This window comes from Parabacteroides sp. 20_3, from assembly GCF_964238835.1.
Classification (GTDB): domain Bacteria; phylum Bacteroidota; class Bacteroidia; order Bacteroidales; family Tannerellaceae; genus Parabacteroides; species Parabacteroides distasonis.
In genome coordinates, this window is the sequence record NZ_CAXSNO010000001.1 from 115,344 (window position 1) to 173,014 (window position 57,671).

39 protein-coding genes (2 of these 39 cut by a window edge) are annotated in these 57,671 nt (G+C 47.9%); 24 read left to right on the forward strand and 15 right to left on the reverse strand.

Annotated elements, in window-relative coordinates:
* From ACESPU_RS00520 to ACESPU_RS00565, 10 genes are all read left to right on the forward strand, one after another.
* On the forward strand, positions 1–770 hold the 3' portion of the coding sequence (locus tag ACESPU_RS00520; protein WP_048927312.1) for an isochorismate synthase. The gene continues 328 nt to the left of window position 1, outside the view; the window shows 770 of its 1,098 coding nt (coding positions 329–1,098); its start codon lies off the left edge, out of view; the stop codon is at positions 768–770.
* A 14-nt stretch (positions 771–784) separates the two neighbouring features.
* A complete protein-coding gene (gene menD, locus ACESPU_RS00525; protein ID WP_057326259.1) occupies positions 785–2,473 on the forward strand; it encodes a 2-succinyl-5-enolpyruvyl-6-hydroxy-3-cyclohexene-1-carboxylic-acid synthase in 1,689 nt (562 codons plus the stop codon).
* Positions 2,474–2,476: 3 nt separating this feature from the next.
* The gene (menB, locus tag ACESPU_RS00530) at positions 2,477–3,301 is read left to right on the forward strand and encodes a 1,4-dihydroxy-2-naphthoyl-CoA synthase (RefSeq protein WP_005856861.1); all 825 of its coding nucleotides are present in this window, start codon (positions 2,477–2,479) and stop codon (positions 3,299–3,301) included.
* Positions 3,302–3,328: 27 nt separating this feature from the next.
* Complete coding sequence (locus tag ACESPU_RS00535) at positions 3,329–4,381, forward strand: o-succinylbenzoate synthase (RefSeq protein WP_057326260.1); 1,053 nt, start codon at positions 3,329–3,331, stop codon at positions 4,379–4,381.
* A gap of 3 nt (positions 4,382–4,384) precedes the next feature.
* Positions 4,385–5,383 (forward strand): AMP-binding protein, encoded by a 999-nt coding sequence (locus tag ACESPU_RS00540; RefSeq protein ID WP_005862237.1) that lies wholly within the window; start codon positions 4,385–4,387, stop codon positions 5,381–5,383.
* A 2-nt stretch (positions 5,384–5,385) separates the two neighbouring features.
* On the forward strand, positions 5,386–7,344 hold the full coding sequence (locus ACESPU_RS00545) for a DUF3857 domain-containing protein (protein WP_057326261.1): 1,959 nt from the start codon (positions 5,386–5,388) through the stop codon (positions 7,342–7,344).
* Between the two features lie 13 nt (positions 7,345–7,357).
* Positions 7,358–8,941, forward strand: coding sequence for a DUF3858 domain-containing protein (locus ACESPU_RS00550; protein WP_057326262.1), 1,584 nt, complete (start codon positions 7,358–7,360; stop codon positions 8,939–8,941).
* 101 nt (positions 8,942–9,042) lie between these two features.
* Positions 9,043–11,556, forward strand: a complete 2,514-nt coding sequence (locus ACESPU_RS00555; RefSeq protein WP_057326263.1) for a beta-N-acetylglucosaminidase domain-containing protein — start codon at positions 9,043–9,045, stop codon at positions 11,554–11,556.
* A gap of 168 nt (positions 11,557–11,724) precedes the next feature.
* A complete protein-coding gene (gene nth, locus ACESPU_RS00560) occupies positions 11,725–12,363 on the forward strand; it encodes an endonuclease III (RefSeq protein WP_008772131.1) in 639 nt (212 codons plus the stop codon).
* Entirely contained in the window at positions 12,360–13,241 is an 882-nt protein-coding gene (locus ACESPU_RS00565; RefSeq protein WP_192922576.1) for a hypothetical protein, read from the forward strand. Before nth ends, ACESPU_RS00565 begins: the two co-directional genes overlap by 4 nt.
* Here ACESPU_RS00565 and ACESPU_RS00570 read toward each other — a convergent pair.
* From ACESPU_RS00570 to murB, 4 genes are all read right to left on the reverse strand, one after another.
* The gene (locus ACESPU_RS00570) at positions 13,238–14,344 is read right to left on the reverse strand and encodes a Wzz/FepE/Etk N-terminal domain-containing protein (protein WP_158532429.1); all 1,107 of its coding nucleotides are present in this window, start codon (positions 14,342–14,344) and stop codon (positions 13,238–13,240) included. The genes ACESPU_RS00565 and ACESPU_RS00570 overlap by 4 nt on opposite strands.
* A gap of 6 nt (positions 14,345–14,350) precedes the next feature.
* Positions 14,351–16,729 (reverse strand): SLBB domain-containing protein, encoded by a 2,379-nt coding sequence (locus ACESPU_RS00575; RefSeq protein ID WP_057326265.1) that lies wholly within the window; start codon positions 16,727–16,729, stop codon positions 14,351–14,353.
* Between the two features lie 118 nt (positions 16,730–16,847).
* Positions 16,848–17,603, reverse strand: a complete 756-nt coding sequence (locus tag ACESPU_RS00580) for an MBL fold metallo-hydrolase (RefSeq protein WP_005862219.1) — start codon at positions 17,601–17,603, stop codon at positions 16,848–16,850.
* Entirely contained in the window at positions 17,603–18,616 is a 1,014-nt protein-coding gene (murB, locus tag ACESPU_RS00585) for a UDP-N-acetylmuramate dehydrogenase (protein ID WP_008772127.1), read from the reverse strand. The genes ACESPU_RS00580 and murB overlap by 1 nt, the downstream gene beginning before the upstream one ends.
* A gap of 100 nt (positions 18,617–18,716) precedes the next feature.
* Here murB and ACESPU_RS00590 point away from each other — a divergent pair, with 100 nt between their 5' ends.
* The 3 genes from ACESPU_RS00590 to upp all read left to right on the forward strand — a co-directional run bounded on the left by ACESPU_RS00590 (position 18,717) and on the right by upp (position 20,827).
* Complete coding sequence (locus ACESPU_RS00590; protein WP_005856838.1) at positions 18,717–19,553, forward strand: hypothetical protein; 837 nt, start codon at positions 18,717–18,719, stop codon at positions 19,551–19,553.
* Positions 19,554–19,735: 182 nt separating this feature from the next.
* Complete coding sequence (locus ACESPU_RS00595) at positions 19,736–20,020, forward strand: HU family DNA-binding protein (protein WP_005856836.1); 285 nt, start codon at positions 19,736–19,738, stop codon at positions 20,018–20,020.
* Between the two features lie 153 nt (positions 20,021–20,173).
* Positions 20,174–20,827, forward strand: a complete 654-nt coding sequence (upp, locus tag ACESPU_RS00600; protein WP_158532427.1) for a uracil phosphoribosyltransferase — start codon at positions 20,174–20,176, stop codon at positions 20,825–20,827.
* On the opposite strand, the gene ACESPU_RS00605 is transcribed toward upp, so the two are convergent.
* The 10 genes from ACESPU_RS00605 to ACESPU_RS00650 all read right to left on the reverse strand — a co-directional run bounded on the left by ACESPU_RS00605 (position 20,770) and on the right by ACESPU_RS00650 (position 39,065).
* The gene (locus ACESPU_RS00605; RefSeq protein WP_008772126.1) at positions 20,770–22,668 is read right to left on the reverse strand and encodes a PAS domain-containing sensor histidine kinase; all 1,899 of its coding nucleotides are present in this window, start codon (positions 22,666–22,668) and stop codon (positions 20,770–20,772) included. The genes upp and ACESPU_RS00605 overlap by 58 nt on opposite strands.
* A gap of 138 nt (positions 22,669–22,806) precedes the next feature.
* Positions 22,807–26,274: a DUF1080 domain-containing protein gene (locus ACESPU_RS00610; protein ID WP_057326266.1), complete on the reverse strand. Its 3,468-nt coding sequence runs from the start codon at positions 26,272–26,274 to the stop codon at positions 22,807–22,809.
* A 12-nt stretch (positions 26,275–26,286) separates the two neighbouring features.
* Positions 26,287–27,543: a Gfo/Idh/MocA family oxidoreductase gene (locus ACESPU_RS00615; RefSeq protein ID WP_005856828.1), complete on the reverse strand. Its 1,257-nt coding sequence runs from the start codon at positions 27,541–27,543 to the stop codon at positions 26,287–26,289.
* Positions 27,544–27,688: 145 nt separating this feature from the next.
* The gene (locus tag ACESPU_RS00620) at positions 27,689–29,089 is read right to left on the reverse strand and encodes a Gfo/Idh/MocA family protein (RefSeq protein ID WP_122369440.1); all 1,401 of its coding nucleotides are present in this window, start codon (positions 29,087–29,089) and stop codon (positions 27,689–27,691) included.
* Between the two features lie 100 nt (positions 29,090–29,189).
* Complete coding sequence (locus ACESPU_RS00625; protein ID WP_057326268.1) at positions 29,190–30,716, reverse strand: arylsulfatase; 1,527 nt, start codon at positions 30,714–30,716, stop codon at positions 29,190–29,192.
* Positions 30,717–30,722: 6 nt separating this feature from the next.
* Positions 30,723–32,414, reverse strand: a complete 1,692-nt coding sequence (locus tag ACESPU_RS00630) for a RagB/SusD family nutrient uptake outer membrane protein (RefSeq protein WP_057326269.1) — start codon at positions 32,412–32,414, stop codon at positions 30,723–30,725.
* A 14-nt stretch (positions 32,415–32,428) separates the two neighbouring features.
* Complete coding sequence (locus tag ACESPU_RS00635) at positions 32,429–35,731, reverse strand: SusC/RagA family TonB-linked outer membrane protein (RefSeq protein WP_373133067.1); 3,303 nt, start codon at positions 35,729–35,731, stop codon at positions 32,429–32,431.
* A 77-nt stretch (positions 35,732–35,808) separates the two neighbouring features.
* Entirely contained in the window at positions 35,809–36,831 is a 1,023-nt protein-coding gene (locus ACESPU_RS00640; RefSeq protein ID WP_057318931.1) for a FecR family protein, read from the reverse strand.
* An 81-nt stretch (positions 36,832–36,912) separates the two neighbouring features.
* Positions 36,913–37,515, reverse strand: coding sequence for an RNA polymerase sigma-70 factor (locus ACESPU_RS00645; protein WP_347144271.1), 603 nt, complete (start codon positions 37,513–37,515; stop codon positions 36,913–36,915).
* 284 nt (positions 37,516–37,799) lie between these two features.
* Positions 37,800–39,065: a DEAD/DEAH box helicase gene (locus ACESPU_RS00650; protein WP_008772118.1), complete on the reverse strand. Its 1,266-nt coding sequence runs from the start codon at positions 39,063–39,065 to the stop codon at positions 37,800–37,802.
* 108 nt (positions 39,066–39,173) lie between these two features.
* Here ACESPU_RS00650 and recQ point away from each other — a divergent pair, with 108 nt between their 5' ends.
* The 11 genes from recQ (at position 39,174) to ACESPU_RS00705 (ending at position 57,398) form a co-directional block, all read left to right on the forward strand.
* On the forward strand, positions 39,174–41,009 hold the full coding sequence (recQ, locus tag ACESPU_RS00655; protein ID WP_005862193.1) for a DNA helicase RecQ: 1,836 nt from the start codon (positions 39,174–39,176) through the stop codon (positions 41,007–41,009).
* Between the two features lie 94 nt (positions 41,010–41,103).
* Positions 41,104–42,282 (forward strand): DUF4876 domain-containing protein, encoded by a 1,179-nt coding sequence (locus ACESPU_RS00660; RefSeq protein WP_057327699.1) that lies wholly within the window; start codon positions 41,104–41,106, stop codon positions 42,280–42,282.
* 6 nt (positions 42,283–42,288) lie between these two features.
* Positions 42,289–43,806, forward strand: a complete 1,518-nt coding sequence (locus ACESPU_RS00665; protein ID WP_373133068.1) for a DUF6850 family outer membrane beta-barrel protein — start codon at positions 42,289–42,291, stop codon at positions 43,804–43,806.
* A 14-nt stretch (positions 43,807–43,820) separates the two neighbouring features.
* The gene (locus ACESPU_RS00670; protein WP_373133069.1) at positions 43,821–46,310 is read left to right on the forward strand and encodes a TonB-dependent receptor plug domain-containing protein; all 2,490 of its coding nucleotides are present in this window, start codon (positions 43,821–43,823) and stop codon (positions 46,308–46,310) included.
* 4 nt (positions 46,311–46,314) lie between these two features.
* Positions 46,315–47,919: a helix-turn-helix domain-containing protein gene (locus tag ACESPU_RS00675; RefSeq protein WP_195320139.1), complete on the forward strand. Its 1,605-nt coding sequence runs from the start codon at positions 46,315–46,317 to the stop codon at positions 47,917–47,919.
* A gap of 180 nt (positions 47,920–48,099) precedes the next feature.
* Positions 48,100–48,489 (forward strand): helix-turn-helix domain-containing protein, encoded by a 390-nt coding sequence (locus ACESPU_RS00680; RefSeq protein ID WP_005862182.1) that lies wholly within the window; start codon positions 48,100–48,102, stop codon positions 48,487–48,489.
* A gap of 8 nt (positions 48,490–48,497) precedes the next feature.
* Entirely contained in the window at positions 48,498–49,352 is an 855-nt protein-coding gene (locus ACESPU_RS00685; protein WP_195320140.1) for a hypothetical protein, read from the forward strand.
* 21 nt (positions 49,353–49,373) lie between these two features.
* Positions 49,374–51,890, forward strand: a complete 2,517-nt coding sequence (locus ACESPU_RS00690) for a hypothetical protein (protein ID WP_373133070.1) — start codon at positions 49,374–49,376, stop codon at positions 51,888–51,890.
* Between the two features lie 14 nt (positions 51,891–51,904).
* Positions 51,905–53,398: an NAD-dependent dihydropyrimidine dehydrogenase subunit PreA gene (preA, locus tag ACESPU_RS00695; RefSeq protein WP_008772111.1), complete on the forward strand. Its 1,494-nt coding sequence runs from the start codon at positions 51,905–51,907 to the stop codon at positions 53,396–53,398.
* A gap of 4 nt (positions 53,399–53,402) precedes the next feature.
* Positions 53,403–55,538, forward strand: a complete 2,136-nt coding sequence (locus ACESPU_RS00700) for a DUF5686 family protein (RefSeq protein WP_373133071.1) — start codon at positions 53,403–53,405, stop codon at positions 55,536–55,538.
* Between the two features lie 18 nt (positions 55,539–55,556).
* Positions 55,557–57,398 carry a hypothetical protein gene (locus ACESPU_RS00705; RefSeq protein WP_373133072.1) on the forward strand — a complete coding sequence of 614 codons (1,842 nt, stop codon included), beginning with the start codon at positions 55,557–55,559 and terminating at the stop codon, positions 57,396–57,398.
* A 101-nt stretch (positions 57,399–57,499) separates the two neighbouring features.
* Here ACESPU_RS00705 and ACESPU_RS00710 read toward each other — a convergent pair whose 3' ends face one another.
* Positions 57,500–57,671, reverse strand: the final stretch of a protein-coding gene (locus tag ACESPU_RS00710) for an aminotransferase class IV family protein (RefSeq protein ID WP_195320145.1). Its footprint extends 443 nt past the window's final position; the window shows 172 of its 615 coding nt (coding positions 444–615); the start codon falls outside the window, past its right edge — the gene reads right to left on this strand; its stop codon occupies positions 57,500–57,502.

The window sequence follows — 57,671 nt, forward strand, 5'->3', positions numbered from 1 at the left end:
GATACGCTTACCATTTCTCCCTGTTTACCAACCCTTTGCTAAAAGGAAGCCAAGATAAACTAGTCCTATCCCGTAGCAAAACGATCTGGAAAGATCCCTCTTTCTCACCCGGCAAGGCATTCTTCGCCGCGGAAGAACGATATATCCGCTCCTATGTCTACCTTTGCCATACCCCGGAAACCGGAACTTGGATGGGTGGGACACCGGAAATCTTGTTATCCGGCGAGAAAGGTGACTGGCAAACGGTAGCTTTGGCCGGAACCCAATCCTTACGAGACGGGAAATTACCGAAAAGCTGGGACCATAAGAATTGGAGAGAACAGCAATTAGTCGCCTCCTATATACGCCGCCAGCTGTCCACCTTGGGTATTACTCCCGAGGAGAAGGGGCCTTATTCAGCCCGGGCCGGAGAGGTTTCTCATTTGAAAAGTGATTTCTTCTTCTCCTTGCCGAATCCCGAGAAGCTGGGTGATGTCCTTCAACTATTACACCCTACTCCAGCCGTTTGCGGTCTTCCCAAGGAGGAGGCTTATCATTTCATCATCGAGAATGAGGGGTACGATCGTAGCTATTACTCCGGTTTCATCGGTTGGCTGGATCCCAAAGGCAAAACAGATCTGTACGTAAACCTCCGTTGCATGAATATCCTCCCCCAAACCTTTACGCTGTATGCCGGAGGCGGTCTGTTGGCGGCCTCGCAGCTAGAGGATGAGTGGCAGGAGACAGAGGATAAATTAGATACGATGCGGAGAATAGTGGGTAATTTATAATTTTATATCATATAATGTATAGCGATAAAAAGAACATCCTTCAATTGGTAGCCTTGCTGATAGAGCACGGCGTAAGTAATATCGTGCTATGTCCGGGGAGCCGGAACTCTCCGATTGTGCACACATTGGCAAACCATTCGTTCTTCAATTGCCATTCCGTGACGGATGAACGAAGCGCGGGATTCTTTGCCGTAGGGCTAGCGTTGCACGGAGGTAAGCCGGCGGCTGTTTGCTGTACCTCGGGCACGGCCTTGCTGAATATACATCCGGCGGTAGCGGAGGCTTTCTATCAGAAAGTTCCGCTTGTCGTGATATCCGCCGACCGCCCCGCCGCATGGATCGGGCAAATGGACGGACAGACTTTGCCGCAACCCGGGGTGTTCGGCTCGCTGGTAAAGAAGTCGGTGCAGCTACCGGAAATACATACGGATCAAGATGAATGGTATTGTAATCGATTGATCAACGAGGCTTTGTTGGAACTGAACCATCACGGCAAAGGGCCGGTGCATATCAACGTCCCGATCTCCGAGCCTTTATTTCAGTTCACGACACCCGAATTGCCGAAGGTACGGGTAATCACCCGTTATCAAGGCCTAAACGTGTACGACCGGAAATATGACGATCTGATCGAGCGTTTGAACAAATATAGCAAGCGAATGATGATAGCGGGACAAATGAGCTTGATCTATCTCTTCGAGAAGAAAATATGTAAGTTACTATACAAACATTTCACTTGGCTCTCCGAGCACATCGGCAACCGTATCGTACCGGGATTGCCGATCAAGAATTTCGACGCCATCCTGTACGCTACCCCGGAGGAGGAAAAAGAGAAGCTGGTTCCCGAGCTCGTGATCACCTACGGCGGCCATATTGTCTCCAAGCGGCTGAAAGAGTTTTTGCGGAAACACCCGCCTAAGGAGCATTGGCATGTCTCATTGGATGGGGAGGTAGCGGATTTATTCGGTAGCCTGACCACGGTGATCGAGATGGACGCTTTCGAGTTTCTGGAGAAAATCGCTTATATGCTGGAGAATAGGCAGATTGAATATCCGAAGGCTTGGGAATACAAATCCCGGAACCTGCCGGAGCCGGAGTTCGCTTACTCCGAGATGGCGGCGATCGGTGGTTTGATACGTTCGCTTCCGGCTGAATCGGCCTTGCATCTGGGGAATAGCTCCACCGTACGTTACGCGCAATTGTACACCGTGCCCGAGACGGTTGAGGTTTGTTGCAACCGGGGTACGAGCGGGATCGAAGGCTCCTTGTCTACGGCCATCGGATATGCCTCGGCCTCGCAAAAACTAAACTTTATCGTCATAGGCGATCTTAGTTTCTTCTATGATATGAACGCGTTGTGGAACGATAACTTGCACAATAACCTTCGCATCCTGCTCTTGAACAACGGAGGTGGCGAAATCTTCCAAGCCTTGCCGGGATTCAAGATGAACGAACGTACGCACCGTTACGTCACCGCCTCCCACCAGACCTCTGCAGAGGGATGGGCCACGGAAAGAGGATTCTCCTACTCCGCTGTCCATAATGCCGAGGAGTTGGCAGCGGCGATGAGCGCCTTTACCCAAACAGAGCAACCGAGCGAACATCCCCTATTCATGGAGTTTTTCACGGACAAAGCAGAAGACGTACGATTGCTCAAGGAATATTATCATCAACTAAAAAATTCATCCCAAGCACAAAACATATAATATATGGAAACGAAAAGAGAATGGACAACCATCAAGGAATATGAGGAGATCTTATTTGATTTCTACAACGGCATCGCCCGCATTACAATCAACCGGGAACGGTATCGCAACGCTTTTACCCCGACTACGACCACGGAGATGAGCGACGCCTTTTACATCTGCCGGGAACGCCCGGACATTAACGTAGTCGTTCTGACAGGAGCCGGAGATACGGCCTTTTGCGCGGGAGGCGATATGAACGTGAAAGGACGTGGCGGCTACGTGGGTAAAGACGGCGTACCTCGCTTGAACGTATTGGACGTACAAAAGCAGATCCGCTCTCTCCCGAAACCCGTCATCGCGGCCGTGAATGGTTTCGCTATCGGCGGCGGACACGTATTGCACGTGGTTTGCGACCTTACGATCGCTTCCGAGAACGCTATCTTCGGACAGACTGGTCCTCGTGTGGGTAGCTTCGACGCCGGGTTCGGTTCTTCTTACCTCGCCCGTGTGGTCGGACAGAAAAAGGCCCGTGAGATCTGGTTCCTATGCCGCAAGTACAATGCGCAGGAGGCTTTGGATATGGGTCTGGTAAATAAGGTAGTCCCCTTGGATAAATTAGAGGACGAGTACGTTCAATGGGCCGAGGAGATGATGTTGCTTAGCCCGTTGGCTTTGCGCATGATCAAGGCGGGCTTAAACGCCGAGTTGGACGGACAGGCCGGTATACAGGAGTTGGCCGGAGACGCTACCATGCTTTACTATATGACGGACGAGGCGCAGGAAGGCGGTAAGGCATTCTTGGAGAAACGCCGTCCCCGCTTCGAGGATTACCCGAAATTCCCGTAGGGAGTGGACTGTTGGCAAGTGACAGTTATGAGAAGATATTATCAGATAGAGGTGGTTCCCCGGTGCTTGACTTTCAAGCGACCGGCAGGAACCTCACGGGGTGTTTACACGACCCGGAAATTGTGGGAGGTCCGAATCCGCAAGGAAGACGAACCCTCGGTTATTGGTATCGGAGAATGTGCCCCCCTGCCGGATCTCAGTTGCGATTATGGAGTGGATTACGAGATCACGTTATCCAAGGCTTGCCTCGATCTGGAACAGAAGGGATATGTTGACACCGAATCTTTGCGCCATTACCCATCCATCCTTTTCGGGCTGGAGACGGCCATGCGCCATTATGAACAGGGCGGTTGGCGGCATTACGACACGCCCTTCTCGCAGGGGCAGGCGGGCATCCCCATCAACGGACTGATCTGGATGGGCGATTATAAGTACATGCTGGAACAGGTAGAGGAAAAGATGAAGGAGGGCTTCCGCTGCGTCAAGCTGAAGATCGGCGCTATCGATTTCGACCGGGAACTCTCTTTATTGAAACACATCCGTGCGCATTTCTCTGCCAAGGAAATAGAGCTTCGGGTAGATGCCAACGGCGCTTTCACACCCTCGGAGGCGATGGACAAACTGAAGCGGCTCGCCGAGATGGACTTGCATTCCATCGAGCAGCCTATCCGTGCCGGGCAGTTGGAAGAGATGGCACGCCTTGCGGCAGAGTCACCCCTTCCCATCGCTCTCGACGAGGAACTGATCGGCTGTAACGCCCCGGACGAGAAACAGCGGTTGTTGGAAACGATCCATCCCCAATACATTATATTAAAGCCTTCCCTCCACGGAGGTATCTCCGGATGTACGGAATGGATTCACTTAGCGGAAACTATCTTAGGGAGTACCCCTGAACAACCTAAATGGTGGGTCACCTCCGCTCTGGAATCGCAAATCGGACTGAACGCTATCGCCCAATGGTGCGCCACGCTAGGTAACCCGCTACCGCAAGGTCTGGGAACCGGCGAGATTTTCAAGGACGATAAACATACGTTGATCCAACGAAAAGGAGACACCATCTGGTTCACCAACGACCTTTGACCTATGCCGATACAAGAAGATTTACAGGCATTCTTAGCTGAATGGCACGATCCCTCCCCTTTTCTGGAAGTCCAGACCTCTGGCTCCACCGGTACGCCCAAGCGGATGCGAGTACGCAAGGACCGGATGCTGAACAGCGCCCGGCTTACCTGCGATTATTTGGGGCTTAAGAAGGGCGACAAGGCCTTGTTATGTATGCCCTTACGCTATATAGCCGGAAAGATGATGGTAGTCCGCTCCCTATACGCCGGACTGGATCTGGAGGTGTGCGAACCCTCCGGACACCCGTTGGCGGATTGGGGGGATACGCCCCTGCGCTTTGCCGCCATGATTCCTTTGCAGGTTTACAATACGTTGCGAGTACCCGAGGAACGTAAGCGGCTGGAGCAAACGGATATCCTGATTATCGGCGGCGGGGCGATTGACGCGGCCTTGGAACAGGAGATACGGCAGATGCCAAACACGGTTTATTCCACCTACGGAATGACGGAGACGCTGTCCCACATCGCCCTGCGCCGGCTGAACGGGCCGGAAGCCTCGCCCTATTACCATCCCTTCCCCTCGGTGACGTTATCCTTGTCACCGGAGAATACCTTGGTGATAGACGCCCCATTGGTTTGCGACGAGCGGCTGGTGACGAACGATGTCGCCCGCCTGCTGCCGGACGGGAGTTTCGCCATTATCGGAAGGAAAGATAATATTATCAATAGCGGAGGTATCAAGATCCAGATCGAGGAGGTGGAAGAGCGGCTACGGCCCTACCTCGACCGCCCCTATGCCATCACCGCCGCCCCCGACCCTCGGTTGGGAGAGGCGGTCGTGCTACTGCTTGCCTCAAACCTACGAGGTGAGATGCTAACAGAGGTTCTCGCCAGCCTGCCCAAGTACCTCCGTCCGAGGCACATCATAAAGGTAAGCGAGATCCCCCAAACCGGAAGCGGCAAGATCGACCGTGCCGCCTGCCGGGAGCTAGCGAGAAATATCATTACAAAAACACTATAAACATGAAAAGAATTCTAACAATCACCGCGGTCTCCCTATTGGCCTTATCGCCTATGTACGGGCAGGATTCTTGCCGATACCCGCAAGATCCTACCTTGGAGAAATCGCAAGCCTATGCAGGATACGACTGCGTCACCTTGCTGGATAGCACCGCCGTTACGGTACAACCTACCGGCTCGGGGGCTTTCGCCGTATGCAAGGCTTTTAAGGTACAGACTTCCAAAGGAGCCGTCGCCAACCGTATCATCAAATACGATTACGACCCGCTGACGGCGCACGCCGAGTTTCGTTACGCCACGATCTACCGTGCGAACGGCGACGTGATCAATCTCGACGTAACCCAAGCTTGCGACTACGCCGCCCCCGCACGTGCCATCTACTGGGGCGCCCGGCAGATCATGCTGGAAGTGGGCCGCTTGCAACCGGGAGATATCGTGGAGTACGAGATCGCCAAGAAAGGTTTCACCTACGCCTTGCTGACGGCGGGCGACGACGAGCGTTTCATCCCTCCTATGCGGGGACAGTTTTACGATATCGTCCCCTTCTGGGCTACCGAGCCTACCGTGCGTAAGGTATACCGGGTATCCATGCCGATGGAGAAAGAGTTGCAATTCCAGTTCTACCAAGGCGAATGTACCTCTTCCATGCGATATGAGGATGGACGGAAAGTATATACCTTCGCCTCCGACGATATCCTTCCTTTCGCCAAGGAACCGAATATGGTAGACCTATTCGACGCTGCCCCGAAGCTCATGATGTCCAGTACTCCCCGCTGGGAGGATAAATCCCTTTGGTTCAATAAGGTTAACGAGGATTACGGAAGCTTTACCGCGATCCCGGAAGCCCAGAAAAAGGTAGACGAGCTGATCAAAGGCAAGAAAACGGAAATGGAGAAGATAGCCGTGTTGACCCACTGGGTGGCCGATAACATCCGTTACTCCGGAATCTCGATGGGTAAAGGCGAGGGTTTCACGCTTCACAACCTGAAAATGAATTATACCGATCGTTGCGGTGTCTGCAAGGATATCGCCGGCACGTTGATCGCCTTCCTCCGCATGGCCGGTTTCGAGGCTTACCCGGCGATGACCATGGCGGGAAGCCGTGTAGAAAGCATCCCCGCCGACCATTTCAACCATTGCGTGGCGGTGGTAAAACTGGCGAGCGGTACGTATATGCCTCTCGATCCGACTTGGGTTCCTTTCTGCCGGGAATTATGGAGTAGCGCCGAGCAACAGCAGAACTACCTCCCGGGTGTGCCCGAAGGCTCCGACCTCCGCTTAACCCCTGTCTCCGCCCCGGAGAACCACTACGTCTGCATCCACGCCGACAACCGCCTAGACGAGAAAGGCACGCTCCGCGGACAATTCACGATCACCGCCGAGGGACAGTCCGACAGCAATATCCGCCGCATCTTCACCACCGGATGGCAATCCGACTGGCAGAACACGATGGAGAAGCAATTGCTGACCGTATCCCCCAACGCCAAACTGCTTCGTGTAGATTACGGTAAGGACCCGAAGAACTATCAAGCGGCCCCTATCAAGATCACGTTCTCTTATGAGATCCCCGATTATGCGATTATCGCCGGAGACCAGATGCTTATCAAACCGCTAGTCATGAATAACCTCTACAATCAAGTGAAGAGTTTCTTGCGTATCGATACGAAACCGGAAAACCGTGCGTATGGATTCAAGGATGCTTGCTCCCGTTTGGTAGAACAAGATGAGACCATCCGCCTCCCCAAGGGCTATACCCTCTTGAACGCCTCGAAGAATGACGCCCTGCAAAGCAATGCGGCCGATTTCGAAGGTTCCCTTTCGCAGGAAGGCGACCAGAACATCGTCTTGCGCCAGAAGCTAGCGTTGAAGAAGCGTGTCTACGACCCAGCCGACTGGAAAGGCTTCCGTTCCGCTGTGAACGCCTATAAGAGTTATGGTGACTATTTGATTATCAAGAAATAAAAACAGAAAAACAATGATTAAGATAACCTATAAACTGATTCTTCTCCTAAGCTTGTTAGCGATGACGGTTACTTCATTTGCCGCATCGGAGGCTGAGTACGGGAAGATATCGAAAGCTTGGACCTTGCATGCCGACGGTAGCCAAGAATATCGATCCTCCATGGAATTGACGCTCTTCACGCACACTGCGATGAATAGCACGTATGGCGAGAGTTTTATCGTCTACAATCCCGATTTCCAAACACTGAAGATCCACTCATCCTATACAAGGCAGAAAGACGGTACGATCGTAAAGACACCCGATAACGCCTTTGTAGAGGTCCTACCCCGTTTCGCTGCCGACGCTCCGGCCTATAACCAACTTAAGGAAATGGTCGTGGTACACACTGGCCTAGAACTTGGGGCCACGATTTACTTGGATTACTCTATTATCACAAAACCGGGCTACTATCCGGCTATGGATATCAACGAGCGACTACAAGAAACTTCTCCCGTGAAGGAATGCAAGGTCTCTATTTCCGTACCGGAAGGGACCCCCTTGGCTTGCGGTCTATACGGCTCCCCCGTAAAAGCCGTGGAAGAGAGCCATGACGGTATAAAGGAGGTACACTGGACACTCCGGAACATTCCCGCTTCCTCCCGTGAGGCTTTCCAACCAAAGAACCGTGAGGCTTCACCCCACTTGGTAGCCTCTACCTATCCTTCAGGTAAAGCGGCCTTAGCCACTTTGGATAAGCGCTTAAAGGAATCGCAGGGATACGAGAGCAAAACCTTCGCCCAATTCCTCACCGATAAAAGCGGTAACGAACAAGAGAAGGTGAACATCATCCGAGACCATATACTCAACAATCTCAGTACCTGTCCTATCCCCATGGCGATGACCGGCTATACCGTCCGTGACATCGATACCGTTCTCCGCAGTGCCTACGGTACGCCGCTAGAGATCGCACAGCTCTTGAACGTGATGTTGAATGCCGCCGGAATCCCGTCGGAAGTCCTCGCCGTCTATCCCGGCCATCTCGATACGGACGCTTGCGGGCTGGCTGCCATCCAGACACTAGCCGTAAAAGCCACTGTCGATGGGAAAGACCAATACCTATCCGCCTCCCCGCTGACAAATCGTGGCGGACTAGATAAGGTAGTCTCCCTCTCCGGAACTTCCATTGAGATTGAGACCACACCTATTCAGATTAAGGAAAGTAGATCCGTGGCCATCTCCGCCGATCAAGCAAAAGACGGTTTCGCCATCTGCGTATTGCCAGCCATCTCCGCCGGAATCGATAGCTGGGGCATGAGCGCCTTGAACAGCAAGCGTTCCAACTTATTCGAACTCCCCTCCCTGATCAAGGAAGAGGTAACCTACACGGTTACTCCCGCCGAGGGCATGAAGTTGCAGACCTCCACAAAAGAGCAAGTGATAAGCAAGCCTTTTGGTAAAGTAACCCGCACGATCACTCCGAAAGGAAATACGATCGAGGTGATACGTACGATCGAGTTGAACAAGCAACAGTTCACTCCCGCCGAATACAGCGACGTGCGTAGCTTGATTCATGAATGGACAAATCCGGATAACCGGGTATTGCTATTCTCCCTATAAGATCTAAATACGGAGGGCACGGAACAAATCCGTGCCCTCCGTGTGCTCCGTGTCTAATTATTTCATACATTTACGAACGTTAACATTAAATCATATCGCATATGAAGACACTAAAGTATTTACTCGCCACCATGCTCCTTCTAGGCGTTTGCAGCCTAACGCATAGCCAAAAGCTATCCCTAGGAATCTTCCCCGAGCCCCAAGAGGTGACTATTTCCAGCCAAACATACGCACCGTCCCATGGATATACCCTACGGGGTATAAATAATCCAGACGCAGATGCGGTCAAACTACTTAAAGAAGCGCTACCTTTCGCTAAATCCGGCAAATCTCTCCCTTTAGAGATCAAGAAGCTAAAAGACAAAACTCCGGAAATGCAACGCTCGGGTGCCTATACGCTGACGATCACTAGAAAAGGCATCACAATCGGGATCGTAGACGATAATTCCTTGTTTTACGCCGCCCAAACCCTCAAGCAATTAGCTAAATATGACGAGGGTAAGAAGATCCTGCCTCTCTGCTCGATCAAGGACTATCCGGACGTATTATTCCGGGGTACCGTGGAAGGATTCTACGGACAGCCTTGGAGCCACGCCGACCGTATCGAGCAAATCCGCTTTTACGGAAGGATCAAGCTGAACACCTATATCTATGGTCCGAAAGATGATCCTTATCACAGCTCCCCCAACTGGCGCAAACCTTATCCCGCCGAGGAAGCCGAGCATATCAAGGAACTAGCGAAAGAGGCCGCCCATAACAAAGTAAACTTCGTTTGGGCCATCCACCCGGGACAAGACATTCAATGGAGCCTGACAGATAGCATGAACATCCTTTCCAAATTCGAGAAAATGTACGATTTGGGCGTACGCTCTTTCGCCGTTTTCTTCGATGATATATCCGGAGAGGGAGCCCGCCCGGAAAAGCAAGCCGGCTTATTGAATTACATCCATAAGGAGTTTATTACCAAGAAAAATGACGTGCAGCCCCTAATCATGTGCCCTACCGAATACAACCGCTCATGGGCTAAGACCGATTATCTGGATATCCTCGGTACCCAACTCGATCCCGCCATCCAAATCATGTGGACCGGAGACCGTGTCGTAGCCGATATCACGAAAGAAGGCGTCGAGTGGGTAAACAGCCGTATCCGTCGTCCCGCCTATATCTGGTGGAACTTCCCCGTAAGCGATTATTGCCAAGATCATTTGTTGATGGGACCCGCCTACGGCCTAGATACGCAAGCCGCCGGCACCATGACCGGATTCGTATCCAATCCTATGGAATACGCCGAGGCTTCCAAGGTCGCTATATTCGGCGTTGGAATGTACACTTGGAATATCGAGAATTACGATCCTACACAGGCATGGAAAGACGCTTGCGACTTTATTATGCCGGAGGCCTCCATGGCTTTCCGCATTTTCTGCGAGCATAACTGCGATCCGGGTCCGAACGGACATCAATACCGCCGGGAAGAGTCCGCTAACTATGTGGCTCCTATCCAGACATTCCTCGCCGGATATAAGAAAAACACGTTCCCGGAGCAAAGCGCGAATCTTCTGGGAACCTTATTCGCTCAAATCACGGCTTCCCCGAGCATGATCTACAGCCAAAGTCCCAATAAACGCCTGATCGAACAAATCAATCCATGGCTTATCCAATTCGAGTTCTTAGGAAAAGCCGGTACAAGTGCTCTGCATATGGCGCACGCTTGGTATGAGAAAGACCGGTCTTATACATGGCAACGCTATCTGGAAACATCTGCCTTGCTAGATAGCATGAAACTGATAAACCGCACGCTGAACCAGAAGGCACAGCCTAAAGGCGTGAAAGTCGGATCGAAAGTCTTACACCCTTTCATCGTAGACTTATATCGTCAGACAGGTCGTAACCTGCTATCTACGGACGGTATCGCCCCAGACGAGGTGAAGGTTAGCATCCCTTCCATATTCACGAATATCGACCAATTGAAGAGCCAGCCTTGTGCCGAGGGTGATAATACGGTCGGTTACGTCCCCCTATTCGAGGTAGTCAAGGTACAGCCTAATCAATATCTGGGTATCGGCTGGGAAATCCAGAAAGAAGCGGAATCCTTCTGTTTCAATCTTCCGAAAAGCAACCAACCCGGACGGGTATTCGAGTGGTCCGCCGACGGAAAGAGCTGGAGCCTAATCCCTCATGTCTCCACGGAAAACGCTAAGGATACAATCCGCACCATCGATCCGAAAGCCCGTTATATCCGTATGCGAAATAACTCGGATCAGCAAATGGAGCTATACGTACTAGGATTCACGGCGACAACCCAACAAGACCCGCAAATCAATGAGGCTCTTATGATGTACGATATGAACCTAGATACGTATAAGAACTTGAATCCGGGAGAAATAATTCACATAAAATGCGATGATATCAACGCCGTATCTTTCTTCCTCTCCGGAAGTAACGAGAATTTGGTATCTATCACCGGCCTCTCTCAAGATGGTGAGAAAAACATCGTCTATCAAGGGAACGTAGGCTACATCAAATTAAATAAAACCATGTTCGAGGATTTCTCTTCTTTAGAAATCACCACAATAGGAAAAGAATCTATACATATCCACCAGATCGTTAGGGAATAATAAATAAAAAAGTACCGATTTCTTTCTCTCTTAGATGGAAGAAGGAGATCGGTACTTTTTTATTTATTCGTACAATTCGGGTGTATCTTATTTTTGGCACATCTCCGCTTGTATATTCCTATTAAAAGTTATACCTTTAGGATGCGAAAAACAGAAACCGAAAAAGCAATGCGAAAAGAAGAAAGGTATAAAGGCGTATTAAACTGGTTTAAGGAAAACGTACCGGTAGCCGAGACTGAACTACATTATGACGACCCCTATCAATTATTGATAGCGGTAATCCTATCCGCACAATGCACGGATAAGCGAGTGAATATGATCACTCCTGCCCTGTTCGAGGCTTTCCCGACTCCCGAGGTAATGGCGGCTAGCACACCGGAAGTTGTCTTTGAATACATACGAAGCGTATCTTACCCGAACAATAAGGCTAAACATCTGGTAGGTATGGCGAAAATGCTGATAGAGGATTTCAAAGGCGTGGTTCCCTCCGATATTGATGAGCTACAGAAACTTCCGGGTGTAGGAAGAAAAACTGCGAACGTAATCGCATCCGTTGTATATGACAAGCCGGCCATGGCGGTAGATACGCACGTATTCCGTGTCTCCAACCGGATCGGCTTGACCAATAATAGCAAGACACCTTTGGAAACGGAAAAGGAGTTGGTGAAGAACATTCCGGAAGAATTGATCCCCATCGCCCATCACTGGTTGATATTGCATGGAAGATATGTTTGCCTCGCCCGGAAACCGAAATGTGAGGAATGCGGATTAAAGCCTTGGTGTAAACACTTCCTAAAGCAAACATGAGGATCAGCAAGAAAGACATAACGGCATTTTTTGTCTTGTTTCTGGGTACGATCGTATGCGTGAGGTACTTTTACAAGCATATGAACGACGAGCAATTTGTCGCTACGGTAGATCCCTATAGTTTGGTCGTTCCAAGCCCCACGGCAATTTTTGCCATCAATCGTCCTCCTGTATTCGAGAAGATGATACTACCCATGGAGAATATACGCAAGGCGTTCTCAGATCATACGCCCGCTATTTTCCTTTCTTTAATACGGCAAAATCTGGAATTATCGTCTTTCCTAATCGCTTATTATCCACAAGGGGATGTCTTGTACGCCCCTATGGATAGTCATACGGCAGAGCGTATTTTCAAGCAACTGGACGTCTCTTTCACTTTTCCGGCCCAGCAACGAGAGGAAACCTCCGTTCCTGTTAGATATTATCCTGATGTTGATAAGCATTTTCTAGGTTGTTACTACCACGAGGGTATATTCGTAGCGTCCTACAACCGAAGATTATTGGTAGAGACGGTGGAAAGGCAACAGACATACCCCGCACATGTCATTCCGGAACTAACAGATCTGATTCGTAAAAAAGGCAAGCGTGGCGCAATGAATCTCTTCATCAAAAGCGCCCCTTTACATTTACGGGTACAAATGAATGACTCGACGGAGTGGAGAATGAAAAATCAATGGTTGGCAATGGATTTATTCTATAATGAAGGAAGCCTTTGCTGCTTCAACGAGCAACCCTATGAGAAAGCCTTGGAGAACTTTTACCCCAATTTATGCGATACGATAACCACCCGGATCAATCGGCTATTCCCGCAAATAAAAACCACGACACAAGTCAGTCATGACGAGGCCGTGGTCTATTTTACGGTTTGCGGGAATTAAGCTCCAGTCTCTTCTTTCTTGAAAGCTGCCACAAACATATCTTTTACGAATAAATATCCGATACATCCGAATAAAGCGAGGAAGACAAAACCGACCAAGATAAGAGCCTTCTTAGGAGAAGATGCTTTCAAAGGTACGGTAGCCGGCTCGATTACGGTATACACCGGAGTTTCTTCCTGTACACGCAATTTATCTTGCTCCAACTTCTGCGCCAACGTATTGTAAACATTAAACGTAAGGGTCATCTCATTCTTCAAACGTTCCTGCTCCGTACGGTAGCTGGAAGAGATAATATTACGGTTGGCATCCTCGAAAGCAGCGTACGCACGTTGCGCTTTATAATAAGCGTCACGTGACTCGCCAAATACCTTCTGGGTAAATTCCAAATCTTGCTTTACTTTCTGCGTACGATAATTCGTAATATAATTCTGGAGGTTTTCCAAAACGACCTTTGTCATCTGAGCGGAAATAACCGGGTCCTGCATCTGTACGGAAGCCGTGATAACCAAGGTCTTCTTGTCCACGGAAACAGAAACCCGCTCCTGCAAGGCCTTCACCACCTCTTCTTGATCCTTTGTCAAATGGTAAGGATTCAAGCCCTCAGATTCTTCCTCATCACCGGAGAATAAACTCATTACCGCACCCAAGGCCTTGAATGGAGCGGAGACGATATATCCCCACCAAGCCTTGCGTTGGTGTTCACTCATATAATCATATAATGTAGTGCTTAACTCCTTTTCCTTATCGGTAACCTCTACCGGAAACAATTCCAACAGAAACGGGGTACTCTGCACCACATCCGGATACAAATCCGGAGAGATCGCATCCGCACCGGCAGCGGCATTCAGATTAATCCCAGCCATAGCGGCCAAACCGCCAAGGCTAGATTTTTTTGCCGCATCCTGTGTCTCTGGTGCCAATTTCACCGTAGTTGTATATTCCTTGGGAATACTGAAAGCTACAATCAAACCTACTACCACCGCAATACCACAGCCTTTCAATAAGAACTTACGCTCTTTCCACAGTTTTTGCGCCAGTTCGATTAAATCGATCTCCTGCTCCTCAGGTAACTCTTGTCTTTTTATCTCGTTTATCGTATCCATGCCTGATTAGTTTTTAATCATGTTAACAATAGAGGTAATCATCGCGGCCATAGAGGTAGCGGAGCTACTGATACTCATGATCTCAGCCAAGCTTCGGCGCTCACGTTGTGTCTTCGTCGGAACCACGATCTCGCAGCCCGGCTCCACTTTCGGATAACGCTTGAAGAATATAGCGGTGCGCTTCGTCGTAGCGACCTTACCATTCATATATATTACGATCGGATACTTACGTGCGATATCATTATAACCACCGGCTTGAGACAAGCAATCCGTAACCGACATACCTTTCGTATAAGTCACGCTGTTCGGATAAGTCACGGCTCCACTCATCTTCACCGTACTTTGCAACTGCGGAATATAAAGTTCATCACCATCACGAAGCACGACATCATCGATACTGCCCGGATTAGCCAACGCTTTCTCTAAATCAATACCTACGGAATAGTCCTTCACATTCATCAACGCTACACCGATAGAATCCCGGCTTTGCTTATTCGCCTCACTTAAAGCCAGAAGGGTTTCCATGCGCTTCAATTCATCCTCTGTCAACTGACGTTTCAAGCTGGCACCTTTTACATAAGACTCTGGGGTAACGCCTCCCGCTTTCGCGACAATGTCACTCAAACGAGCGTTCTTCGTAGCCAATACATAGCTACCGGCAAAAGTGATCTCACCGTTCACCTTCACGACCTGTTGCTCGTGATACCCCGGGGAGAAACGAACATAAACCTCATCGAACGGCTCCAGCGTAAAGATCGTATCTCCCGCATTCAACTTGAAGTCCTCACTCAACGAGAAGTTATATACATCAGCGATCCGGTTGACATTCTGATTGGAACTAGGATCCTTCACACGACGGGCTACCTCTACATTAATAGAAGAAGCGGACTCTCTTAAGCCACCGGCCATCATGATAGCGTCTTCTATTGTCAAATTATGACGATACGGAAGCACCGTATCCGGATAATTCACGGCTCCGCCAACCTTGATCGTATAAGGTTCGCGCAAATCGAATAGGGAAGGAATGCTTAATTGGTCTTCCGCTTGCAACTCCACATCTGGAGCGGTACCGTTCAAGATACCACGAATATCCACGGCGATCATCGTAGTCGTGAAATCCGGATTCAAACGGGTAATCAAGGCACGGCCGGCGAACTCGTCTCCCTTAAGACCCGCGGCCTGTTTTACCAATTGCTTTACCGTACGAACCGACGGACTTAACTCATATTCTCCCGGACGCCATACAGCTCCCGTCACGATCAAACGATTCTCATAAAAAGGAATAACGGAATCTACCAGCAAAGAATCGCCATCCTGCATCACGAAAGAAGCGAACTTATCTTCCGAAACCGTAGAGATCTGGTAACGACTATCTGATTTACGCTTCACTTGTACGTCCTTCGTATAAGCGTCGCCGGTAAATCCGCCGGCCATATCCAGCAATTGCTTCAAGGTCTCACCCTTGCGCAACTCGAAAATACGATTACGTTTCACCTTACCTCGAACCACCGCTAACTGGTCGTACGGGCCTACCATAATCATATCGTTCTCTTCCAAACGAACATTCGTTGTGTACTTTCCGTTCAATAAATAATCATATACGTCGAGATTAGCGATTTCCTTGCTATTGCGATATACCTTGATGCTACGCAAAGAACCGATCTTATTCACACCACCGGCGGCATACAACGCATTAAATAATGTGGCGAATGAAGGTAATGTATACGTACCGGGAGCGACTACCTCGCCGACAATATTCACCTTCATGCTACGAATCTGGCTCAAACTGACGGAAACAAAGGTATTCCCCTCTCCCGAACCAGACAGCGTAGACATAATCTGGCTCAACTCCTGACGCAGACGAGTCTCAGCGCCAGCGATCGTCAATCCACTGACCGACACCGGACCTAAATTTGGTACAAGGATCGTACCGTCCGGAGAGATCTTTAATTTCAAGTTTAGCTCGGAATCTCCCCATACATTAATCAATAACTCATCACCAGCGGAAAGCACATAATCCTTAGGTGTAGGGATGTTTAAATCTGGGGCAAAAGATAAGTTCTTGTTTGAGAAGATTTCATGCCCGAATACGGTATTCTCCATAGCTGAAGCAGGAAGATTATTTCTACGTTGGGCTTCTAAGGATTGTCCTTCATCGATTACCGGCATTACCCGGTCGCTAACCTTCGCATCGGTAGCGGTAGCTTGAGATCCGACTGATCCCCCTTCTTGTTTCATACGCTTGGCTAATTCCTGCTGGATCTGCGTATCCGACATTCCAGCGGCTTTCGCCTTGTCAATCAAGTCTTGCGGAACCTGTGCATACACAGATCCCGACAGCAATAAGCAACATACGCATAGTACGTTCTTAAACGATAAATTCATACAGTCTATTATTGTTTTTTATTATATACCACTCCTGCTATAAGCGACTAACTTAAAAAAAGCAGCTATTCTCTAGATTTTCAGCTGGCAAAGATAAAGAATCTTTTCAATATATGACTTAAAAAGTCACCGTTAATCCATCATATGAGTAATGTACATGCGGAGGCAACTCTTTTTCAATGACCGCATGCAACCCTATGCGATGACTCATATGGATTAAATAGGCCTCCTTGGGCTGGATACGGGATATATTCGCTAAGGCTTCCTCCAGACTCTCATGCGATTGATGCTCTCCTTTCCGAAGGGCATCAATAACCAATACATCAAGGTTTTCCAACTTAGCGTACTCTTCTTCCGGAAGATATTTAAGGTCGGTCAAGTAAGCCATATTGCCGATACGGAAACCTAAGATCGGCAGCTTAGCGTGCATTACACGGATCGGAGTGATCATGACACCGGCGGCCTCAAACGGTTTCGTCCCGATCGTATGCAAAACCAAATTAGGCACTCCCGGATATTTATGCTCCCGGAAGACATAAGGGATGCGAGTCTTTATCGCCTCCACGACATTGTCTTCCGCATAAATATCCACATCTTTATACCGGCCAAAAGGACGTAGATCATCTAAGCCACCTACATGATCGTAGTGCTCATGAGTTACTAAAACGGCGTCAAAATAGTAAATCTTATTGGTTATCATTTGCCAACGGAAGTCCGGACCACAATCGATCAATATCCGTTTCCCTTCCGTCTCTACCAAGATCGAAGCCCGTAGACGCCAATCACGGGGGTCTTTACTAGTACATACCTCACATTGGCAACCTATCTCAGGATTGCCCGTAGACGTTCCTGTTCCTAAAAAAACGATTTTCATTATCCGACATATTTAACCTCAGGCATAAGCTCTATACCGAAACGATCTTTTACGGCGGTACGAATGCTCTCCGCAACCAACGCGATCTCATGCCCCCGGGCATCTCCTAAATTCACTAATACCAACGCTTGTTTCTCGTAAACACCTACCGGCCCATGGTTTTTACCCTTAAACCCACATTGCTCGATCAACCAACCGGCCGGAACCTTGATCTTTCCTTCCGAAGCGGGATAAGACGGGATTTCCGGGAATTGCTTTTTCAATTTCTCAAAATGCTCTGCCGTAATTATCGGGTTCATAAAGAAACTGCCTGCGTTGCCTAATACTTCCGGATCGGGAAGCTTCTGCCTGCGAATTGTTATGACAGCCTCACGGATCGTTTCCAAAGTAACTTCCGGATATTTCGTCAACTCCTCCTTTAAGTTCCCATAATTAACCGAAAAGCTAGGGTTCTTGGATAGTCGAAGCGTAATATAAGTTATGATGTGGGGGTCATGATGCTCATTCTTGAAATAACTATTACGATATCCATATTCACAATCCGTATTCGTAAAAGTCCGTTTCTCGAATGTCAACTGGTTATAAGCCTCCACGCTCTCGATCACATCCTTGATCTCCATGCCATAAGCCCCGATGTTCTGGATAGCGGCAGCGCCCGCCTCACCGGGTATTAAAGAAAGATTCTCTATACCTCCCCAACCTTTCGATACGGCGTATGCCACGACATCATCCCAGATCTCCGCAGCCCCGACACGAAGCGATACATACTCGTCCGTTTCCGCCGAGATAGAAATCCCCTTGATTCGGGAATGGATGATAATGCCATTATAATCGTTGATGAACAATAGATTGCTCCCGCCTCCTATATGCAAGGATAAACATTCCTGAAAGTATTCATCATGTAAGATTCGTTGCAACTCCTCCTCCGTCTCATACTCCATGAACCAACGTGTCTTTACTGGGAGATGGAACGTATTGTGTTTCTCCAACGAATAATTCTGCTCTATTCTCATCGTCTATTTTATTTTTAGGGCAAAAGTAGTCATAAATAACTCATCCGCAAATTATGTAGTTCCGGATTTTTTCAGTAGATTTGTATATAGAGTTGATCGTATGGATGAGAACACGTCCGGCATATCCGGTGAAATACAGAAGATGATCCTCGACAAGTTAAACACGTTCAATCGAGGAAAAACGTCAGACAAAGGGCGGTACTACATTCTTTTGCCTACCTCAAAGACCTTATATTATACGCTTTGGTTCTTTACGCCTTCGGCCACTTATCATCCGACGGTCTATTTGGCGAATCTCGACTTGAATGCCATCAGCTCGGTGAATAAGGCGATTAAGATGGTAAGCAACTCCTTTCTACCTTTATTTATAACGACAGATATCAAAGACTCTCCCGATAATGGAGACGATATTATTTCTTTCGGTAAATACAGAGGATACCATTTGCATGACATCTATACGATCGATCCCCGATACGTCGTTTGGATAGCCGATAAATATGAGCCTCACGTAAAAAGCGAGATGCGTTTTAAAGAGTTAGCGGTGACCTACAGTAAAATCTATCTCGACCTACAGACCCGTAAGAAATACAAAATGCCTGTAAGCCGCTTTGTAGGAACACCGGGAGAAAAATTGAGCGATTTAAAGTTAACAATCACAAAAGTCCGCATTGAAGACGATTCTTACAAGACACAGATTATCCGTGGTACCGAATATTTCTATGTAGATCAATTGCTCACGGCCGTGGACATCGCCGGAAATTACTTTTTATTGAGGATAAAAGCGAAAGATCGTAGTCTTACCACGCAAACGTTGCCACCGGGCGCTCATGCTTTCCAAGTAGGGGAAAAATTGACTTTGACTTCCGCTAAGGTCTTAAAACATATAGAATCCCGTACTATCAAGTACACACGAATCGGGTATATCAAGATTCAATAAATGTTTCGAAATTCGCAAACTGACACATTATTAACATTTTTTGTTCTTAAAAATGTAACAAACATCTGTAGGCCTTGTTTAATAAGAAACTCAAATGCAAATGTATCTTTGCAAAACGTAACTATAAAACCAGCTTCAAAGTGTACATTTGTAGTGTTTAACAATTTAAAAAATTTGCATTTATGAACAAAGCAGAACTTATAGAGGCTTTAGCAGACAAGACCGGGTTACAAAAGCAAGAAGCAAAGAAAGTATTGGATGCTTACATCGAGATCGTAACTGAGCGTATGTCCGAAAATGAGGAAATCGTACTTGTCGGATTTGGAACACTGATCCCAAGACCGCAAACACAGCGTCTTGCCAGAAATCCTAAAACAGGTACTCCGGTAATGATCCCCGCTCGTACGACCGTAAAATTCAAACCGGGTAAATTCCTCCTTGAGGCGATGAATGCCCACCTGAAATAATAAAGTAACCGAAAACGTAGTAAAAATATCCCCGGTAAGGGGATAAAAAATCATAAGTATGAAATCTTTCATTTATAAGTATGAATGAAAAATTTCATACTTATGATTTTTAGTGTCCAGAAATGATTACTTTTGGACTCAAAAAAAAGACTCATGAGAATCGTCAATCTTGGAGACACAAATTCCATATTAAACAAGTTTGTTGCAGAACTTAGAGATGTAGACATACAAAAAGACAGCCTTCGTTTCCGTCGCAATGTTGAGCGTATCGGAGAAATCATGGCTTACGAGATCAGTAAGGAATTTCATTACAGTACGAAAGACATCCAGTCCCCGCTAGGTATAGCCCCGATGAATACGCCGGACGATCGAATCGTGATTAGTACGATCTTGCGTGCCGGGCTTCCATTCCACCAAGGTTTCCTTCGGTATCTGGATAATGCGGAGAACGCTTTCGTATCCGCTTACCGCAAATATAAAGACCGTTTGAATTTTGATATTCATATCGAATATATCGCCTCTCCTCGCTTAACAGGTAAAACCTTGATCATATCCGACCCGATGTTGGCCACCGGAAGCTCTATGGAATTGGCGTATGAGGCCCTGCTGACCAAAGGAGTACCCGACCATGTACACGTAGCCTCCATCATCTCAAGCAAACAAGCCTTGGAATACTTGCAGAAGAAAATGCCGGATGACAAGACTACAATCTGGATCGCCGCATTAGATAATGACCTCGACGATCATTCTTATATCGTTCCCGGATTAGGCGATGCAGGAGATTTAGCGTTCGGCGAGAAGGAATAGGGATGTGTAAACCAAAACGTACTGCCTTTGCCCAACTCGGAATTTACACCGATCCGACCACCTAGCCTATTTACGATGGTCTCGCAAATAGATAGCCCCAAGCCCGTACCTTGTTTAAACGTATTTCCTTTATAGAAACGATCAAAGATATGGGCTTGTATCTCTTGGCTCATGCCATCCCCCGTATCAGTCACGGAGAATTTTATCTCATCACCTATGATCTCGTAAGCTAAGGTGATACAACCTTCGCTCGTATACTTGATCGCGTTGTTAAGGAAATTGGATATTACCTGCGTCAGCCGCATACGATCGCTATAGATTTGGCATTCCGGTGAATCTTGGGGAGCGATCAGAGCTACGTTATCGGGCATCTTGATACGGAATGAGGTCACGATCTCATTGATCACCTCTTTTACGTTCATATCGGCGAACTTGAAATCCATCGTACCGGATTCAATTTTTGCCAAGTCTAGAATATCACTGATCAATTGAAGCAACATCCGATTATTGCTATCGATGATTTCCACAAACTCATGCCTCTCCTCGGGATCATCCGTTTCCGCCAATAATTGAGAAAAACCGACAATGGCATTTAATGGCGTACGAATCTCATGACTCATATTCGCTAGGAAGGCAGACTTCAAACGATCCAGTTCTTCCGCCCTTTCCCTTTTCAATTGAGAGTCCTTTAACTCCGTGATATCGTAATTAATACAGATCATCTCCGGTTTATTCGGGTCTACGCTTTGAGGGTTACGGGTGATATTGGCGCAAATCCATTTCCATCCGTCACCAGACTTCACACGCACTTCCCTACGGAAATGATGCGCTTTACCCTGTTTCACCTCCTCAAAGAATGAGTTTATATATCCAGCGTCGTTCGGATGAATATAAGAATAAATCCCAATAATTTGGGACAAGGGGGTTCCATCCTTCTCTCCCATATTCTCATACCATTGCTTAATGGCATAGCCCTCAAAGGTATATAAGTCATAAAGGGCATAACCGACTTTAGCGTATACGCTGACCAAGGTAAATACATTCTCAAACTCAGAAATACGGTTATAGGCGATCATCTTTTCCGTATTATCCAAATTAATAAGTAAATAGCTGGAAGGTTCACCTCTTTGGTCATATAAAATACTGGCCTTGGTAACGATATCCATCTCGCCTACTTTCGAGGTGTTATAATAATCATCGACCTTCTTAAACGAATAATTCAGCCGGAAATTCACGGATTTATTCTCCTTGAGTTTCTTGATCACATCTTTAGGCATAATCGGGTTGCTAAAAATATTGACTCCTAAAACGTCCTTCTTTGACCGGATACCGAATATCTCCATATCCTTTGCGTTCAGGTCAATCAAGTAACCGTCCCTGTCATAAAGCTCGACCCCCACAGGTAAATTTACATATAGCTTTCGGAAGATCATCTCATTATGATCGATCATCTTACTAATCTTTTCCTCTTTCAGTTTGAAATTAGGTAAAATCTGTAATATGCCCAACGCTTTTACGCACACTCCATTATTCAACTTACGCTCACATAATCTGGAGCGTACCCATTTTTCCCCAGTCGGTGTTATTATCGGAAATATCTGCTCATACGTATCGACAGATTGGATCGATAAAAAATCCGTAGTAATCAGATCCCTAAAGTCTTCCCGGATTATATAGTAAAATTCAAAAAAAGAGAGATTATTCCCCTTCTTCCCAAATATACTCATTAAATAATCGGAACAGATATAACCTCTTTGAACAAAATCGGCTTCCCACAAGCCAACTTCCGCTCTATCTAATAACAATTTACATTGATCCAATTGAGTCTGTATATCCTCCATAAAAATATCCCTTCCGATAAAATTACACTATGATTTCACAAAGATATAATTTAAATAGTATAAATCCCCTATAATAAAAAAGAGATTGTCTCGAATCACTCAAGACAATCTCTTTATATATTCAAAGCCTGATATAAATTATTTCAATTCCTTGATACGAATATTGCGGAATTTGACAGGGGAACCATGTCCTAAGAAACCTATATGACCTTTTTTGTTAAACAAACCCGGATGCTCCTTTCCATCCGGCGTACCATTCTTCACGGCATCCCGAATATTTCCATCCAAGATTACGACTCCATTCACCGTCACACGGATATGATCGCCATCCGCCATGATCTCTTCCGTATTCCATTCTCCAACCGGCTTGAACGCTTTCGGATGATCCTCACGGGCGGGAATGATACCGTATACGGAACCATGATGTTGCAGCGGAGTGATGTTTCCTTGGTAAATAGGATGTTCACAATCCAAGACCTGCACTTCCATACCTACATATGCTGCGTCTCCTTCCATCGGCGTACGGATACCGACACCGTTATTAGCTCCCGGGGTTAACTGGAAATCAAAACGATAGATAAAGTTTCCGTATTCCTTCTTGGTGTACAGATTACCTCCGAAACTACTGCTTGGAACCATAGAGATACAGCCATCTTCCAAGATATAATCAACCGTGTTTCCAGTCCATTCATGCATATTCGTTCCGTCAAACAAAACCTTGAAGCCTTCTTTTTCCTCTTCCGGCGATAATTTGAACGGTTCTTGTTTTTCCAATTCCTTTACGTAGATATTACGGTAATAGACCTTGCTGCCATGAGCTTGCATCTCGATTTGCTCTACCGGGAAAATCGGAAGCTTGCGATCCCAATAGTTTTCCAGAATCACGTTATCTACCACTTTTTCTCCGTTCAAGACAACCGTCACACGGTCGCCAACCATCTTAATATAGAAGGAATTCCATTCACCTAGTTTATTATCGGCCACTTTCGAAGGCTTGCTCTCATTTACCTGATTGTTATACAAGCCTCCGGAACCTACTTGCGCACCAACATTTACCCGAGAAGTATCCCAGATCTGGACTTGAGGAGTACCACGCAGATAAATACCGGCATCAGCCTCAGGTCCTTTAGGATCCAACATCCAATCAACATACATCTCGAAATCACCATATTGCTTTTCAGTACATAGGTTATCGTACCCAGTACCGTCAAATACTAACAGGCCATTCTCCACTTTCCAGTCACGACGCATATTCTCATCCGCCTTCTCCTGCGCTTTCGCCAATTGAGCCGGTTTCATTTTCGCACGGGCGATCGGATTCTCAACCAAACCTTTCCAACCCGTTAAATCCTTACCATTAAAGATAGAGACAAATCCAACCTCGTCCGGCATCGCATCTAAATGTTGCTTCAAGGCATCGATATCATAACGAGCGTCTTCCCCGTCAAACATGGTCAAAACACGTTTCAAGATAGCCTTCACATTGTCACCCTTATATTCCGGATGGTTACGAGCGATATTCCAAACCGCATAAACAGCCGCAGAACGAACAGCCGCATCGCTTGAATCCAAGAATTCCGACGCATACATCAATGCCAAGAAGGTATCCGCCCGTTGGATCTGACGTAAAATAAGAGCCTTTTGCTCACTCGTCCGGGCGATCTCCATGACTTTCCGCAAGCTCAACAAACGATTCTCTCTCGTAAATGCCGGATTAGATACCAACTGCACATAACGCTTTAACGCCCTGTCGAATACTTGATCGGAAGAGGCTGATTGGCAAACCTTAAATAGTTCATCGGCAGCCTCAATACCCTTCCATGCCAACAAAGCGTCAAGAGCCGCATCCTTGGCCGCTCCATTCCCTTTATTCAATCCTTCCACGATCGTAGCCAAAGCCTCTTTCTCGCCAGTCGCTGATAAGACCTTATAATAAAGATATCTCTTGCTGTCTCCCGCTTGTATCATACGGCGATTCACGTTAGATACTTGAGTTGCCGCCGGTTGTTTAGAGATAGCGGCAATGATCGCATCTTGAAGCGGAGCGACAGCTGAAGCCTCCGCAGTCTCCAACATTCCGCACAATAAAGTGAAATCTTTCTCGGATACTACATCTTTCAATGCGGTATAAGCGGCTTTCTTCACCTCTGATGAGCCGGATTTAATCTGATCCAGTACCGTATTTAGATTCGCGTCGGCCATACGTATCGCCAACAGCTCCAAACCAGCGATTTTCCCGGCATCGGAAGCGGACGGGATCACTTTAGCGACCGCTTGATCAATATCGCCGTTAAATGCCATCAAAGCATCTTGACCCAATAATATCACTTGCTTGTCATTGCTCTTCAACAAATCCGCCAGCACAGGAATGACACTCTTATCACCGATTTTAACCAAAGCCCAAACAGCGGCCTGTTGCACATAGAAATCCTTATCTTTCAATTGGTCCAAAAGAACTTGTCTCGCTGGTAGATCAAAACGAAGTTCCAGATTCTTGATCATGTCATGTTTAGACGGGCATTTGCTTTCACGGCCTATCCAGTTCAAGATATCCACCTTGACTTCCGGCTTCGCCTTTAACATGTGTTTCATGACCTCGATATAAACATTTTGATCAGCGAAACCCGAAGCGAAGTTCAAAGCCGCATTACGGTATCCCTTATCCGTATCTTTCAAAGCCGATAATAAATTCTTCGTAGCAGCTTCCGGCTTAGCGGCCAATAGAATCTGAAGAGCGGCCTCACGGGTCTGTGTCATACCTGCTTTCGTAGACTTCTTCAATAAATCATTCGCTGCTTTCTCCGCATCTTTGGTATCGCCTTGCTCAAGGACACGTTTTATCAAAGCGATATACGCCTCATTCGCCCCGGTCTTTTCCATTTTATAACCGGCTTTCTCGGCAGCGGCGGCTAAATCGCCTAGAGAAGCTTTAGAACCTACACGACTCAACGCATAAAGAACCTCTTTCTGCATATTCTCATCGCTGGAACTAAGCATCACTTTCAATACATTTTCCGCATCAGCGATTTGCACGTCAGCGATCGCACGGATAATATCCTTTTGCGTCTTCGGAGTACCGGAACGACGCATCAAGGAAGCCACCAAAACCTTCTTAGCGTTATCGGTACGGATTGCGGATAACGCACGGGCAGCAGGACCGCTTAGGCTCTCATCGTTCAAATAGCTAGCCAGCGTATCCACACACTCATCTTTTCCCAGTAATTGAAGCTGCCGGATAATAAAAGCCTTTGTCTCCCGGTCGCTCACCTTATCCAAGGCTTTCAAATATGCGTTGGCTGTTGCTAGACGGGCATTTTCCTCACCTTTCGCCATCACGTAGTGAGTCAATCCGCTCAACGCATAATCCACGTTCGAGTTACTGCCTTTTCCCGGAGCGTTAATCTTGTTAATCAACATCAAGACCCCTTCCTCGCCAGTGGAGCTTAGGTCATTAATTAATTTGTTATATTCAGCTTGTTGCTCCGCCGGCATCTGTGCCAGTACATCGGCAACGATCGTCTTCGATGTACGATTAGCCGGGCTTTGAGCCATTAACATGCTACCGCACAACAATAAGCTGGCAATTGATATATATACTTTTTTCATATGTGTATGTGTTTAAATATTCCAAGGCGCTCTCATCGGCTGATCCAACAAACGATTAGCGGCCTCATCATTAATAAATTCCAGTTTTACGGGATCAAAGTGAAGCGTACGATTCAAACGAAGGGCTACGGCACCCATGTTCACGATCGTAGCGGAACGGAAGCCATTACGCTCATTCAAGGCAAAAGGCTGACGAGTCTTTACGCACTCGATAAAGTCGGTAACCTGTGGCTCAGGTTCGGGATAATCGGATAACTTTTTCTCCCAATCCGGGATATCACATACGAAATTCTTATAAACATTCCCGTTCGGTCCGGAAATATAAGGTGTGTTCGGATCCCCGTAATCACCTCCCCAAAGTACGATCTGGCAACCATCCTCATAGGTATACGTAATCGAGCGCCAAGTACCCACGGCGTCCGGATGTTGTTGCGGAGCATCCACCTCTACCTTAACCGGGCTGGTATTATCTTTTCCTAAAAAATATTGTACAGGGTCAATATAATGCTGTCCCATATCCCCTAAACCACCTCCGTCATAATCCCAGTATCCACGGAATGTCTGATGCACACGATGCGGGTTATAAGGTTTGTAAGGAGCCGGCCCCAACCAGAAATCATAATCCAGCTCACTAGGCACCGATTGCGGTTCCAGATATTCTTTACCAACCCAATAGAACTTCCAGTCGAAACCGGTATGCTTGCTGATCGTTACCTTTAGCGGCCAGCCCAACATACCACTTTGAACCAGTTTCTTCAAAGGTTTCACGGGAGTACCCAATCCATAGAACGGGTCTGCGAAACGGAACCAAGTGTTCAAGCGGAACATACGTCCGTATTGCTTCATCGCTTCCATTACCCGTTTACCCTCCCCGATCGTACGGGTCATAGGCTTCTCACACCAAATATCTTTTCCTGCTTTAGCGGCCTCGACAGACATGATACCATGCCAGTGAGGAGGCGTAGCTATATGAACGATATCTACATTAGGATCCAAAATCAAATCACGAAAATCATGGTATGCGGCAATCTTATCCTTTACCAACTGTTTACCTAGCTCCAGATGATTCTTATCGACGTCACACACGGCGACAAGACGAGTCCCGGCATAGTCCACATGTCCACGGCCCATACCACCTGTACCGATAATTCCTTTTGTCAATTGATCACTTGGAGCGATGAATCCATTACCCAACACGTGGCGCGGTACAATCGTAAATGCCGCGATTCCTCCAAGAGTCTTCAGGAAGTCTCTTCTGTTTGTCTTCATAGTACGAATTTAAAATTTAGATAGAATAGATTAACTTGAGTGACAAAAATAATCATAATACTCGAAGAGACAAGAAAAATGTATATAAAAAAGAAAAGGATGCCTTTAACAAAGACATCCTTCCCTAGTATTTTATGAAAATTTATTACAAAGCGAATTGCGGTTGACGGTGAATCCATTGCCCACGGGTGAAATCCGGGAAGTCTACCAAAGCACCGCCACGAGCGATTGACATCTCTGACAAGCCGGAGATAGCGCTCCAAGCGGCAGCGTCATAGCAATCCATTGGAGCCGGTTTTTTATTACGGATAGCGTCGATCAAGTCGTACATCATGATAAAGTCCATACCACCGTGTCCGGCCTCAGCAGCTTGAGACTCTAAAGAAGCCCACAATTTATGATCATATTTCTTGAACCATTCATCGGAATCATCCCAACGATGAGGCTTAGACTTTCCTTGTACATATACATGATCGCCATCATTCATCCATAAACCCTCAGTTCCTTGAACACGGAAACCTAATGAATAAGGACGAGGAGAATTCGTATCATGGGTTACGATGATCGTTTGTCCATTAGAACACTTAATCATAGAAGTCACGATATCTCCCAAATTGAAGTTGACCTTCGCCAACGGATGATTCTCACCTCCATTATCCACGATAAACTTATGCAATCCACGAGATTGAGTAGCCATAGCGGATAAAGAAAGGAAGCGGTTACCACGGTTGATATCCATGCAATTTGCTATCGGTCCGATACCGTGAGTCGGATAGATATCGCCATTACGATGTACGGAATGGTTCGTACGCCATTGAGCCTCGGCGAAAGCCGTCGGGCCCATACGAAGATCACCACTGCCCGGTACATAGTTGTAATGAGTTCCATCATTGAATTTCACCTCACGCAAGTCATGCTCATAACCACAAGTACCATGCAATATCTCGCCGAACAAACCTTGGCGAACCATATTCAACGCAGCCATACAGTCACGACGATAACATACGTTCTCCATGATATTCAAATGGCTTCCGGTAGCTTCCGAAACGTTTACCAAATCCCAACATTCCTCGATCGTATTAGCGGCGGAAACCTCCACGCCTACATAAGGAACACCAGCCTTCATAGCGGCGACAGACATCGGAACGTGCCATTCCCAAGGACTAGCGATAATCACGCAATCAAATTCCTCGTTGTTCAACATTTTCTCAAATTCACGCTCACCTCCCTTATAAACCTTCGGAGCGGGCACATTAAATTTAGCGATATGTTTCAAGGTTCTATCGATCGGCCCCTGTTGGATATCGCAAATCGCTACGATCTTATTACCGGGGATCGCCAATACATTATTAATATGCTCATGGCATCTAGAACCCGTTCCGATGAAACCGAAACGTAATTTACCATCATCTTTACCAGCTGTTTTTTTCTTTTGGGGTTCAGCGGCAGTTGTTGTAGCTCCGGCGTTTCCGGCCATTGCCAAGCCTGCGGCACCAATACCAGCGGCAGATACTTTCTTAAGGAATGAACGACGAGTGTTTTCCATATATTTTATAAATTAGTTTGTGTTTTGAGGATACAAAATTAAAAAAATATTTTTTCAATCAAAACGTTATTGAGTATTTTGAAAAATAAAGAGTCCAAGACTAAAAGTTCGTTATCTTTCCGGTTTCCCTTTTTAGCCTCTCGAAGGTCATCATCATCTGTCGAAGTCTTTTAGGTTCTTTTTCCGCCAAATTAACTTGCTGACCGATGTCTTCCTTTACATTATATAATTGATAACAGTTACTATTTCCGGCAAAGGCAGCCTCCTCCGCGTCGCCATAGGTATCCGGATACGGTGGGATCATGACCCAATCACCATCACGTAGCGCATAATTGAAATAACCTTCCAAGACAAGTTCCTTTCGCCCATTACCACCTTTTCCTAGAAAGACAGGCAAGGTGTTTTGGCTATCTACCTTATCAGAATAGGTCTGTCCGATCAACGCCGACAGCGAGGCTAACAAATCCATCTGGCAAACCAAGGCATCCGACACAGCGCCCGGCTTAACTTCCGCAGGCCAACGAAGCATGAACGGGATACAGGTTCCACCATCATACAAGCTCGTCTTTCCTCCACGAAGCGGTCCGGCCATCTTATGATCCCCAACCAATTCCACGGCTTGATCTTGATAACCGTCATCCAGAACCGGTCCGTTATCGCTAGTGAAAATAACTAATGTATTTTCCGTTAGCCCCAACTTATCCATTTCCTTCAAGAATTCGGTCACGCACCAATCCGCTTCCAAGATAACATCTCCACGAGGTCCCATCCCCGACTTACCCGCAAATCTCTCGTTCGGTACACGAGGTACATGCGGTTGATGCAAGCCATAGTACAGGAAGAAAGGTTTATCCTTATTCTCTTTCATAAAACCTTTCGCCTTCTCAAGGAACAACTCTGCCATATCCTCATCTTTCCATTGGGCGGTCTTGCCTCCTTTCTGGAAACCAATTCGAGGTACACCGTTTACGATAGCGCCGGCATGCCCGACACTCGGGAGCATTCTCAGTAATTCAGGATTATCCTTCCCAGTCGGTTCCCCGGGGAAATTCTCCTTATAACTGACATAGAGAGGATCGCTCGGATCGAGGTTTACACCTCTCCCATTCTCGATAAAGATACAGGGAACCCGGTCATTGGTAGCGGCTTGGATAAAAGAATAGTCGTAACCGATCTCTTTCGCTCCGGGATAAACCAGCTTGTTCCAGTCTACCGCCCCGTCACCTAATCCCAGATGCCATTTGCCGACCGAGCCGGTGACATAGCCCGCTTGCTTCATCACCTTCGGCAAGGTAACCTGTTGAGTATTGATAATCAGAGCCGCATTGCCGGGAAGTATTTTGGCTTCCCTATTTGTCCAAGGATATAATCCGGTAAGCAAGGAATACCGGCTGGGGGTAGAAGTAGCCGCCGTACAATAACCTTGCGTAAAGCGTATGCCTTCATTTGCGATACGATCCATTCCCGGAGTCTGTATGCGATGAGCCCCGTAACAGCTTAGATCACCATACCCGAGATCATCAGCTACGATGATCACCACGTTAGGTTGCCGGGGAGCTGATTGAGCTATTAAAGTTGTTGGCAAGGAAAACCCTGCCAACACACTCATTATACAATACTTATTCATCGCTTATTACGGATTCTGAGTTAATGTACCCGGATAAGCGTTAATCTCAGACTGCGGAATATACTGGATAGCCAACGGGCTGGTAGCAGGATATTCAGGCACGCCGTCATGGAATCCCGGGTAATGACGTTTCATCGTATCGCCTACACGATATACATCAAAACCACGGTCAGCCTCATAAGCTAATTCCAACTGACGTTCTTTCATGATAAGCTCATGAGCGTTTGTCGCATCCAAAGATTTATATCCGGCGTTAGGTAAGGAACGGGTACGAACGGTATTCAAATCGGCTAATGCTTTTGTATAGTTTCCTAATTTAGCGCTAGCCTCGGCGCGAATCAGGTATAACTCACCTAAGCGAGAGATAACCGGAGAATAAAGGTGAGGATAGCCATCTTGCTTAGAGCACTTATAGCTATAGAATTTCGGGTTACCTTGACTTTCCAACATAAAGTAGTCATAATCTCCCTCATACGTTTCTCCCTTATAGCTAATAGAATAACGCTTATTGTCCACATCTACCGGAGTTAATGTATATTCTTCACCATCTACCGTAGCGATTAACTTACCTCCTACTTCCTTGGTCTCACCTTGACGATATACGTAACCGGAAATCTTGCCGTCCGTATATAAGTTAGCTACAAAACGGAAAGCGGGGATCTGATTTCCATTGGCGTCTTCCTTATATTGCGGATGGATAAACGCCTCACGTGCATCGGTTCCTTTTCCTGTCTCATGCAACAAATCCATATACTTAGCGCTGGCGTAAACCTCACCCCAGCCTTGACCTTCGATCTCAGCGTACATACTTCCTAGCGGATCACCCCAATCTTCCCAGTCTGAGGCTACAAATTTTACAGCAAAAATAGTCTCTGTCTGAGAAGCGGCATCCGGAGCGAACTCATTATAACGCATAAAGTTAGCACGGTCCAACATAGAGAACTGACCACTTTCGATCACCGTATTCGCATAGTCATAAGATAATTGAGCATACTCCTTATCCGGATTCTCAAACGTGCCACTCATATACATATAGACCTTCGCCAATAAAGCTTGAGCCGCATATTTTGAGGCATAAGCGGTAGACTTAAACGTTGTCATCAACTCTTCCGCCTTTTTCAAGTCAGACAATGCTTGTTCATAGGTTTGTTTCACGGAAGAACGATCCGGAAGATCCAGATTATCCATATCATCAGGCATTCCATTTACGATAGGCACACCTAAATTCTTCTCAGGCTCTTGATAATAAGGGCGGCCAAATACACGGCAAAGATAGAAATACATCATTCCTCGCAGATAATAAGCCTCCCCTAATTTCTGATCCAATTCAGCGGACTCGCCTTCATTAATCATTTTCATCAAAGAACTAGTCTGAGAGATGATATTATAAGCACTATTCCAAACCGTAGTAAGACCACCGTTATTTACTGTATGCTGGTAAGTGAAATAAGTACCGAACGGGTTGGTGGTCGGTTTATCCTTACAAACATTGTCACTGGGGAACTCACCACAATAATGCAAATGTTCAGAGGCTGTTTTTAGTTTAGCGTAACAACCATTCAATAAGACATCGACGGCGGCATCTTTATCCTCCATGATCTTATCCTCCGTATACTTATCATAAGGCATACGTTCGATATCACAGCTTGTTATAAATGTGGCAGCTGCCGCAAGAGCCACTATAGCGATTTTTTTCATTATTATTCTTTTAATTAAAATGTAACATTTAAGCCAAACATGAATTTACGAGCCTGTGGATACGGAGAGATAGCTACACCAACCGAACCTGCTTTAAGCTCATTTCCTACCTCAGCTGGAAGTTCCGGGTCTACTCCGGAGAACCCAGAAATAACGAATAAATTCTCACCTGAGAAAGAAAGACGAATATTGTCTACATATTGAATCTTCCAAGGTAATGTGTAGCCTAACGTCAAGCTACGCAAACGTAAATAACTTGCATCCTCCAAATAACGAGAAGATCCTTTACTGGATTGGCTCTTATTTCCATACTCTGCTTTAGGGTGGGTAGCGATATCACCCGGCTTTTCCCAACGGTTCCAACCCTCTTTCAAAGTCATCTGGTTATAGTTTACATAAGCGCCGTCACTATCATACATAGAACGGTCGTAGTTGTAAACCTCACCTCCTACGGAATAACCGAAGACTGCGGAAAGATCTATGTTCTTCCAAGATAAATCAGTAGAGAAACCTCCGTAGAAATCAGGGCTTAGCTTACCTATTATTGTTTGGTGCTTGGAAGCGTCACTATAATTCGAGGTCGTTACACGTTCCCCGTTTTCATTCGTCGTATACCATAATGGAGATCCTGTTTCCGGATCTACACCAGCCCATTCTGTACCATACCAAGTATCCACATCATGTCCCGGAGTCAAGATTTTATCCATAGATATGGCATAACTAGAACCAGCGTTAGAAGTAATGATCTCGCTCTTGCCACCATAAAGCTCCGTGATTTTATTACGGTTCAGACCCAAGTTAGCAGCAACGCTCCAACTCCAATCGCCACCTTTCAAGATATCCACGTTCATTGAAACCTCGAAACCGTTATTCTTAACAGAACCTACGTTACGGTAGATGCCCGTGATACCAGTCACACCGGGCAGAGGCACTTTATAAAGCAAGTCGGTTGTTTTCTTATTGTAATAATCCAAGTTGATTGTCAAACGGTCGAACAAGATCGCATCAATACCTACACCAGCGGTATACGTCTTCTCCCAAGTCAAGTTCTTATTTTCCTTCTGACTGATTACCGCACCCGGGTCACCATTATATCCTGTAGACATAGCATATAAAGTATATTGTGAATACAATTCGGTAGGACGGTTACCTACAGAACCATAACTAGCACGCAACTTCAATTGCTGTACCCAATCCTTAGCCTTGAAAAATTCCTCCTGATGAATATTCCAACCACCACTTATAGAGAAGAAATTACCATATTTAGCATCCTCGCCAAAGTTGGAAGCACCATCACGGCGGAAAGAGAAAGACAATAAATAACGATTGTCATACGCATAGTTGGCATTGAACAAATAAGATTGTACGGCCCATTCATTTTGTTCTCCCTTTATCGTTTTAGGAGTAGTCGCCACATCCGCTACAGAGAAACCCGGAGCGAAACTTGCCGCTGTCTGGTCTTTGATCTCCTGCGTAAAAGTATTCCACTCGTAAGCCAAGATAGCGTTGATTGAATGCTTGTCAAATACCTTATTAAAGCGAAGCAACTGATTACTATACACTCTATAGGAAGAAGTTGTCTTGTCTTGTAATAATCCATTATCGGCCTCACCCTTTTTAGAACGGGGATCTTTATAATTCTTTAAGGCGATACTGTTATACTTATAGTTGTTTACGGATGCGAAAGTCAACCAATCGGTAAACTTGATATCAAAGTCAAAGTTACCCATAAACTCGTAGGAAGTCTTCTTCTCATAATTCCATTGTAGATCATACAAGTAGTTGGTAGCGTCGCTATTGATCCAAGTAGTAGGTCTGTATTGCTGGATCAGATCACCATTCTCGTCATAAGGAGAATCCCAAGGAAAGTTAACGTACATAATAGCCTCCAAATCTTGCTGCTGGTCCATCACGTCACTACGGGTAGCCCATACTTTCGGTTTGATAGTCAACCAATCCGTCGCTTGGTAATCCACATTGAAACGTAAGTTATAACGCTTGTAGTCATATCCTTTCACGGCACCATCCTCATCGTAGTAACCAACGGAAGTATAAGTCTTGATCTTCTCGGAACCTCCGGAAACAGAAACATTGTAATCTTGAGCGAAGCCCAGATGCGTACCCTCTTTCCACCAGTCGAAGTTACGGTTGCGCAAATCCTCCGTAAAATAACTCGGAAGGGCGTCTTGATTTGCGAAAGATTTATAATAATCATATAATTCCTCGCCGTTCATCATATTCATGTTTCCACGGTGCAACTGGTTCACACCCATCTTTACGGAAGCGTTGATCGTAGCTTTTCCGATCTTACCTTTCTTCGTAGTCACCACGATAACACCGTTCGCTCCTTGAGAACCATAGATAGCGGTTGAAGCGGCATCCTTCAAGATAGACATAGACTCGATATCAGCCGGGTTCAAGCTACCCGCATCCGTACCGACGATTACGCCATCCACGATCCAAAGAGGGTCCGTGCTACCGTTTACCGTAGACTTACCACGGATCACCACCTTACCGGCAGCGCCCGGCTGACCACCACCCGAAGTAACCTGTACGCCCGGAGCCTTACCAGACAATAAGTTCTCGACCGTAGGGCTAGTGGCATCCAACAATTTCTCGTTGCTCACCACCTGCATGGCACCCGTCAAGCTTTCCTTTTTTTGCACGCCGTAACCAACAACAACCACCTCCTCAAGGTTCTGAGTGTCTTCCTTGATACGGATAGTCATCGGAGCGCTAGTCGCCTTAACCTCATGGTTCACATAACCGATGTAAGAAACGACCAAAGTAGCTCCGGACGGAGCTTCCAAACTAAACTTTCCATCGAAATCGGTACTGGTACCGTTCGTAGTGCCTTTCACAAGCACGTTCGCGCCGATTACCGGCTCACCCGTCACCGCGTCAACAATGGTACCTGAAATCGTAATCGTCTGCTGCGCCACCATTCTCTCCGTGTTTCTCAATTCATTTGGATTAGAAGATGACTTGTAAACAACAATCCTATTGTTGTTTACAACAAAATCAGCATGCTGATTTTTCAGCGCCGTCGTCAAAATCTCCTCGACCGAACGGTTCGACATGTCGATTGAGATACGCTCATTCAGATTGATGTCATTGTTACGGATAAGGAACGTGTAATTGAATTTTTCCTCGATCAAATCGAAAAGTTCTTTTAATGTCGTACTTTCCATTTGAACAGACATCATTTGTGTCTGAAGTTCGGACGCTGAAACCGTACCGGGAATAAACGGCAGTCCCGCAAGCATACATGCGGCTACCATCATCTTTCCGGTCTTCTTGAAATAGTTCATTTCCATTAAAGTTAGATTTAATAAATAATTTTCTCGTTTATACTATTTTCCACACTTACACCTTAGGATTAAGGTTTGTATTTTTATTTATCTTTTATAATAATCTCATCTCCCGAACGAGTCCACACATATTTGTGATCCACGTCCACCTCACGAAGGATTTTATCCAACGAATAATCTTTCGTAAAGCTGCCGGAGAAGATTTCCTTTCTCAAAGGATCGCTCTCAACGCGGATACGCACGTTGAACTTACGTTCCAAATCCTTGGCGATACTCATGAAAGGTTGTTCGGAGAATTTCAGGCTACCGTCCATCCAAGAGAGAGCATCCTTGGCATCCACCTCACTGACTCTTACCTTATTGGTCTGCTTATTAAAGCTTAGTTTCCGGTTTGGAGTCAAGGTCACATCGCCCGCATGGGCAACCTCATCCCGCAAGCTCACGTTTACTTTTCCCGACACCAGAGTGACATCGGTCGTTTCATCCATTCCGTAAGCCTTTACGTTAAAGCTAGTTCCTAGAACCTTGATATCCAATCTCTTTGATTTTACGATAAAAGGCTTAAGGGAATCCCGGGTAATCTCGAAGTAAGCCTCACCATCCAATTGTACGCTACGTCCGTTCGTATTGAAATCACTGCCATATCTCAACGTGGAACCTGCGTTGACCCAAACCACGGATTGATCCGGCAAAACGACTTTCGTTTGGGCTCCCATAGGAGTTGTCGTCTCAAAATAAGCCAAGGCGGCAGATTTCGGCTGATTATGTCTCGTACCTATATAATAAGAGGCAGTCCCCACCGATACCACGATCAAGACCGAGGCGGCAACTTTTCCTAAAAACCGAAAATTTAGCCAATGATTCTTTTCAGAAGGAATAGCGGGATCGATAAGTGCCCCGAAATGTTTTTGGAAATCGGCTTTCATATCAGAGGCAAACAAAGGTACATGCGCCGTCGCCCAACAATCCGCCATCTCGGAAAGGCACTGTTTATGAGCGTCATCCGTTTCCAACCATTGTAGTAATTCATTTCGCCCCTCCTCGGATATATCTCCCATGAGGTAGCTATAAATTAAATCTTCTATGTGTTTATTCTCTATTTCCATGATATTAACAAAGGAGCCGGTTTTTAACCCGGTTTCTATTATATACACATGTTTTAGAGATTCCGTTTAAGGAGATTCCAATTATTTTTCGAAAAAATTAAATATAAGTAAGAAAAGAGGGTAAAGATCGCCTAAAAGTTCACGCAACTTCGCCAAACCGATCTTGATCTGTACTCGTACCGTACTGGAACTGATATGATTTGTTATCGCTATTTCCTCATAGGTCTTGTTATGGTAAAGATATTGCACGAAGATATCCCGGCATTTAGTGGGCAAGGAATCCACGGCACGATAGATTTTCTCCTCGAATTCCTTATTCTCCAGATAAGCCAACGGATGGGGATCGGCGTCTATCTGCAACTCTTGTATCGACAATAAGTTTTCTTGTACATCTGATAAAGGGACTTCTTGCTGGCGTTTATCTCTTAAATAATTCAGGCAATAATTACGTACCGAGCGAATTAAATAAGCGTTTACCGGATGTATTAACGCCGAATGGTGATTCCATACATTCATAAAAACATCATTAACGATCTCACGTGCCGCCTCCGAATTATAGACATATTTAGTCGCTACGGCGCACAAGTACACGTAGAAGGTCGTATATAATTGTTCAAATGCTTTGGCATCGCCATTATTGATCCGAGATATTATGTCCTCCTTTACAATCAGCACAAACGTCAACCCTTAAGTTTCACTCACAATTGAATCACAAAAATAATGAAATATTCCAGAGATTACCTCATTTTAAAAGAAAGTATAGGGTAATAGCGCCAAACAGCTCGCTAAAGCGGACTGTTTGGATACTTAGGTGACGAACCGGGTGGCATATGGGTAGCATAGCTGTGCCATCCTTATGGCACGCCCTTGCCATCGTTGTGGCACGGCTATGCCACCAGCGTGGCACGACTGTGCCAATGCTATAGAAAGAACTGGCACTATACGTCACTGCAATACAATAACTTAGATCACTTAGAGGAATTGGCGGCACGCTTCTTGTTACGCCAGTAACTGCCGTCACGTTTGCTTCCGAACATATTACGGCGTTTCGACTCTTGCTTGATCGCTTCTTTCTTCTCGGCTACGGCGGCTTTCACCTCCTTGGTCTCATACATATGGCCACCGGCTACGGGGACTTCCTTGCCGATCAGTTTCTGGATATCTTTCAACAAAGGTACCTCCTCGGCGTCGCAGAAAGAGAAAGCCACACCTTCACGGCCCGCACGACCCGTACGCCCGATCCGATGTACATAAGTCTCGGGTACGTTAGGAAGCTCATAGTTAATGACGTGCGTCAGATGATCCACGTCGATTCCACGGGCGGCGATATCCGTAGCGATCAGCACACGGGTCGTATGATCCTTGAAATTCGTCAAGGCACGCTGGCGAGCGGTCTGGCTCTTGTTGCCATGGATCGCCTCCGCCCCTATCTCCGCTTTCGACAAGACACGGGCCACCTTGTCCGCCCCGTGTTTCGTACGGGTAAAGATCAATACGGATTCCAGTTCCGGGTTCTCCAACAAGCTTTTCAGCAAGTTGATCTTCTCGGCCTTCTCGACGAAATAAACGGATTGGTCGATCGCGTCCACGGTCGATGAGGCCGGGGTTACTTCCACCTTTTGCGGCTCGCTCAAGATCGTACCTGCCAAGCGCTCGATCTCAGGGGGCATGGTAGCGGAGAAGAACAAGGACTGGCGTTTCTTGGGCAATAGCGGTAAAATACGCTTGATGTCATGGATAAAGCCCATGTCCAACATACGGTCCGCCTCGTCTAAGACGAAATACTCCAAGGTATCCAAGTGGATGAATCCTTGTCCGATCAAGTCCAGCAGACGTCCCGGCGTAGCGATTAATATATCGATGCCTCTTTCCAAGGCTTCCGTCTGGGGCTTCTGTCCCACCCCGCCGAATATCACCGTATGGCGTAATCCGGCGAAACGGCCGTAAGCGGCAAAGCTCTCTCCGATCTGGATGGCAAGCTCACGGGTAGGCGTAAGGATCAATGCCTTGATACCCCGTTTGTAACCTTTCTTCTTCTGGAGATATAACCGCTGGATAATCGGGATGGAGAACGCCGCCGTCTTACCGGTTCCTGTCTGGGCGCAACCCAATAAATCATAACCTTGCGAAACGATGGGAATCGCTTCTGATTGTATAGGTGTTGGAGTCGTATAACCTTCTTGCACGAGAGCCTTACATATCGGCTCTATCAAATCTAAATCTTCAAATGTCATTCTAAAATAGGGTGAGCCATCACGGCTCGTTATGTAAATAATGCGGGCAAAGGTAGTAAAACTTTATGATATAAACTATCTTTGCGCTTTTTATGCCCGTAAAGCGATATGAAAGAATTATTACTACTACTGAAGAAGTTCTTCGGATATACCTCCTTCCGTCCCTTGCAGGCGGACATCATACAGCGTATCTTACAGAAAGAGGACTCGTTGGTGCTGATGCCCACGGGTGGAGGCAAGTCGATCTGTTTCCAGCTACCGGCTATCTATCTGCCGGGTACGGCTTTGGTGGTGTCCCCCTTGATCGCCTTGATGAAGGATCAAGTAGAGGGGTTGATCGCCAACGGCATCCCGGCGGCGGCGTTGAACAGCATGATGCCGGAAGAGGAGCAACAGCAGGTGAAGCAACTTTGCGTGCAGGGCAAGATCAAATTATTGTATATCTCCCCGGAACGGATCAAGATGGAGGCGGACTGGTTCCTGCCCCGGCTGGACATCTCGCTCATCGCTATCGACGAGGCGCATTGCGTATCGCATTGGGGACATGACTTCCGTCCGGAATACACGCAACTGGCGATCTTGAAGGAGCGTTTCCCGAAAGTCCCGGTCGTGGCCCTGACCGCTACCGCCGATAAAATCACCCGGAAGGATATCCTAGAGCAGTTACGACTTCGCACGCCCCAGACGTTCATATCGTCATTCGACCGCCCGAACATCTCCCTCACGGTACGCCGGGGGCTTAACAAGAAAGAAAAGATCGCCGCCATCGTCCATTTCATCCGGGGGCACCGGGAGCAGAGCGGTATCATCTATTGCATGCGCCGCAACGATACGACCGAGCTGGCCGATGAGTTGGCGATGTATAATATCAAGGCGATCGCCTACCACGCCGGCCTCCTGCCCGCCCAACGGGAACAGGCCCAGAACGACTTCATCAACGACCGGGTGGACGTGGTGTGTGCCACGGTAGCTTTCGGGATGGGTATCGACAAGAGCAATGTCCGCTGGGTCGTGCATTACAGCATGCCGGGGAGTATCGAGAATTACTACCAAGAGATCGGCCGTGCCGGAAGGGACGGGATGAAAAGCGATACCCTCCTGTTCTATTCCTTGAGCGATTTGATCGTACTTCGCCGTTTCGCCGAGGAGAGTGGCCAAAGCGAAGTGAACTTGGAGAAGCTAAACCGGATGAGACGGTATTGCGAGTCCGACATGTGCCGCCGCCGTGTCTTGCTCAGTTACTTCGGCGAGGAGGCGGACCATGATTGCGGCAACTGCGACGTGTGCAAGAACCCTCCGCAACGCTTCGATGGCAGTGTCTTGATACAAAAAGCGCTGAGCGCCGTCATCCGGACCGGCGAGCATGTAGGCATGCAAATGCTGATCGACATATTACGTGCCTCCGGTCGGGCGGAACTCTTGGAGAGAGGATACGATAAGCTAAAGACGTACGGCGCCGGACGGGACCTCTCTTATAAGGAATGGAAGGAGTACATTTACCAGATGATCCAACTCGGGTACATGGAGATCGACTACGCCGCCGAGCGTGTCTTGCGGATGACCCCGTTAGGCAGGCGTGTCCTGTACGGGGAGCAAAAGGCCCAGCTCGTCATCTATCGGGAACCGGATGAGCTGACACGCCCCGTCCGGAGAGGCGAGCGGAAATCCTCCTTCAAGGCCCAGCCGATCCGGCCGATCCGGTCCGCCTCCACGGACGAGACCTTGCTGGACTCCCTCCGCCAGCTTCGCAAGCAAATTGCCGAGCGAGAGCATACGCCGGCTTATATCATCTTCTCCGACGATTCCTTGGAAGACATGGTGGAGAAGAAACCGGTCACCTTGGACCAGTTCAGCGACATCCGGGGCGTGGGGCAAATCAAGCTGGACCGGTACGGGAAGGTGTTCGTGGCCTTGATCCGGTTCGTGCTGAAGCTACCGAAATAAGAAGAACACATGTTAATGTTTTTAGCTCCTAAATGGAAATATAAAAAAATCACATATATTTGTCTACAGTTATTAAGCACAATGCCCCATATTCATGATAGACAAACATCTTTCTCTCCTCACCCACCTGCTCTGTCTGTGTTTTCTGGCAGGATGCGAGAATGAGTATTTCAAAACGGGGAGTATCCATATCCAATTGAAGAAACCTTCCGGATACGCAGATATCTCCTTGGCGAATATCCCGGTCACACTAATCAATCAAAGTATAGGCTGTGTCTACACCACGACCACCGACACAAATGGACTAGCTCTATTTGAACTAACCGCTGGCATATGCGCAATCTCCGCAAATCAGGAAACCACGACTGGCAACAGGGATTATATATTGAGTGGTAGCCTCTCCAATATCCAGTTCGAGGCCAATGGAGAAGAACGATCCGTAGAAATACCTTTGGAAGTGTCCGAACGAGGCCGTCTACTGATTAGCGAGATTTATTTCAGCGGTTGTCTCTGGCCTGACGGGAAAAATGTCTATAATAAAGATCAATACCTCACGTTGGTCAATAACTCCGATGACTTGATTTTCCTAGATGGCCTATGTATCGCACAAGCAGGACCCGTAAGCGTGACAAAGCCTTCCGGATGGATGCTCCATACCGATATGAAAGAAATACCTTTATTCATGATGTGCTGGGAGTTTCCGGGAACGGGAACCGAATATCCCATTCAACCGGGGGAGCGACAAACGATAGCGATTAACGCCATAAACCATACCAATAGCGAAGTGGGAGTTCCGGCCTCGCTCGATTTATCCAGCGTGGAATGGGCTTTTTGGGATCCTATCTTGACCGGAAGCCAAATCTCCGCCGGTGTAAAACCTCTAAACTTGGTATGGCGTGGCACCGGTTTCTCCTATCTGTTTTCCATGAACGGCCCGACGATCCTCTTGTTCCGTCCCAAAACGGACTTAAGAGAATGGATCGCCAATCCGGATCACATCCAAAAAGAACCTGAGAGTTTCAATACGCTAAAATACCTCCATATACCCGCTGATTGGGTGCAGGATATCGCAAATTTCGTCTCTTCAACCTCTACGGTAGCTTACACACGTATCCCATCTTCTATGGATGTGAGTCCGGGTATAGCCACATCCGGCGGCTCCGGCCTGGCAATGCGTCGGAAATATGAGCAAGAGGGGAAACGCTTCCGCTGGAAAGATTCCAATAACACCGCCGAGGATTTCGAGAAAAGTCCACCTTCCTTAAAACGGTAAGCCTCTATGAAGATCACTATCATTCTATATATGATATCACTATCTGTCTATGCCTCACGGTCATGGGCTCAACAAGAGAGCGCATGGGCTTTATCCGCCAATCCTGTCAGCATCAGCTATGTGTCTAAGGACAGCGCTATGGAAGCTGGTTTAAGTTATTTGATCCATCAAGCCGCCTTACCTGCCAGCGACCAGCCGGATCAAACACAGACCTATAGGGCTTATGTATCCGGTAACCGAAAGCTGGGTCTGCTTTGGCTGGCGGGTGGTATCGATTGGTCGCAAAGCCTACTGGAAGGGAGAAAATGGAATTTATTATCGCAACCGGACTATCTGATTACGGCCGGCGATTCCTTGGGAGAGCCACAACGCATCGAAAAATACAGGATCTACGGACAAGCGGCTTACGTCTTATCCCCGAAAATCAAGGTCGGGATAGATGGAGACTATACAGCTACAAGCAACGAAGATCGCTCCTCTTACCATATCTACCATGGGATGGCACACTTAATCCGGATATCAGGAGGTATCGTTTACGAACAAGTACGCAGACGTTTTGGAGCCTCGATCCATTATACCCATCGTACAGAGGAATTAACGTATGATACGGATAGTAAAGATAAACTTTATACATTTCCTCTGGGTTATTGGCTTCCGATGCAAGAATTATCGGGAAGTTTCCTGTTTCGCAGCCAAGGAAAACGCCTAGGTGTTTCCTTGCAAACGGAAACCCTAAAAGAGCATTGGAGTCTTTTCCATGATCTCTTCTACGAGACCCAGCAATTAGCGGACAATCCAAATAACTCCGGCAACTTGAGAGGCTGGGAAGAACGGCTGCATCAAATCAGTTACCAAGGTCGTTTTACCCGAACAAATAAATCGTGGACGCATATCTGGTCGCCCACAGCCCGATTCAACCAAACTACGGCCAACCGCATATTACAACGGAATCCCACCACAAGCTCGTCTGCCATATGGACTACATTCGCCACCTATCGCCTAGCAAGGCAACGGATGTTATCTACCCAACTAAGTTACGAGGCGACAAAGAATGATACTTCGGGCGAAAAGGTATCCACATGGCAAATGACTGTCGGATGGAATCGTTTGGAAAATGATTTCTACATATATCCTTTTACGGTCAAACAATATACAGGGCTCTTCCACGGAGAGATCGCGTTTCTTCGACAAATCCGCCTACCTAAAGAAAACAAGCTAAGTATCCGCCCGTCCGTGTATATCGTGTCGGGCTATGGCACCGAGATCAAATGGGAGAAGGAAACGCAGAAGGATGAGAATGGCTCTGCAGAAATCAAGCTAGAGCAGAACATGCAAAAAGTGAACGAGGATTTTATTGCTCGCACGGCAACCCGTCTGGGTATCGGTGCGGAAATGGAATATCGGCATCCCATTCATTCCGCCTTATCAGCGGGATTTCGTTTAAAGGGTAGTCTCGAACAAACGACAAGCCCTCAATCGCCCCTCGGAGGGGGCGGAAACCTCAGTATTGTCATCTGGCTATAAATAGGTCTAATACTATGCGTTACTCAACTTTGTACAAAACACCAATAAAGATCGTGATGATATTTCTCTTATTGTCATCACTTCATCCGGGCAATTACCTTCACGGGCAAAAGCAACCGGATACTCTGTCCTTTTATTTACCCAACATTTTGGTAACAGCCATCGAGTCTAAGACTCCGGGTACGGTTTCCTTGCTTCCAGCGTCAACGTTGGAACATACGCAACCGATCACGATCTCTGATCTGACACAATTATTACCGGGAGGTCTCACCAATAATTCTGGGGTGACAGACGCACAATATTTCTCAGTGCGGGAGGTTTCTTTAAAGAACGGGGTAAACCAATTTCATAAGAACGCAGCTATGGGTGCCCAAATATGGATAGACGGCTCTCCTCTTCATTTCAACACCGGCATCAACGAGCCTTACGAAGGATATGATGCCCGTTTTCTATCTCTCAACCAAGTGAAAGAGGCGGAAATCATCCGGGGAATACCTTCTGCCCGGTACGGAAACTTAACAAATAGCGTATTATTACTCAAGACTCATCAAGGTAGAATGCCTCTCTCCACCAGCATACGTTACAATCCGAAACTGAAACAATATATGCTTGGAAAAGGCTTCTGTATCTCCCCACAAGGCCATACGCTCAACCTGTTAGCGGACTATACCAGCCAAGGCGATTTCCATACCGGCGGCATACGCTTGGCAAACCTTTACCATTGGTTGCCCGCAGGGAAAAAACTAGAATTAAGCCTTACTTACACCTCTCGCATAGGAAAGGAAAAGCAATTCGTCAACGAGCAGAATCATACACAAAGACAACGATTGGATCAGCGATTTTCCATACAAGGGGAATGGCAACCCGACCGACGTTGGCTCAAGAAGCTGTCTCTGAGAATAGACGGTTCCCTTCAAAAAAGCAAACAAACAAAGAGTCAGGTCAACAATGCCTCTAGCCAGCTTTATACAGACCAGAAAGAGAGCGGCGAATGGGAAGCCCGTGTTTTATCCTCAAACTACATGTACACACTAGTCAATGAAAGCCGACCTTTTTATGTAGAAACCGAGATGCTGGCGTCTACCTTATTCCCTCTACGACAAGGGAGGGAGATCAGCTTAGTAGCCGGATTCTCATACCGTAGTGAGGGTAACGAAGGGCGAGGCAGGGATTTCGATCGGCAGAGGCCTCCTTCTACATCTATCCGTCCCCGCTCATTCCGGGAAATCCCGTCCTTGCATACGTTCGGTGGCTTCATTGAGGCCACATACCGGACTTCCAACCTCCATGTAGAAGCCGGATTAAGAAATCAAGGATTGAAAAGCCGGGATTATGCCTTAATCTATCAGACAGAACCTCGCCTGAACCTCTTATGGTCTCTCTTCTCCTCTCCCTCCGGCTATACATTGAGTTTAAAAGGTGGGCTCGGATGGATCAGTTTCATGCCGACATTGGATAAACTCTACCCGGAAGCTATTTATAATGATAAGGTCTCTTTCTATTATAATGATAGCAATGAAAGTGGAAACACCCTTGGTATTCTCACGACACATGCCCCCGGAATGGAACGAAATATGAAATTAAAACCTACCGTAAATCGAAAGATAGAGGTTGGCCTTATAGGGAAGACTCCGGCCATCCGACTAGACATGACCGCTTTTTTCGAGAAACAAACGGATGGCTTTTCCTCCTCGGCACAATATATTCCATTCAGCTATCGGGAATATGATTATCTATCAACCGCCCAACTTCGTCCTGAATACAAAGATGGACAGGTATGGGTGAACGGTAAGGCTGTCCCTTATCAAGAGAAATATAGTTACACGCCGGTATCTGTACCAGTCAATACACTCCATAGGAAGAAACATGGGATCGAGATGGTAGCGGACCTCGGGACTTTCTCACCCTTGCGTACCTCCCTAATCGTAGACGGGATCTGGTTATGTGTACGAGAAAAGAATACGGCCCTTAACGGGATCTGGCCGATCCAGTACACAGATAAAACAGAATACCCCTACGTAGGTTTTTACGACAAGCAAGGCGGACCGGGAAATGAAAGTCGTTCGGAGATCATCTCCACGAACTTCCGTTTCATCACGCGCATCCCCAGAATCGGACTGGTCACTACCCTTACGTGGCAAATGATATGGCTCTATAAATATCGTACGCTCTACAACGGTAGCACTGGCGAGAATGTATGGCCCCTATATTGGTGTGGAACAGACGGAATCATACATCCGTTCACCGAGACACAGAAAGAGTATCCAGCCTTCGCGCCTTTACTCTCCACCACCGCGCCGGAACGATTCCTGCCAAACTCTTATAAACCATATGGTATGCTGAATATCCGGGTAAACAAAGCTTTCGGAGAGCACATCACGCTGGCATTCTTTGCCAACAACCTCGCCGATTTACGCCCCACTCGCTATTCGGCCAGCACGAGATCTTACCTTCAACAAAATACCCAGCCTTTTTTCGGTCTGGAATTACAAATAAAACTATGACATCATGAAAACAAGCATACTTTACATATTCCTACTGTCAGTCCTTTACGCCTGCGACTCCCACTCTCTTCTTCCACCCAAGCAGCAATTGGATCAGCAAATAGCGCAACTGAATGATTATTCTTTGTTGAGCGGTCCCTTGAACGACCAGCTATGCGAAGAGATAGAAACCCATGCCCAAGAAATAGGGAATGACTCGCTTTTGCTGGCAACCCGCCAAATCATATACACCCGCTATTGCAGATTACAGGACACGGCCCATGCGAGAATGCTACTCGACCGCATGAAACCTTATGCCATCCGCATAAAAGACAAGCACCTTCTCATGAATCACCTGCGTATGGCATTTCTTCACGCACAGATACGCCAACCCGCAGAATGCGAGCGATGGATAAACGAGGCACGAAAATATGCATATATAAATCCTCAAAACTGGTATATCACGGCGGCTAGCGCTTGTCTTGAATGTGGATTATATCCCCAAGCACTCATCTATGCGGATTCAGCATTGGTGAACTTGAAATATAAAGTGATAAGCTCTCCTCACTTAGTAAAAGCTATAGCATTAAGCCGTACGGGAAAGACCGCCGAAGCGGAGGAATGGACCCAACGATGCATTACCGATATCCGCCACTTTCAGGCGAAACACCAAATACACACGATCAGCTATCTGCAATATCAACTCTTCATGGAATACGCCGTCTCTCTCCGGAAACATGGAAAAAACAAAGAGGCACTATCCGTATTGGAGGAATTAGACAGAGTCTCATTCAATAATGTCGCCACGCCTCTCTTGAGGAACAAAGACAATATCGAGGAATATAAGGTGCGTGTGGCACGTATGTTGTCCGAATGCCATTATGCGACCGGAAATCAATCGGAAGCCATCCAACAGGCAAACCGGGCAGACTCCCTACAATCCCATTATGCCCAAGAGCAAATGAACATACGCAGAAAGATGATCAGCGAAAGCCTGCAAAACGAACTATTATCCACCCGCTTAAAAAGTCAGAAGGCGGAAGCGGAACAGGCACGGCTCATCCAGTATATCCTTACCGGAATCATTATTTTGCTCATGGCTATCCTAACCGGAGGATATCTTTGGTGGAGAAATCATCGCCGTCGCCTACGCCAGTTATTCGATTTATTGATAAGCCATCATGCGGCTTGGTTGCTAATACACGATCCGCTTCCGCTAATCTCCCGGCCACAAATAAAGTTACCAGATCATTCAGAGGCAAACACCGAGGTCACAACAAAAGCTGATAATCTCCTATATCAACGAATCCTATCAGTTATGAAAGAGCAAAAGCCTTTCTTAAATCCTAATCTCGACCTTGTGACCCTCTCCCGTCTAGTGGGTACTAACCGAACACAACTATCCACCACCCTCAATAGGCAGACGGGAATGAACTTCAGTCGTTGGCTGGCTGAATACAGGGTACACCACCTCCTTTCGCTCGTCGCCCTACGTCCCGACAGCGACATCACCGCACTAGCCTCCGAATCAGGCTTCACCTCCCGAACCTCCTTCTTCCGGCAGTTCCGGCAAGTCACCGGACTTACGCCCAACCAATACAGAAACGTACGAAAAGAGACCGGCAAATAATCTGTTAAAGTACGTGTCTAGCCTTTGATGCAGGGGCTTTACGGCCTTTGGTGTACCAGATCGTTCGGATCAAGTTTCAATACGTTCGCATCTTTTCTCATCCCTTGATTTACCAAATGGGACTGTCTATATTTGACCTCGCAAGTCCCTCTTATGCGGGTTACTTAAGACAGTACCAATATGGAAGAAAAGCAAAAGCCATCCCTAATCGAACGCAGGCTATATGCCCGCATCTTACAAATCATGGAGGATAAGAAGCCTTATCTCGATCCACAGTTCAATTTGTGCCAGTTGGCCAACCTCGCTTGCACGAACCGTACCCGGCTATCCTCTACCTTGAACAATCAGACGGGTATGAACTTCAGTCGCTGGCTGGCTATCTATCGGGTAGAGTACCTCATACGGGAATTTTCCAAGTGCCTCACACAAGAGCCGCAGGAGTTATACAAGACGGCTGGGTTTACCTCCCGTACCTCTTTCTACCGCCAATTCAAGGAGGTGACGGGCAACACTCCCATCGAGTACTTCGCCAACCTATATTATAACAACGTAAATGATTCAACTAAATAAATAGCGATATGAGACATTTTACACTCCTACTCTTATCCGTTTTTACTGTCTATCAAGCCAAGGCGGATATATTGATCCCCTTAGACAAATATCCTACGGGGGAAAAACGTTTCAACTTACAGATCAACGGAAGTCACGATACCAGTACCCCTTGGCTCTCCACCACGTCATTTGGCGTGGATGAAGATGGGCAGATGGGAAACCCGGAGAATTGGACATCCGAACAAATCGACGAGGACAATCACTCGGTAAGTCACCGACTCATCATGAACAGTATTTCCCTGCGCCTCTCCTATCGTGTATGGGACAATCTCAGCCTGTGGGCAGGCATCGGTACCACCAACTTCACCCACGAGGAGACTTTCCGAGATGATGACGACCTAAGCAGTACCATCTTCAGCAAGAACATGATACCCATCTACAGCGGAGGGCTAGGTTACGGCCATGCCTTCACCGACCGCTTTTTCATGTCTACCCAACCCGGCGTGCGCTATGCCAACAGCGATAACATGACCACCGAGGTGTATTACCAAGGCAAGACCATCCCCTTGCGAGACCTCAGCCTCAACCGCCGTTACCTAGAGTGGGCCGTGCCCGTGGTGGCCGGATACGCACTGGGGAATTTCGTGCCCTATGCCGGCATCCTCTACAAGGACTACACGATGAAAGACCGGTACGAGTTCACCAAGACATATGCCGGCGAGGACTATACCGTTCGTATCGACGAGACTTTCCACGCCCGTCACAAGCTGTACGCTTTGGCCGGGGTGAACTATTTCCTCGCTGACAACATCTCGCTCGGAGTAAACGGAAGCTTCGGTAACAGGCAGTCCGTACAGTTACAATTCAATATCAGTTTCTAAACCTCTTAAACAGATATATACATGAGAACGACACTCAAAGCACAAGCGATACGGCTGATCGCCATATTTTTGCTTATCTGTGCCTCTACCACCACCGTCAAGACACAGATCAGCCAACATCCCGAACTGTATAAGGTGAAAGAATTCCACAATATGGATAAAGACGGAGGTGCCTATTACTGCTTCACCGACGCACAATACTACCAAGGGAAGCTCTACGGGGTCTACATAGATAATAACGGCCCCTCATCCATACGCCTCATCGCTTTCGAGGTGAACGGCGAGACCCGGACAATGGAACAATCCACCGTTGGCGACACCGGTAAGAAAATGATCTTTCTCAATGATTTCGGCGTATACCAAGATGCCGAGATCATCGTATACCGCAATCGCTTCTACGTGCTCTGGAAGAATAATACCAATGGCCAGATATGGATCGGCGAGGTGGATATGAAAAAGGGAGAATACAAGAAAACTCGTATGCTCGATGACGGGAAAACTTACGCCAACTTCGCCGCCACCATCTACCGTGACAAGATCTGCGTCATCCTACACCGCCGCACCAACAAGAAACTGCAAGTCTACCAATACGGCGACCCCGAGCTGAACAGCGGCTGGGACTGGTGCGGCACCGTGCGCAACGCCGGACACGATAATATCGAGCTAAAAGGCTCAACAGGCATATCAATGGAATACGATCCCGACGACCACTGGGACGCCACCTCGTGGTACGGCTACGACGACACCGAGAAAAAGAACGTGGAGAAACTCATCATAGGCCGACTCAAGAGCGGTACCTTCGAGGCATTCAGCTACAGCGGCGAGTATGGCAAGGATAACATATGGCCCTCCAACTGGGAAGAATACGCGCATCACGACATAGGACGCTCGAAGACCTTCTCGCTCAAGCTCATCCAAGCCGATATAGAAGGCTACGCAGCCGACAATACCAGCGGCTACAAAGCTTCCTCAAATCCCCTGATCTTCAGCTACTGTACCTATGATGGCAAGGGAACGGGCGAACACTTCCTAAAGAAATTCTACCCCGGCAGCAACAGCTTCGCCACCGACGCACCCATCTACACCGACCTGCCCTACGGCTACACGGTCGTAGCCACCGCGGCAGATCCTACCACCGAGACAGCTCCCGGCGGAGGGCTCTACTACAAGCAATATATCTACCTGCTGCGAGGTAACCAGACTCCATACCATTGGTACAAGCACGCCTACATCGCCTCCATCCGCTCCAACGAGATCGTGGAGAGACGCAGTTCCTTCAACGACGAGAAGGCCCTGTTCGGCAACAGCGAGCTACGCAATCTCGTGCGCCTCGTCGGCATCATCGAAGGACCACCTCCAACGGTAGTGGATAATAACGAGTGGTTCGGCGACCTCGGCGTAGCCTCAAGCCTTGCCTTCACCATGGGATCGGGCACCAGCAACTCCGTGAGCCGACTCTATAAAAGTGACCTAAAATGCTCCTTCGGACCGCATACGGATAAACTCACGGCAGCATTCGGCGGCGGATACTCCTTCCAGAAACAACACGAGGAAGTAACAAGCCAGTCCGAGTCCATCACCGTTACCTTCGAAGCAAACGACACAGCAGACTACCGGGCCATCGCCCTCTACTCTGTACCCATTCTGACCCGTTGCGACCTAGAATACCTCTCCCCCACCCGGAGACAGAGTGTACGAATGCCCATATTCAGCTATACTTACATGACACGGCAGAGTATCAAACAAGTAGAAGTGCCTCTCGACCTAGAGCCTTTCCGCATAGACAATCCAAGCAAACTTGGAGACTGGGAGGCCCGTGAGATCCTCACCATGACCGCCAGCGAGCCAAATGTCAGCAAGTCCGTCAACTTCAGCCTCAACTCCGAACGGATCGACATGACGCTGGAAACCAGCGGCACAATCTCCGACAGTCAGACCAAAGGTGCCATCAGTCTTATGGATTTGAAATTCCCCTTCTTCCAACTGGAGAACCAAAGTTCTTGGGAATGGACAGACCAGACCACAGCGACAACCTCGCAGGGTATCAGCGCATCCTATTCGAAGATACGACGCACGGACAAGCACGTCAGGCCGGAAGAGACAGCCGAGTCCTTCTCATCCACCCTCTATCTGCTCACTGCCGAGAAGTCGAACACGCTCCGTGACCAGTACTACCCCAAGCTACTCGAACGGAAGATCAGCTTCGGCACCGACACCTTTCCCTTCATGGTAAACAGCGACAAACCCTTCGTATTGGCGTGGGACATCAACAACATCACCTATGTACGAGGTGACGTGAGCGCCACTGGCAATGAGGAGGTAACGACCGACGAGCCCCTGTCTATCCGCTTCCTCGACGGCATGCTTACGGTAGATTGCCTGCCGGGAGCCACCGTCAACGTCTACAGCATGAACGGCACGTTGGCTGGTCACCAGCAAGCGGTATCCGGAAAAGCAATCTTCAGCCTGCCCGGACACCTGTACACCGTGGAGGTCGTGACCGAACGTTACCGGAAAGTACAGAAAGTAGTGAGATAATACAGTTAGAAGCCATGAAGACAAACCTCCTCCAGAGAAAACGCCTCCTAACGGAAGAATCGAATCGCTGTTATCTGTGCGATGACCCTGTCTGCACGAAGGCATGCAAGCCCGGACTAGATCCGGGCCGCTTGCTGCGGGCCTGTAAAATGGACAACCTAGCGGGAGCTATCCTCCGGGCCTACCGGATGGAAGCCTGCAAGGATTGCGACGGGCATCCTTGCGAGAAGGCCTGCCTCCGCGGACGAACCGACCGGGCGATATCCATCACCCAGATCGTACGGCAATTACAAGATATGCCAAACCCGACGGATAGTTCTCCCCTCACTTCGTCTCCGGACTTGGCGATCGACTTTTGTGGTGTCCGCTGCGCCAACCCCTTTATACTGGCCTCCTCGCCCGTAGCCCATAATTACGAGATGTGCGTCCGGGCCCTCGAAGCCGGTTGGGCCGGTATCTGCTTCAAGACGATATCATTCTATCCGAGCCATGAGGTATCCCCCCGCTTCGACCAAATGGAGGTGGATGGCGTGCCTTTCATCGGATTCAAGAACATGGAACAATTGTCGGAAGCCTCTGTCGAAGAGAATTTCGATACTCTCTATCGCCTCAAGCAACGCTATCCTGACAAATTAATCATCTCCTCCATTATGGGACGGACAGACGATGAGTGGACACGGCTTGCCCAATATTCCACGCAGGCTGGGGCCGATATCATTGAGTGCAACTTCTCTTGCCCACAAATGACGCAAGAAGGGATGGGCAGCGACGTAGGACAAAGCCCGGAACTGGTACGCCGGTTCACCGCCGCCACACGCCGGGGTACCCATCTGCCGATACTAGCGAAGATGACACCGAATATCGGGCAGATGACACCCGTGGCGCTCGCCGCCCACGAAGGAGGAGCCACCGGGATAGCCGCCATCAACACCATCAAATGTATCACCCGTATCGATGAGAAAGCACTTACGGCCCGGCCCGTTGTCTGCGGACTGAGCAGCGTGTCCGGCTATTCGGGGAAAGCCGTGCGCCCTATCGCTCTCCGGTTCATACATGAGCTGGCGAGCGATCCTTCCGCCGGCAAGATGCCTATCAGCGGGATAGGCGGTATAGAGACTTGGCGGGATGCCCTCGATTTCCTGCTACTAGGCTGCACGAACCTACAGATATGTACCGCCGTGATGCAATATGGCTTCCGGATCATCGACGATCTATGCGAAGGGTTACGACTGTTCATGCAAGAGAACGGATATAAAACCCTATCCGACCTCATAGGTATCGCTTTACCGAACATCGTACCCCCCGAGAAACTGGAACGTACGCAGATACACCGCCCGACAGTAGATAACAGCCTATGCCTCGGCTGCGGACGCTGTTTCGTTTCCTGTAACGACGGTGGACATCAAGCTATCCGTTTCACCTCTATGCGCAAACCGGTGATAGACGAGCAAAAATGTGTCGGCTGCCATCTTTGCGCATTAGTATGCCCAACCTTCGCCATACATTGACAGGATGAGGATCGAGACGGGACACCTTATTCTACTATCCATACTTCTTCTGTGCCCGCTAGTCCATTCAGACCTGCGGGCACAAGAGAAGACACCCGTCACACGAGCCGACTCCATCATGCGGCAGGTAATCCATCAAGCCCCCATCTACGAGCACGTCCTCGAGAGCTATGAAGCGGAGACCTACGTGAAAGGCCGTACGCACGTTCCCCGGAAGAACAAGCTGCTACGATACGCCTATCTGGTCTTCCCGATAGAGCGTCATCCCCGCGATGCCTTCTTCGAGATGAGTGGCCTCACCCGCTACGACGCTCCCAACCATTATCGCAACGAGATTGTAGCCATCAACAGCAGCCATCTCGCCGCCGGAAGGCATTACAAGGAGATAGCCTCGTTCGTCAACTTGAACGTCTACTCCCCCACGATCTACAATAAGGGAATCATCATGCCACTCTCGCCCGATGCTTTCAAATATTACACGTTCCGGCTGGATGGCACGGACACGATCTCCGGCACCCCTGTGTATAACATCCGTTTCACCCCTCGCCAATGGAGCCAGAAATTACTATCCGGAAACCTGTACGTAACCGACGAACTCTGGAGCATCGACCGTATCAAGATACAAGGGCACTCCTCTTTCTCCGAGTTCAACCTAAGCATACGTTTCAACCGTGACGAGAAGCATTTCATCCTCACGGAAGAGGCTGACCTGCAAGTCTGCTACCATGCCCTAGGCAATCGGATAGAGAGCGACATCCACGCCGCTTTCCGCTATAAATCGATCTCTTGGGTAGAGGAAGACCATGAGAGCAGGAAATTATACTCGCTCGATCAAACCCAATACTATACGATCACCTCCGACACACTCTCCTTTACCCAAGACAGCACTTATTGGAACAGCCGGAGGGACAAGCCGCTCACTACCGACGAGAAAGCCTTGTACACCACCGGAACGAACGTGGTGAGGACGGAAGCGGACAGCAGCGCTCTCACTCGCTACCTCCAACTCGGCGAGCGGCTCACCAGCACGGTCAACAGGGATTACAAGAGTACTCGTGTGAAGTATTCCGGCCTTCTCAACCCGTTCCAGCTATCTTTCGGAAGCAACGGGATCACCTATAAGCAAGAAGCACGTATCAGTAAGACATTCGAGCATGACCGTCAGCTACGCTTCCACCCCGAGATCGGTTTCCTATTCAAGGAGAAAGAGCTACGCCTACGGCTAACAACCGACTGGGAGTATCACCCCGAGCGTCAAGGCATCCTCAACCTCACGATAGCCAATGACAACCAAAGCTATTCCTCCGAAGTGATCCACCAGATCAACGAGATCCTAAAAGATACCCCAATCCGTTTCGAAGATCTCAACTTGAAGTATTTCCAGCACTACTATGCCAAGCTGATGAACCAGATAGAACTGATGAACGGCTTCCGGCTCTCGGCCGGACTCGCATACCACTATCGTACGCCCGTGAAAAAGAATAAGGATACCGGATTGGATCTAAAGGATCATAATGAGTTCACCCCGGTTATCGGCCTTACCTACACGCCCCGGCAATATTACTGGATGGACGGTTACCGGAAAGAGTACCTGCATTCCCATTACCCGACCTTCCGGATCGAGCTGGCACGAAGCATACCGGACCTGCTCGGCTGTACGGGAAATTATTGGCGGATGGAGGCCGGCATGAACCAGACCGTACGGCTGGGCTTATCCGAACGACTGAGTTACAATCTAAGCGGTGGACTCTTTTTTAACCAGCATAACATGTACTTCGCCGATTTTAGCTATTTCGCCAAACGTTATTTCCCCGAGCCTTGGGGCGACCGGTTTGGCGGGATCTTTCATAATCTAGGTGGGGATTGGTGCAATGCCTCCGACAAATATATTCAAGGGCACCTCATGTACGAGAGCCCATTCATTCTATTGCGATTCCTCAAGCCCAATCCCAAGGCGCATAAATACCTCGTGTCCGAACGTTTCTACCTCAGCCAGCTATGGACTCCCGTATTGCCGAATTACAGCGAGCTCGGGTATGGTATCGGTAGCGACCTTTTTCATATAGCGCTTTTCCTAGGCTTCGAGGAGTTCAAGTATCAAAGCGTCGGGTTGAAGTTCGCGCTTGAGTTATTCAGATAATTATAAACAAGTATAGATATGAACAAGAGAAACACTATTAAACGACTTCTTCACCGCGGATGCCTACTTATGGGTATCAGCGCAATAACAAGTTCGGCCTTCGCATGGGATTTCGCCGAGCATCGTAAGATCGGCGACCGTGCCATGAGCCTTCTCCCACGTTATCTGGTGGAAAACGGGATCTTCCCCAACGAGGCCGTCGCCGATAGCGCCTTGCTGCAAATCCTCAACATGTCGCATATGCCCGGCTCGAACGCCTACGCCATGAATGAGCTGACGCAGTTGCCGAATATCGTGACCTACGGTACGCTTTGCGGATTGGCCGGCGACCATGTGGAAAATCCCATGCTCTTGGAGACAGGCCTGCAGACCCATTTCTCCAAGACGAACCGTACGCTGGCTTTGGAGACACAAGCCATGAACGAGTTCCTCACCGGAGCCAACAGCAAGGAGCTGCTCGACATCAATCTGGCTTACGGTATCCTGGCGATCAAGGACCTCTCCCACTTCTACGCCTATGGCAAGGGATTGAACGAGCATCTGAAGATGATCGACCCCGAGCTGATCCGCCGCCTTCAACGCCCCTCGGAAGTAAACAAGGTCTTCGATAAATTAAATCAGTTGCCCTCCATGAGCAAGTATTTCTGCATCCACATCTTCGCCATCTATCTAGCACAAGAGGCAGGCAAAGAAATGTGTAAAGGAGATACGCAAATGGCGAGCAACCTTATGTTCTACGCCACGATGTACGAGGCTTTCGCCGAGCATTTCCTACAAGACTCCTTCGCCTCCGGACACCAAATGGTACGTAGGGGCTTCTCCGCCTCCGCCGTATCCAACAATAAGAGCCTGCACGATTTCTACAATACCATCCCCGTACAGACTGCCAACCTAAAGGGTGAGACTTGGAGCGCTTACGGCGATAAACGTTTGAACCAAAACATGATGGAGTACAACGAGGCCGATGATTACCGGCATATCCGGGTCACGGAGAAGCACCCTTATTCCTTGGAGAAAGGCGATAGCTACGAGCGGGAGACGAAAGTATTCTACCAAGTCGTGACCGCCACCTGCGAGTCTATCGTAGAAGTCTGGAAAGCTTACCAAAATGCTTTGGAAGGATCAGGCGAGAATATATTGAACGAGATCCCTTCCGAACGAGACGACCTGCCCCAATTCGTCTACGATCGTTTCCCGGTAATCAAGGATTTCCCGATCCCCTTCGGGACGAATTTGGATGACGTCCCCTTGGAAGCTTCCGTCGCCGGCCGCAAGGATGAGCTACAGCTGATCGTACAAGAGCCTTTTACCCGCAACTTTATCCGGTCGAGGGTAGCCAACTCTTTCATGTTCCTGATCGGTACGCCGATCCATAGCAACCGGGACGGTGTCATGACGTATGGCGGTCGCTTGAACGTCAGCATGATCAATTGGCATAAGTTCGGGAAAGGGAAAGGCATGATCATGGAGCCGGGCGACATCGCTCATTGGGTATCCCCTACAATCTCCGGTTATTATATGCACGCCCCTTCCTCCTCCTACACGATCAAGAACTGGAACGTGAAGGCGGGCGCCAATTATAACATGGATATATTCGTTTCCCCGAAACGTTTCCTCGGCCTGTATAGTTATTTCGAGATGGGTATAGACCGCCGTAATGACGAGACCCGTTTCTTGGTAGCTCCCTCGGTCGGTATCCAGCTAGGTTCCCTGATCGGTGTCCATAATTTCAATATGCCGGGATGGTTACGCATCCCGTTGGGAATTATCCTCCCCTTGAAATTCGCCGTCACTTGCAATAAGGTGGCCGGCCGTCCCGTAGAATGGATCAGCAATATGGAGGTGGATATATTGTTCTAGGAAACACCTTGATTCATGCCTATACAGGTAAGAGACCACACGGATATCGGCGTAACCCCTTACCTGTATAGGCACAGGGCCACGCCGATACTCGCGTAGTGTCATACGTATATACGCGTGATCTCATCGATTTCGCCGAACCCGATCAAGGCGTTAAACAGACGGATCCGGGTATACTTAGGCAGATCCTCTACCGGGATATCCCCGGCCTGTACCAAGCCTTTATCCAATAAGTAAGCACGCATCGTACCACATAACAAAGGGCGTGCGGGA

Bases quoted from the DNA above. Each gene is read 5' to 3' on its own strand.
- upp (WP_158532427.1), top strand. From the start codon at position 20,174: ATGAGAATCGTCAATCTTGGAGACACAAATTCCATATTAAACAAGTTT.
- ACESPU_RS00660 (WP_057327699.1), top strand. From the start codon at position 41,104: ATGATAGACAAACATCTTTCTCTCCTCACCCACCTGCTCTGTCTGTGT.
- ACESPU_RS00705 (WP_373133072.1), top strand. From the start codon at position 55,557: ATGAACAAGAGAAACACTATTAAACGACTTCTTCACCGCGGATGCCTA.
- ACESPU_RS00700 (WP_373133071.1), top strand. From the start codon at position 53,403: ATGAGGATCGAGACGGGACACCTTATTCTACTATCCATACTTCTTCTG.
- ACESPU_RS00610 (WP_057326266.1), bottom strand. From the start codon at position 26,274: ATGAAAAAAGTATATATATCAATTGCCAGCTTATTGTTGTGCGGTAGC.
- ACESPU_RS00620 (WP_122369440.1), bottom strand. From the start codon at position 29,089: ATGGAAAACACTCGTCGTTCATTCCTTAAGAAAGTATCTGCCGCTGGT.
- recQ (WP_005862193.1), top strand. From the start codon at position 39,174: ATGAAAGAATTATTACTACTACTGAAGAAGTTCTTCGGATATACCTCC.
- ACESPU_RS00625 (WP_057326268.1), bottom strand. From the start codon at position 30,716: ATGAATAAGTATTGTATAATGAGTGTGTTGGCAGGGTTTTCCTTGCCA.
- menD (WP_057326259.1), top strand. From the start codon at position 785: ATGTATAGCGATAAAAAGAACATCCTTCAATTGGTAGCCTTGCTGATA.
- ACESPU_RS00680 (WP_005862182.1), top strand. From the start codon at position 48,100: ATGGAAGAAAAGCAAAAGCCATCCCTAATCGAACGCAGGCTATATGCC.
- ACESPU_RS00615 (WP_005856828.1), bottom strand. From the start codon at position 27,543: ATGAAGACAAACAGAAGAGACTTCCTGAAGACTCTTGGAGGAATCGCG.
- ACESPU_RS00665 (WP_373133068.1), top strand. From the start codon at position 42,289: ATGAAGATCACTATCATTCTATATATGATATCACTATCTGTCTATGCC.
- menB (WP_005856861.1), top strand. From the start codon at position 2,477: ATGGAAACGAAAAGAGAATGGACAACCATCAAGGAATATGAGGAGATC.
- ACESPU_RS00575 (WP_057326265.1), bottom strand. From the start codon at position 16,729: ATGAATTTATCGTTTAAGAACGTACTATGCGTATGTTGCTTATTGCTG.
- ACESPU_RS00605 (WP_008772126.1), bottom strand. From the start codon at position 22,668: ATGGAGGATATACAGACTCAATTGGATCAATGTAAATTGTTATTAGAT.
- ACESPU_RS00580 (WP_005862219.1), bottom strand. From the start codon at position 17,603: ATGAAAATCGTTTTTTTAGGAACAGGAACGTCTACGGGCAATCCTGAG.
- ACESPU_RS00675 (WP_195320139.1), top strand. From the start codon at position 46,315: ATGAAAACAAGCATACTTTACATATTCCTACTGTCAGTCCTTTACGCC.
- ACESPU_RS00640 (WP_057318931.1), bottom strand. From the start codon at position 36,831: ATGGAAATAGAGAATAAACACATAGAAGATTTAATTTATAGCTACCTC.
- nth (WP_008772131.1), top strand. From the start codon at position 11,725: ATGCGAAAAGAAGAAAGGTATAAAGGCGTATTAAACTGGTTTAAGGAA.
- ACESPU_RS00555 (WP_057326263.1), top strand. From the start codon at position 9,043: ATGAAGACACTAAAGTATTTACTCGCCACCATGCTCCTTCTAGGCGTT.
- ACESPU_RS00650 (WP_008772118.1), bottom strand. From the start codon at position 39,065: ATGACATTTGAAGATTTAGATTTGATAGAGCCGATATGTAAGGCTCTC.
- ACESPU_RS00535 (WP_057326260.1), top strand. From the start codon at position 3,329: ATGAGAAGATATTATCAGATAGAGGTGGTTCCCCGGTGCTTGACTTTC.
- ACESPU_RS00685 (WP_195320140.1), top strand. From the start codon at position 48,498: ATGAGACATTTTACACTCCTACTCTTATCCGTTTTTACTGTCTATCAA.
- ACESPU_RS00570 (WP_158532429.1), bottom strand. From the start codon at position 14,344: ATGGATACGATAAACGAGATAAAAAGACAAGAGTTACCTGAGGAGCAG.
- ACESPU_RS00545 (WP_057326261.1), top strand. From the start codon at position 5,386: ATGAAAAGAATTCTAACAATCACCGCGGTCTCCCTATTGGCCTTATCG.
- ACESPU_RS00565 (WP_192922576.1), top strand. From the start codon at position 12,360: ATGAGGATCAGCAAGAAAGACATAACGGCATTTTTTGTCTTGTTTCTG.
- ACESPU_RS00670 (WP_373133069.1), top strand. From the start codon at position 43,821: ATGCGTTACTCAACTTTGTACAAAACACCAATAAAGATCGTGATGATA.
- preA (WP_008772111.1), top strand. From the start codon at position 51,905: ATGAAGACAAACCTCCTCCAGAGAAAACGCCTCCTAACGGAAGAATCG.
- ACESPU_RS00630 (WP_057326269.1), bottom strand. From the start codon at position 32,414: ATGAAAAAAATCGCTATAGTGGCTCTTGCGGCAGCTGCCACATTTATA.
- ACESPU_RS00690 (WP_373133070.1), top strand. From the start codon at position 49,374: ATGAGAACGACACTCAAAGCACAAGCGATACGGCTGATCGCCATATTT.
- ACESPU_RS00595 (WP_005856836.1), top strand. From the start codon at position 19,736: ATGAACAAAGCAGAACTTATAGAGGCTTTAGCAGACAAGACCGGGTTA.
- ACESPU_RS00590 (WP_005856838.1), top strand. From the start codon at position 18,717: ATGGATGAGAACACGTCCGGCATATCCGGTGAAATACAGAAGATGATC.
- murB (WP_008772127.1), bottom strand. From the start codon at position 18,616: ATGAGAATAGAGCAGAATTATTCGTTGGAGAAACACAATACGTTCCAT.
- ACESPU_RS00550 (WP_057326262.1), top strand. From the start codon at position 7,358: ATGATTAAGATAACCTATAAACTGATTCTTCTCCTAAGCTTGTTAGCG.
- ACESPU_RS00540 (WP_005862237.1), top strand. From the start codon at position 4,385: ATGCCGATACAAGAAGATTTACAGGCATTCTTAGCTGAATGGCACGAT.
- ACESPU_RS00635 (WP_373133067.1), bottom strand. From the start codon at position 35,731: ATGGAAATGAACTATTTCAAGAAGACCGGAAAGATGATGGTAGCCGCA.